We start from the raw sequence: 56614 nt of genomic DNA on the forward strand, positions 1-56614 counted from the left end.
GTAAACAACATCGGCGATTTGTTTGGCTTTTGCAGCCACCGGTTTTGCGTCGTTTCCACCTGCCAGGGCCTGCTGGATATCAGTCATCAAGGAATGACTAAGCGTTAAATCAGAGAACGCCCCCTGTGTTTTCCAGCCACGCTGGCTGCCTTCAGACAACCGGTGCGCCAGGGTTGCCGGCTTGCCATTCAAAACCAGCTTGAATTGCGACGCCCCCACTGACCATTGCTTTTCCTGGTCACGGGCATCCGGGGCAAAATAAAGCGCCAACGCATCCTGCTGCTCCAGGCGAATGTTCGCATGTTGCAGCCTCAGGCCGGCAATATCACCCTGCCACACCGGCTGCCCCTGCTCATTTTGAATCAACGCACCGTCAAGGCGGGTTTCAAGACTGACAGGTGCCTTGCCCAGTTCCCTGACCCTGGATTCAGCAAATGTGGCTTTCAGAAATGCGCCATGCTTAGCCAACGAGCCGTTCACCTCTGCATTGGCGCTGCCGCTGCCTTCAAGACCCGGCCACAGGCTGGCCAATTCAGGCAGATTGATATCCAGCAACAAACGGCTGTCAGCATGACCAAAGCCGCCCGATGAGCGGATTTTATTTCGGCCCTGAACCAGATCAATATGCGCGTTGTCGATATAAATCGCATCGGCCGAAGACAGATTCTTAAGCTGCAAGTTGATATCACCCGACAAAGGCTGTCGGTTCCAGCGGCTGGCCGCATCTATCTTTGCCTGCACATCCAGCTGATGCAACCTGCCCAGCCCGGCAAAGTCTGCCTTGAAGCCGAAACGGGCAGTTAACAGTGACTCCGGTACGGCACCGGCCAGCAGTTGATGCAAGGCCAGCTGATTACTCAGCAAACTGCCCTCCAGCCGGTCTGTACCCTCAATACCCTGTTTTTCTTTCAGTTCGGCATTAAGCACCAGCGAAGCACCATTTTCAAGTGCCAGTGCCAAATGTGCATTTTCCAGGGGAACCGGTGCAAACAGGTTTAACACGGTATTGGCGTCCAGATTTACGCCCTGCCCACTTCCTTCCAGGGCAATATCCAGGCGCTCGGCCGAACCCTGTGCCTGCAGATCAAGATTAAAAGTACAACGATTGCCATGTTGCCCCCTGAATATGGAGGTAACCAGAAAACGATCCAGACAAATGGGGGAATCGCGGTTTTCACTGGATGTCATGGCCTGAAGATCCAGTTCCAATGGCCAGGGCGATTTGAGTTGGGTAATTTTAAGATTGCCACTTAAGTCACTATTGACCAGGTCATGACTGATATGCACGCTGTCAATTTTCCCGCTGGCCTGTTCCTGGTTAACCCGCAAATTGCTAACCCAAAACCCGCTTAAACCAACCGGCAAATGACTGCCATCGGCCTGCACCAGTGAAAAGTTGCCTATGCGAACGGTATCCACCTCTATGGTGACGGGCAGGCCCGGCATGGTAAAAGGCCCCGACTCCGTTTCTGGCTCTGGGGATGGCACCGGCAACAGGCGGATATCCAGGTCTCCCACTTCCATATGGGTCACTTTAAGACGCCGATTGAAAAGCTCCAGCCATTGAACCTGAACACGGGCATTGTTTGCCACCACGCTTACTTCAGGTGTATCAAGCACCAGCCGTCCAAGTTTAAGGCCGCGCCAGATTGTCCCCTCAACCTCATCCATTTCACCGCCCACCTGGGCGAGCACAGTACGCAAAGTCCATTTGCTGCCAGCACTGGTACCCAATGCCCAGAACAGAAAAGCGGCCAGCAGGAAAAGCACCACTAAAGGACTGGTTTTCCAGTTAAACCAATTTTTCAAATGCCCGCGGATCCTGCTCAAAATGCCACCCCTAAAGAAAAGTGCAGTCTTAGTTTACGGTCACGCTGCCCCCATGCCAAATCAAGCGATAAAGGCCCTGCTGGCGTCTTGACAAGCGCCCCCACTCCATAGCCAACGGCAATTTTCATGTCCCGGAAAGAAGGCGCTGCGTCACCGGCATCGATAAACACACTCATGCCAAAACGGTCATCAAAGTAATGCATGTACTGGGCACCCACCACCGCCAGCGAACGGGTGCCGACAACGGCATTTCCCACATGGCGGCCAAGCTCATTGTATTTATAACCACGAATAGAGCGGGGACCACCTGTCCGATAACCGAAGTCATCCGGAATAGGTGTATTTTTGGAGCCCAATACCTGTCCCGCCTCGGCCCGCACCGTAAAAACATCCCGTTTACCCACCGGCCACCATTGCTGCACCCGCAAACCAACCCGGCCAAAAGTCTGCTGCTTGTTCAGCGTCATACCGGCCCCCAGGCCCAGGGCAATCAGATTCCCGTCACGCGGATCGTATCGGTCATTAAGATCCCGTCGCAACAAATCCCAGGTACCCACCACAGTTGGCAAAGAATAACGCGCTTCATCTTCACGCTTGACAGAATCGTACGCAACCAGCACTCCCCAGTTGGATTCATAATCAACCCGGCTTTCCGGGTCCAGTTTGAATTCACGTTTTCGTTTCCAGCCCAGGCCAAAACGGGTCACATCTTCATTTTGAATATCGGAATGACGGGCCATGATCCCAAAACTGTCCCTTGATCCGTCATAATTGGGTGGCAAGGTAAAATCAAGAAAGGCACGCTGACTCTTGAAATCGAAGCCGGCACCGGTTTCCATAATAACCGGAAGCCCCCAAACCACATTTTGCTTATACAGGCCTTCAACTCGAATTCCACTAATATCGTCCACCCCCAAGGAGCCGGCAACAGAGCTTGCCGGACCTTCAGTTACCCGAACAGATACCGGCAGCTCCACCTGTTCCATATCGTAAACTTCCGAGCCTTCAGGGGTTTTCAGGGAAACGAATGCCCCCCTGAAAAAGTTGGTTGACTGCAAGGCCTGCTGCCACTCATCAAGTTGATCCTGAACGAAGGGATCACCCGGTTTATAGCGGATATAACGACGCACCAGACTTTCGGGAACACGGCGCAGGCCAATGACCTCGATATTGCCCAAGGTGACTGCCGGCCCACTATTGACCTCGGTGACGGTATCAACCGTGGATGTTTCGGGGTTCACCACTGCCTGGGAGTGGATCATGCGGGCAAGATAAAAGTCGCGGTCCATCACACCTTCAAGCAAGGCGCTTTTTGAGGCGCTCCACCGGGCATTAATGAAATCTTCCCCCACCGGCAAGCCCCAGTTTTTTTTCAGGGCCTCTACCCGCTGGACATATTGGGCACCGGTGATACTGCCCAAAAAGCGGTTCTCCACCGATGCCACCCTGGACACCTTACCAGGCTCAATATAAATATCCCAGGTTTCACCTGCCACGTCCTCACCCACTTCAAGGTCCACCTTGGGGGCAAAATACCCTTGCGTGGCAAGGGCGGAAATCACGGCCTCACGGCCCCGGCTGCGAATCCGCTCGGCTTCGCCACCGTCCTGATCATCAGCCAGACGCACCACGGCACTAATACCATCATTAACACTTCTCAATACTTCTGGACTTAATCCACTGGGATCAATCACCACCTCGGGCTTGCCAGCAGAAAACGCCATTGAAGTGGCGGACAGGAGGAGTGGTAAAAAAATGACGTGCCGGGCTGTAAAGTGCATCGGATTGGATCGTTAACGGGGTTGTATTACATATTATTTAACTTCATAACGGTTTTACCACTACTGAAGGAAACTTGCCACTCATATCTACCGCCAAATCGGAAACCGTCACCGCCAGTTTTCGGGCAATGTGACGGTATGACCTAGCCGCTTCACTGCCAGGGTCCGAGACCACCGTAGGCTTGCCCGAATCGGTCTGCTCACGCACTGCCAATGTAAGCGGCAAGCTGCCCAACCATGGCACCTCCAGTTCCTGGGCCATTTTACGCCCACCGTCATGACCAAACAAAGGCTCAACGTGTCCACAGTTTGAACAGACATGCATGGACATATTTTCAATAACACCCAAAATGGGCACATTGACCTTCTGGAACATGCGCAGACCTTTGCGGGCATCAGCCAGCGCAATGTCCTGTGGCGTTGTCACAATAACCGCACCAACAACCGGCACTTTCTGGGCCAGCGTCAATGCAATATCGCCGGTTCCGGGCGGCATATCCACAATCAGATAATCCAGATCAGGCCAATTCGTTTGCCTTAACAATTGCTCCAGGGCCTGTGCAACCATGGGACCACGCATGATGGCCGGAGAGTCCCCGTCAATCAAGAAACCAATCGAATTGACATAAACACCATGTGCCTCAAGAGGCTCCATGCTTTTGCCATCGCGTGATTCCGGCTTACCCGAAACACCCAACATCAATGGCTGGCTGGGACCATAAATATCCGCATCAAGAATACCAACTTTTGCACCAGACTGCGACAGAGCCAGCGCCAAATTGACAGAAGTTGTACTTTTTCCTACGCCACCCTTGCCTGAAGCGACCGCAATAATATTTTTTATTGATGCAATTGGTTTCAAGCCCCCTTGAACCACGTGGCTTTTGATACCATCTAAGTAATTGATCCGGGTTTGAGCCGCGCCCGCCCTGGTGCAGGCGTTGGTTATTTGTTGTTCGATATTGCTTTTATCTTCGGCAGGATAATAACCCGGGAACAATTTGACTTCTACGGTATCACCCTTGATTTCCAGGTCTCTTTCCCTGAACTTTTTAGCCAGGGACATGCCAGTAAGTGGATCCCGCACGGACTGCAACTCGGAAAGAATGGTATTTATTTGTAAACGCATTGTTTTATCACTTTTAAACTTACTTGAGTAGAATAGTCAATCATACCGTTTTTATTATCAGCAGGTGAAGATAAACCTGCCTCTATCATGGGGTTTCCATACACAATGAAAGATTTTCTAGACAGTACCCTGAAAAGCATTCTCTTCGTCATTCTGGCCATTGTAGGCCTGTGCATGGCATTCATCTTCATGGCATCAACCGCCATTGCCCTGGGTGTTATGTATGTGATTGCCCGCGTTCGCGGACAAAATTTTTCTGCCGGCCAGTTCTGGACCCAATCACGCACACGGGCCCGCCAGACCCAAACCGACTTCCAGGAAAAATTCCACAAACGCAAATTTTCCACCAGCGCCAAAGACGTGACCGACGTTGAAATACGTGAAATAAAATAAGAAACCGTTTTTCATTTAGACTTTTTCTGTAAGATAGAAGGATTTCGACGATTTTCTGTTGTCTTTTCGTGTTTACTCCGCCCGTTTCCGGTGGAAAATAGTCTGCCGGTTCCGTTAAAACCGGCATTTTCGTCTAAAATCATTCAACTGTTTAATTTTTACTGTAATTGTTCATGACACGCACGATTTTTGTTACCACCGCACTCCCTTATGCCAACGGCTCATTTCATATTGGCCATATCATGGAATACATCCAGGCCGATATCTGGGTTCGCACCATGCGCATGTCGGGCCATACCGTTCATTTTGTCGGTGCCGATGACGCCCATGGCGCTCCCATTATGCTCAAGGCCGAAAAAGAAGGCATCAGCCCGGAAGAACTCGTTGCCCGTTATGCCAATGAACGTCCCACTTACCTGAATGGTTTCCACATCAAGTTTGACCACTGGCACAGCACGCACAGTGAAGAAAACACACAGCTGTCGGGTGACATTTACAAGGCCCTGAAAGCAGCCGGTTTCATCAGCAGCAAAACCATCGAGCAGTTCTACGATCCGGTCAAGGGCATGTTTCTGCCCGATCGTTATATCAAGGGTGAATGCCCCAAATGCCATGCCAAAGACCAGTATGGTGATTCCTGTGAAGTGTGCAGCGCCGTTTACGCCCCCACCGAACTGATCAACCCTTACTCCACCCTGACCAATGCCACGCCGGTATTGAAATCGTCCGAGCACTTTTTCTTCAAGCTGTCCGACCCGCGCTGCGTTGAGTTCCTGAAAGAGTGGACCAACGGCACCAATGCCCGCGGCCAAAAACGCCTGCAAAACGAAGTACTGGCCAAAACCCGTGAATGGCTGGGCAACGCTGAAGATGGCGAAAGTCAAAGCAATCTTAACGACTGGGACATTTCACGCGATGCCCCCTATTTTGGCATTGAAATCCCCGATGAACCCGGCAAGTATTTTTACGTATGGCTGGACGCACCGGTTGGCTACCTGGCCTCTTTAAAAGCCTACTGCAAGAAAACCGGCCTTGACTTTGACGGCCTGCTGGATCCCAACGGCAACACCGAACAGGTTCACTTCATTGGCAAGGACATTATTTATTTCCACGCCCTGTTCTGGCCCGCAACGCTCAAGTTTTCAGGCCGTAAAGTACCTGATTCCCTGTTCGTGCACGGTTTCATTACCGTCAGTGGCGAGAAAATGTCCAAAAGCCGTGGCACCGGCATTTCGCCCATCAAATATCTTGAACTGGGCATGAATGCCGAATGGATGCGTTACTATATCGCCGCCAAACTGAATGCACGGGTTGAAGACATTGATTTCAACCCCGATGATTTCATTGCCCGCGTCAATAGCGACCTGATTGGCAAATACATTAACATTGCCAGCCGTGCCGCCAACTTCATCAGCAAACACTTTGATGGAAAACTGGCTTACCAGGGCGATATCAACGCTTTCACCACAGAAATCGCCAGTGTCACCGAAAACGTTCGCAATGACTTCGAGGCACGCGAATATGGCCGCGCCATCCGCACCCTGATGGCCTACGCCGACAAGGTCAACCAGGCCTTCGACAACGCCCAGCCCTGGGTACTGGCCAAAGGCATCAGCACTGCTGAACAGGACCAGAAAGACAAACTGCAGGATATCTGTTCGCGCGCCATTGCCGGCTTCAAGGCTTTGTCAGTCATGCTGACCCCCGTCTTGCCCGCGCTCTCCAAGCGGATTGCCACTGAGCTTTTCGAACAAAACAGCGACTTCACCTGGCAGGATGCCGCGCAATTGCCTGAACACATCGCCCCCTTCAAGCACTTGATGCAACGGGTCGACCCCAAAATGCTGGATGACCTGTTCGAACCGCCAGCACCAGAAGCACTGATTCCCGGTGGCGAGCCCATTGCCGAAACCATCAAAATTGACGATTTCGCTAAAATTGACCTGCGCATTGCCAAAATCGTCAACTGCGAACATGTGGAAGGTTCCACCAAACTGTTACGCATGACCCTCGATGTCGGCGAAGGCCGTCACAGAAATGTTTTCTCAGGCATAAAAGAAGCATATAATCCAGAAGATCTGGTGGGTAAACTAACCGTTATGGTTGCCAACCTGGCTCCTCGTAAAATGAAATTCGGCATTTCCGAAGGGATGGTGCTTGCAGCCAGCCATGCCGACGAAAAAAACCACCCCGGCATTTACATTCTCGAGCCTTGGGAAGGTGCACAACCCGGTATGCGTATTCACTAACTAACAGCAAGATCAATTTATCTCGCAACAGGATGGCATATGGATGGAGTCTGGTGGCAACAAGCCAAAAAGATCAGCAGTATCGTAAAAACAGCAGGCCCGTTCATGTTCCTCCAGGAACTGATCAACCAACCAAAGTTTACCGGCGCCATTTGCCCCAGCTCCAAAAAGCTGGCCCGGCAAATGGCCCGGCACATTCCCCTGGACAATGATGGTATCATCATTGAGCTGGGCGGGGGAACGGGCGTGATCACCCAGGCTATCTTGGATCACGGCATTTCTCCTGACAAACTTTATGTGATTGAGTTTTCCCCTACCTTCGCCAGTCATTTAAAAGCCCGCTTTCCTCACATCACCATCATCAATGGCAACGCTGCCCATCTGGATACCCTTATTCCACACGGTGCCAAAATCAATGCTGTGGTTTCCAGTCTTCCCCTGATCTCCCTGCCACCCGATACCTGCCAGCAAATTCTGCAACAATGGCATACCCTTTTAAAAGATCAAGGCCTGGCCATTCAATTCACCTACAACCTGCGCTCACCGCTTTGGAAAACCCATATCCACGCAAGCCAGTTTCACAGTGAAATCGTCTGGGGCAATATTCCTCCGGCAAAAGTCATGACATTTAAGTTTTAGCACCCATATCTTCAACTTGTTGCCTCGTATCAAATACAATTATGGCTTAACGAGTGAAATTAACATGAGTACTGAAAATACAAACCCCGCACCGGTTGCCGAAGGCACCGAAAAGCCCGAACAACCGTTCGGGCACATCAAAAGCTTTGTTCACCGCCGCTCACACATGACGCCTGGCCAAAAACTGGCCATAGAGCGACTGATGGACAAATGGTCGATTGCCTACAAACCGACTAGCCTGAACTATGAAAAAGTATTCGGCAGACAGGCCCCCACCATTCTTGAGATTGGTTTTGGCATGGGCGAAACCACTGAAAAAATCGCACTGGCCCGCCATGAAGAAAACTTCCTGGGCGTAGAGGTATTCAATGCCGGTGTTGGTGCCATGCTCAAACGCATTGAAGCATCCTCACTGGACAATGTACGCATTATCCAGCACGATGCCGTTGAGGTGGTCAAGAACATGCTACCCGCCAACAGCCTGGCTGGCGTGCATATTTACTTCCCCGACCCCTGGCCAAAAAAGCGGCACCACAAGCGCCGTCTGATCCAGCCCGAGTTCGTACAACTGCTGGTTAGCCGGCTACAACCGGGCGGTTATATTCATTGCGCCACCGACTGGGAAAACTATGCAGAACAAATGCTGGAAGTCCTGTCGGCCAACCCCGAGCTGGAAAACACCGCCAAGGATTACGCACCCAAGCCCGATTATCGCCCGCAAACCAAATTTGAAACCCGTGGCCTGCGCCTGGGTCATGGTGTGTGGGACCTGGTTTTCAAAAAGAAAGAGGATTAGTCTGCCATGTACCCACCCATAGAGCCCTATAAAACCGGTTTTCTGGAAACCACCGACGGCCACCAGGTTTACTGGGAACTTTGTGGCAATCCCCAGGGAAAGCCAGCCGTGTTCCTGCATGGCGGACCGGGCTCCGGGTGTGGTCCCCAGCACCGTCAACTGTTTGGTCCATCCAAATACAATGTCCTGCTGTTTGACCAGCGCGGCTGCGGCCGCTCGCTTCCACATGCCAGCCTGCACAACAACACCACCGCACATCTTATTGAAGACATGGAATGCCTGCGCCGTGACATCATGGGCGCAGAAAAATGGCTGGTCTTTGGTGGTTCATGGGGCTCTACCTTATCTTTGGCCTATGCCCAGATCCATCCCAATCGTGTCAGTGAACTGATTGTACGGGGCATTTTTACGGTACGTAAAGAAGAACTGCGCTGGTTCTACCAGGAAGGTGCTTCATGGCTGTTTCCCGACTACTGGGAAGACTACCTGGCCCCTATTCCACCTGAAGAACATAATGACTTGATTGCCGCCTATCAGAAACGGCTGACCGGCAACGATCTTGCAGAGCAAATCAAGGCAGCCCGGGCCTGGAGCTTATGGGAAGGAAGAACCATCAGCCTGCTGCTGAATGAAGCCCATGTCAGCAGCCATGTCGATGATTATTTTGCCATCGCCTTTGCCCGTATCGAAAATCACTATTTTGCGAATGGCGGTTTCATGAAAGAAAACCAGCTGCTGGACAATGCCCATAAACTGCACGGTATTCCCGGCATTATCATTCAGGGACGCTACGATGCCTGCACGCCGGCCAAAACCGCCTGGGAACTGCACAAGGCATGGCCACAAGCCGAATTCCAAATCATTGACGATGCCGGCCATGCATTTAATGAGCCGGGCATCCTGAAAGCCCTGCTTGCCGCCACCGACAAATTTGCCGATAACGCGTCTTAATGATATTTCTTAACGAATTCAATTTTGAAGCCAACAAGCCTATGCTTAGCCACCCGGATAAAATTTACCCGGGACAGATTCTGCGCATTCCCCAATAATGCACTGGCATGACTAATAAAAAAGTCCGCCCCAACAGGCGGACTTTTTTGTATTACTTCTTGAAACCGCCAAAACCACCCATGCCCATGTTTTTCAGGCCCTTGAGCCCTCCCATGGCACGCATCATCTTACCCATACCGCCTTTCTTGAACTGCTTCATCATGCCCTGCATTTGCTCAAACTGCTTAAGCAATTTGTTCACTTCCTGCACTGGCACCCCAGCACCCGCCGCAATACGACGTTTGCGCGATGCTTTCAGCAATTCGGGTTTGGCCCGTTCCTGGGGCGTCATGGAATTAAGAATACCCTCGGTACGGCGCAATTGTTTTTCGGCCTGGCCACTTTGCAACTGGCCCGCTGCCTGGGCGAACTGTGCCGGCAGTTTTTCAAGCAGGGAACTCATGTCCCCCATTTTCTTGACTTGCTGCAACTGATCACGAAAATCATTCAGGTCAAAACGGTCACCCGATTTGATCTTGGTGGCCAGCTTCTGGGCTTCGGCAATATCAATATTGCGCTGGGCCTGTTCAACCAGCGAAACAATATCGCCCATACCCAGCACCCGCTGAGCCATACGCTCGGGATGAAAAGGTTCAAGACCATCGAGTTTTTCGGAAACCCCGATAAACTTCAGGGGCTTGCCGGTAATATGCCGCACCGACAGGGCGGCACCACCCCGGGCATCACCATCGAGTTTGGTCATGACCACACCAGTCAGGGGCAAGGCTTCGGAGAAGGCCTTGGCCACATTCACGGCATCCTGACCTTGCATGGCATCCACCACAAACAGGGTTTCAATGGGCTTGAGCACTTCGTGCAGCATACTGATTTCAGCCATCATGGCTTCATCAATACCCAGACGGCCGGCCGTATCCACCAGCAAGACATCATAATGATGCCGTTTTGCATGGTCGACGGCTGCCAGGGCAATATCACGCGGTTTCTGGCTGGCATCGGACGGGAAGAAATCCACCCCAACCTGGGTGGCAACCGTTTTCAACTGTTCAATAGCGGCCGGACGATAAACGTCGGCACTGACCACCAGCACTTTTTTTCGGCCGGCCTTGCGACCATTTTGCAGTAAATCGCCCCCACTAATCAGTTTGGCCAATTTACCGGTCGTCGTGGTTTTGCCAGCCCCTTGCAGACCGGCCATTAACACAACGGCTGGCGGCTGGGTTGCCAAAGACAGCTCGGATGCCTGCGGCCCAAGATCCCCCCCCATTAAAGCGGTAAGCTCTTTATGAACCACCCCCACCAGGGCCTGTCCTGGACTTAGGCTGCCGGCGACTTCCTCACCCAGCGCACTTTCCTTGACCCTGGCAACAAACTCACGCACCACGGGCAAAGATACATCGGCCTCAAGTAATGCCAGACGTACCTCGCGCAGCATTTCCTGCGTATTGGCTTCGGTCAGGCGGGCCTCTCCCCGGATGGTCTTCATGACCCGGGACAAACGATTAGTTAAATTATCGAACATGAATTTTGCACTTTAATAAATGAATTACCAGGATTAGAGGCTATACTATGTTTTTGTTACCTCAATAACCCAACCCCTACAATCAAGATATCAGTTTATGTCAGCTGACATTGTATTGCACTCTCTGGCCGCATTGGCCTATCTTCTGCTTAGTTTGTCAATTTGGCGCCCCATTGTGCAACAAAACACCATCAGGCAAACCGGCTCCGTCCGTAGCGTATGTCTTTTGGCCACCTTAGTGCTGCAAGGCATCGCCGTACACTGGGCGATCGTGCACGCAGAACATATCAGGCTGAACTGGTCACAGGGCCTGTCCATTACCATCTGGCTGGGCATGATCGTGTTCTGGATAGAAAGCAGGCTGAACAAAATAGACGGGCTGCTTTTGCTGCTGCTGCCGATTGCCAGCTTTATCTGTCTGCTGGCCGCCCTTTTTCCTTCCAGCCCAGACAGCCTGGTCATTCCCTCACAAACCCATCTGTTCAAGATCCACTTGCTGATCTCACTGTTTGCCTATAGCCTTATTGCCATCGCCGCCATACAGGCATTCTTAATGACCGCCCTGGACCAATACTTGCATAAACCCGTCAATTTTCAGGAAAATCCCTCGCTCACCACCCGCATCCTTGAGGCCCAGCCACCACTCATGCAGCAGGAACGCATCCTGTTCAAACTGATCTGGATTGGTTTTGGCGCTCTCAGCCTGTCTATTGTCACCGGCATTATGGTGTCGCTCAACAAAAGCGGCCAGTTCCTGCCCATGGACCACAAAACCATTTTCACCCTGCTGGCCTGGCTGGTATTCAGCATACTGCTGATTGGGCGAAGCCTTTGGGGCTGGCGTGGCCGATTGGCCTTGCGCTGGACGCTAACCGGTTTTGCCCTGCTCATGCTGGCCTACACGGGTACCCGTTTTATCTTTGACGTTATTATGCACAAGAGTGTCTAATGAGATTTTTTCTCTTTATCATCCTGATCATCATCCTGATGCTGGCCATCCGCATGTTTGCCGGTCGCGTTCAGACGCTTTTCAAAAACATGCAATCAAACGCCAGCCAGCCTCCCGCCACCCGGCAAAGCCAGGCCAGCGAAGCCATGGTGCAATGTGCTCACTGCCATATTCACCTGCCCCGCTCGGAAGCCTGTCTCATCCATGGCAAAACCTGGTGTTCCGAAGAGCATGCCCGATTGGGCCAAAAACAATGAGCATGCCATCTTTACAGCTGGACCGCCACGGATGGCTGAAGACAAGCAAAAACATTCGCCTGGTGCCTTCCCCCAACTGTGACAAACGCCCGGTTAATGAAACCGTCTCGCTACTGGTCATTCATAACATCAGCCTGCCGCCTTACCAGTATGGCGGACCGTACATAGAGCAGCTGTTTACCAACCGCCTTGACCCACACGCACACCCCTTCTTTGAGTCAATCAAACACTTGCGGGTGTCGGCGCATTTTCTTATCCGCCGCGATGGGGAAATTGTCCAGTTCGTGAGCACTGAAAACCGCGCCTGGCATGCCGGGGTCTCCCGTTTTAACGACCGCGAACGCTGCAATGATTTCTCTATTGGCATTGAGCTGGAAGGCTGTGACTTTGAGCCTTTCATGCCTGAACAGTATGAAACCCTGAGCCATTTGAGCAAAGTGCTAAAGGCCCGCTACCCCTTAAGGGCGGTACGTGGTCATGAACATATCGCACCCGGCAGAAAAACCGACCCGGGCCCCTACTTTGACTGGCAAAAATACCAAACAGAAAGTGGCTGGGCCAAACGGCAAATGCCCGAACCCCGATAAAAACCGGCGCCGGGCATTGTCGTTATACCTGCGTCAGGATGCGATTAGGCAGACTTGAGCAACAAGGCATTCATCCGCTTCACAAACGCAGCCGGATCCGCAATCTGGGCACCTTCAGCCAGCAGGGCCTGATCCAGCAACACATTGGCCCAATCGGCAAATTCCTCATCTTCAGCCGCCTGAAGACGGGTAATGATGGCATGCTCGGGGTTGATTTCCAGGACAGGTTTGAAATCTGGGGTTTCCTGGCCTGCCGCCTGCAACATGCGCAGCAAGTGCGGGCTTAATTCATTTTGTCCAACCACCACGCAAGCCGGAGAATCAACCAGGCGCAGCGTTACATTAACATCCTTGACCTTGTCTTTCAAAACCTCTTTCAGCCGTTCCACCAAAGGCTTGAAGGACTCAGCCACTTCTTCCTGCTTTTTCTTTTCCGCTTCATCGGCCAGTTCAGCAAGATCCAGCCCACCTTTGGAAACCGATACCAGCTGTTTGCCCTCAAACTCGCGGAAATGAGACATCATCCATTCGTCCACACGGTCTGACAGCAACAAAACCTCGATACCTTTTTTGCGGAAGATCTCAAGGTGCGGACTGTTTTTGGCCGCATTGAAAGAGTCTGCCACCACGTAGTAAATCCGGTCCTGCCCTTCTTTCATGCGTGAGATGTAATCAGCCAGGGAGACATTCTGCAAAGGCTCATCGGTATGGGTAGAAGCAAAACGCATCAGTTTGGCAATCCGCTCAAGGTTGGACGGATCTTCACCGGTACCTTCTTTAAGCACCTGGCCAAATTCAGCCCAGAAGGTCGCGTAGTCTTCGGGTTTATTCTCGGCCATGTTTTCAAGCAGGGACAGGATACGTTTTACCGAGCCTTCGCGAATGGAACGGACATCACGGCTTTCCTGCAGAATTTCACGGGAAACGTTAAGCGGCAAATCAGAAGAGTCAATCACACCGCGCACAAAACGCAAGTACGATGGCAGCAGCTGTTCGGCTTCATCCATGATAAAGACGCGTTTCACATACAGTTTTACGCCACGCTTGCCATCACGGTCCCACAAATCAAACGGTGCACGTTTGGGAATATACAGCAACTGGGTATATTCGCTGCGTCCTTCCACCCGATTATGGGTCCAGGCCAGCGGATCTTCAAAATCATGGCTGACATGCTTGTAAAACTCTTTATACTGCTCGTCGGTAATGTCAGACTTGTTACGGGTCCATAGTGCGCTGGCCTGGTTAACCGCTTCCCACTCGTCCTTTTTAACCATCTCGCCTTTTTCCGAGTCATATTCTTCTTTCTGCATAAGTACCGGCAGGGAAATATGATCGGAATAACGGCGCAGGATCTCACTTAACTTCCAGTGGCTAAGGAACTCATCTTCATCGGCACGCAGGTGCAAGGTAATATCGGTACCGCGCGATTCCTTTTCAATTGGTTCAATAGTGAAGTCGCCCTGGCCTTCGGACGTCCAGCGCACGCCTTCACTGGTAGCGACACCGGCACGACGGCTTTCAACCGTAACCTTGTCGGCCACAATGAATGAAGAATAAAAACCCACGCCAAACTGGCCAATTAACTGGGCATCTTTTTGCTTGTCGCCACTTAACTGGGAAAAAAACTCTTTCGTGCCAGAACGGGCAATCGTGCCCAGGTTGGCGATTGCCTCGTCGTGGCTTAAACCAATGCCATTATCGGAAATGGTAATGGTACGGGCCTCTTTGTCATAGCTGACCCTGATTTGCAAATCGGCACCGCCTTCCAGCAAGGCAGGATTATCAATCGCTTCAAAACGCAGCTTGTCGCAGGCATCCGAGGCATTGGAAACCAGCTCCCGCAAGAAAATTTCCTTGTTGCTGTACAGGGAGTGAATCATCAAATGCAGTAATTGCTTGACTTCCGCCTGAAAACCCATGGTTTGCGGGCCGGCTTGAACAGTTGCTTCTTCTTGACTCATAGTAATTGGCAAAATAAAAAAATTGGAATGGAGTTTGAAATAACAACAGGCGGCAAGGCCTGAAGGCTTCATACCCACTTGGGGACAAATCGTTTTTTTTCAAGGGCCCGGCAAGCTTTTGGTTAAAAGCGTATAATCAACGGTCTTCTGGCATTATTGCCGCCTGTTATTGCCTGCCTTCTTTTACCTGCTCAGCTTTAATGCCACCAGGCTTGTTAAACCGGCAAACAATAACAATCTTCTTCCCCAAAAAAAACCACCATGCAAGAAAAAAAATTGTGGACCCCTGATTTCATTATCATCACCGGGGTTAACCTGCTTATTACCATTGTCTTTTATTTCCTGATTGTTACCCTGGGCGATTATGTGACCCAGCGTTATGACGCTTCAATCAGTATGGCCGGGCTGGCCGTTGGCATTTTTATTGTGGGCGCCCTAACCAGCCGTCTTCTTATTGGCCAGCTGGTTGATGTGATTGGCCAGAAAAAAACCCTGCTGATCGGCCTGGTGGCCTTCAGCCTGACCAACTGTCTGTATTTTTTCAGTGACTCCATTTATTCTTTACTGCTGGCCCGTTTTCTGCACGGCATGGCCATTGGTATCGCCAGTACCGCCTGTGGCACCATTGTGGCGCACATTATTCCGTCCCACCGCAGGGCCGAAGGCATTGGCTACTACAGCCTGAGCACCACCCTGGCCTCGGCTATCGGCCCATTCCTGGGTTTGTGGATGAGCCAGAATTTCAATTTCCAATGGATTTTTGCCTTTTGTCTGTTGGTCAGCCTGCTGGCTCTGGCAGCCTCTACCTTCCTGAAAACCGGCTCTGCCAAACACACGGATGAACATCCTTTTCACTTTACCCTGGGTGATCTGGTGGAACGCAAGGCCTTGCCGGTTTCAACGGTCATGTTCCTGCTGGGACTGTGCTTTGCCAGCGTGCTGACTTTCCTGAACAGTTACTCGATTGAGCTGGAGCTGGTTACGGCAGCCGGTTTCTTTTTTATTGTTTACTCTTTCGTCATCCTGTTTTCACGCCCGATTGCCGGCAAAATCCTGGACAAAAAAGGCTCAAACGTGATTGTGTACCCATGCTGCATTTTACTTGCCATGGGCATGGCGACCATGGCAAGCACCCAGTCGGCCTGGACATTGCTCACCGCCGCCGCCCTGATTGGCCTGGGTTATGGCAGCCTGCAATCGGCCCTGCAGGCCGTAGCCATCAAGGTCGTTAAGCCGCATCGCATGGGACTGGCCACCGCCACATTTTATATTTGCCTGGATGCCGGGCTGGGATTTGGCCCTTACCTGTTGGGAATCATTATTACCGAAACCGGCTACCGCAACCTGTACTGGCTCATGGCCGGGCTGGCCCTGCTATGCATGCTGCTGTTTTATATGGTGCATGGCCGCCATGTTGCGTATTTTCGTGAGCGGGACAGACTGGAAGAACAATAAACCATTTCCAAGCGCCTGGCATGACTGATACATTAGCGCCAATCGTCAATATTACGATTGGTTAGCTGAGTGACGCTTTCACGCTTTTGCGAATCAAAAACAAAAGCCTTGCCAAAGCCCTGCACCAGAGTGCCTTTTAACGGCAGCAAGCGAACCATGACAAAGTCAGGCAAGGACGCCAATAAACCGACCGTTTTACCGGCCCGTTCCGTCAGGGCAGCCAGTGCATTCTCATACTCTTCACTGTTTTTATCAACCGTTTCCGCCCTGGCCTGATAGCTTAAACGCACACGGGCATAGATGTTTTTGGTTTTGCTTTCATCGTCTGCCAGCAAAATAGCCAGATTGGGATTTTGCTGCAGATTGACCGTGTGCGTGGCCAGACCGGACACCAGAATATAAAAACGGTTATTAAGCCATGTGAAAGGGGTGTAGCTGGCATTTGGCTCTCCCTGCTTATTGTTGGTTGCCATCATCAGGGAAAGGCATTCATTGTGTAAACGGTCTATTTCAGCTTGAAGATCGGTATCCATGAGTTTCCTGCTGGTTTGAAGTTATGGGGTAGATGTTTTTACCCATACTTTATAGCCGGCTTGTTTTTTTGTGTTGCATAAACGACAAATTTTCATGAAAACTTTCTTTTATCGTGAAATAAGACTGCCAGTGCTGTAAAAAAATAAAAAACCGGATATAATTTCATCTTTCCTGCCTATCGTTACAGGTTGCAGTTTTATTACCAGTAACGTCAAAATTGCCCGGGTGGTGAAATTGGTAGACGCAGGGGACTCAAAATCCCCCGCCGCAAGGCGTGCCGGTTCGATTCCGGCCCCGGGCACCACAAGATAATCAATGGACGTCAACAGACGTCTATTTTTTTGCCTAAAACCCTTTATTTATACGGCTCTCAGGGAATTTTCAGTCTACTGAAGTCAACAAGCCAAAACGTATTTCAAAATAGCCACAATCTAAGTTTGTGTAAATTTAGATCGTTCCATGATTTCCTTCATCAAAGATAATAATGGCAGAAATCTCTGGTTTTGGCTTGTTCTGTCATTGATCTAAATATCGGGAAACCTAAAATAATAGTTAGAATTCAAGCGTCATTATTCAAAAAATAAAAGTCATTTAATATGATACGCAAATTCATTATGGTTCTAATGCTCAGTTTAGGTGCCACACTGGGAAATAACCTTGCCGTGCAAACAGATCAAGCCATTATTCAGAAGGCTGAACAAGGTGATGCGGTCGCCCAGTTCAATCTGAGCGTCATGTACGAAAATGACCAAGGAGTTCGGCAAAATTATGTCCAAAACACTGCTGACTTCTTCTCACCTGCTTTTTTTGGACTGCAGCCCGTTTCTCCTCTGCCTCTTTCACGTTAGAATATGCTTTGGCTACCCCTTACTCGTCCTTACAACGGAGCACATATGATGCACCATCTAGATCATTTGGTCTTAACCACAAGCCAGAAAGAAAAATGTATTGATTTTTATACCAGAGTACTGGGCATGAAACTTGAAACCTTTGGTCAGGGACGAATAGCGTTCAAGTTTGGGGAACAAAAGATCAATCTTCACATAAAGGGCCAGGAATTTGAGCCTAAAGCGCATCTTCCTGTCCCGGACGCACTGGACTTGTGCTTTATTTCGAGTATCCCCCTGGCAGAGGTCATTACCCATATCCAGGGCTGTGACTGGGAAATAGAAGAAGGTCCGGTCAGGCGAACCGGAGCCAACTACCCCATCATGTCAATTTACTTGCGCGATCCAGACCTTAATCTAATTGAAATTTCTGAGCAAGTTAAAGAATAGCGAACGTTGCGCAATATATAGTCGCACCGCAAAGCATGCTGGTTCGTCCTCGGCACTCAGCACGAACCGTTATTAACGATAACGCCAGGGACGGGTAGTAATTTCTTTTTCTATTTTCTGCAATCTGCCAAAGTGATTAATATGATTAATACCCAAGACTTCACGAACCAAGAGCATGAGTTCAGGCAAATGTACAGAATGCACCTTATTGATAAGGGACTCCAGCTTTGACTTCACCATCTCCAAATATTCTTTGAAAGTGAATCCCGTTTTGTTGACTTCAGGCAAAGTACGCACATAGGCCATGATAAATCCCCCCGTTACCTATTGTTTTCTATATGACATTTCCGCTTTCAACAAACTGATATATTTGGGTATTTGCTACTCACAACTTATCAGTTATTGCATTGATCCCAATAAAAAAACGCACACTAAACCCGTTTTACTAATGTTTTTGCCACATTTTCAAAACCTCAAAAATTTAATGTACGTCAATAGTATAACTCAGCTTTGTTTGCGTTATATCAAATAATATTGGTATTTATTGTTTGGAATCTGGAAATGTTGCTAAAACTTTAGTGTTTTCTGTTACTCCGGTTTAATGCCTGCGCTTTCTACCGTTTGACGGTAATCTTTAATTTCGTCCTGAATCAGGCTGGCAAATTCTCCATGCTCCATCCCAATCGGCGCCAGGCCCAGTTCAGAAAGACGTTGCAAAAAAACCGGTTTTTCAAGCACCCGCTTCAGGTCGGATTGGATTTTCATCACGATGTCACCGGCCAGATGCACCGTGGGCCTGTTACGACTTCATCTTAGAAATAAAAAAACGGAACCCAATGTTTCAAAGGATTCCGCTTTTATCACTGCAGGTATGCTGAGTATTTTCAGCACACGCGCATTCAGATCACTTGGATCTGGGTGGCGCAAGGGCCTTTTTGCCCTTGACCTGTCACGAATGACACACGTTGATTCTCTTCAAGAGATTTGTGGCCAGTGCCTTGAATTTCGCTGTAGTGTGCGAAGAGATCCTTGCCGCCAAACTCAGGCATGATAAAGCCGAAGCCCTTATCGTTGTTGAACCACTTCACAATACCGGTTTCTGTCTTCAATGTAAGTCCTAAATGTACTAGGGGAAAAATATCCCCAAAGCCATTCTCTTCATTTATATCAACAATAGATAGCTTTGTTTCAAAATAATACATCTATCTGCCGCAATTCTGTTTGACTTCTCACTTTAACTACTCTTGCAGCATTCGTGGGGGAAACCATCCACTATCAGAGTATTGTGCATTATGTAGCCCCACCAGCAGAAGAAGTACCCGAAATGCTGGAAGGATTGCAGGTTTTTCTTGAACGCACAAAGGGTCAATCGCCCTTTATGCGCAGTAGGGTAGCGGCTTCAGCTGTTATTACCGATGATATTGGTGAACGCAAATTGCCCTACACCCCCCTGCAAGCTATTGTTGTTGCTGCAAGGTTATTTCTTTTTGCACCTTCAGCACTTTTGCCGGCCAGCTGCTTTTAATGTATGCCAGCACCGCCACAATTTCCTCATCCGTCAACATGTCACGGTAGGCGGGCATGTCACTTTGATAACCGGGTGGTGCCGTTTTTCCTGGCACCAGGCCATTCTTGACCATATCAAACAGCAAGGCATCGGGGTGATGCCATGTATGCCCGCTCTGGTCATGCGGTGGTGCTGGCAGGCGCCCATTAGGCATGCGTTCGCGCCAGTTCGGCTGCCCCTGCAAGGAAACGCCATGGCACGATGCGCACAGGTTTTCGTAAATTGGCTTACCTTGCATGACCAGTGTCTGATTAGCGGGATCAATAAATGCTGGGCCTGAGCCACGCCCCAGAACGTATAACAGGACTCCGGCCACCGCCACGGCACAGCCGGCAACCGTTAATAGCAATTTTTTCTTTGTCATATTTATCCTGCTTTAGTTAACCCGCACGCTGGTTGTTTGCCCATTGGCATCCAAAGCAAACATGCCCATTCCAATCTACAGCTTTTTCAGCATCCAAACATCGCAACCGCTGTGAACAATGCCGTCCAATGGGCGATCAAGGTGCTGAAACCCGATTTTTTCATATAGGGATATAGCAGACTTCATGCCAGACAAAGTATCAAGGTAGCATTTCTTATATCCTTTTTGGCTTGCATAAGCCAAACACCGTGTAAGCAACACCTGGCCAATACCCAAGCCACGGGCTTCTTTTAACAGAAACAGTTTTCGCAGTTCGCACGTTTGGCTACTACCATTGAAAGGGGCAATACCACCACCCCCTACAATGCGTCCATCCAACAGCGCCACCAGATACAAGCTGCCACGTTAATCGTCATAATGCGCGCTCATTTCCAGCACTTCCGCATCAGAGGGACCAAAACCGTCACCGATTGCGCCAAACTCTGAACCAACCGTTTTGATGATATTGCAAATAACATCATCGTGCTCCGGTTGGATTTCCATAATTTCAACAGCCAATTACTGCTCCCCTTTCTTTTTATTGGTGACCCACCGACTTTTGCCAAAGCACTCGAATTTATGCGCCCTAGCTCGTATAAGTCGAAATCAAGGTAACTTGTTCCTTTGGAGAAATTCCCAAGCCTTGAGAAAAATAGTCGGAGATATTGCCGTAGGTGCGCTTTAGAGAAGCAAATCCGGCCTCCAGATATTCCGGTCGCACCAGTAACAGGTTTTCCAAAACGGCCCGATCACCGCCTGCCGCAACAAACGTTTCCATGATTGAAGAATATCCCTGAAGCAGTTGCTCATTACTCGCCAGGTAGTCTGCCAAAATATCATCACGGTGAACACCAAGCAATAACAACAGCATCGCCGCAGCCCAACCGGTTCGGTCTTTGCCTGCGGTACAGTGAAAGACACGCGGTACGCCTGGATCCTTCAGCAAAGAGGAGAAGAAGACACCGTAAGCTTTACATGCGCTGGACAGGCTGACCAAATTCCCGTAAATGGTTCTGTACAGCGTCTGCACCTTGTCTGGTGCCATATCCTGACCGAACTTGCGAGGATCGTGCAGCACAAATTGCATCATCGCTGCTATAGAACCCGAGTCATCACTTAACACATCGAGCCATACACTTTGAACGCCCGGCATAGGAACGTCGGGAGATCGTTCCCTTTCTGCGCCCGTACGAAAGTCGTAAACGAACCGTATGCCCAGCCCCTCAAGCCATCGAACCGACTCCTCCGGTATATCTGCAAGTTGACTCGACCGGAATATACGACCAGGGATTACGGCCGTTCCGTTGGCAGTGGCATGCCCGCCAAGGTCTCTAAAGTTGGAAGGAATAGTGCGTGTATTCATATATCTTATTCAGTCATCCTTGATTTTTTCATTTCTTTCAGGCGCAGCCAACGGCTGCCCTCCTTCCTTATTGGTGATCCGCCTTGCCGAGGTATTCAATCGCGCTGTCGATCACAAAGCGGTATTTCACATCGCCCTTGAGCATCCGCTCATAGGCCTCTAGTGTCATAATACAACTGTTTTCAGATTATATATTCAGGCTCTTTCCAAAAACTCACCCACATAAATCATATGCTCAAAGGGCAATTTCCCGCCTTCTGTACGGTCAACAATGGTGTCTAGCGTGGCCTGCAATACCGATTGCTTTTCAGCCACACCGGCATGCAAGACAATCGCAACAGGGGTATCTGCCGGATAGTGCTGCATTAACTGCCTGACCACTTCAGGCAAGGCCAAACCCATAGTAAAAAAAGCCAGGGTGGATTGGGATTCTGCCAGTTTGACCAAAGGGTCCGTACCCTGATAGCCTTCACGTGTTGTTTTGGCCGCTGTCAGTATCACAGATTCATTGCGCGGTCCATTAGTGACCCCTTGCGCAAGGACTGCATTGGCGGCGTTAAAACTGGATACGCCAGGAATCACGACCGGATTCAGGTCACGAAATTCTTTCAGATAACCTACCTGCGGTCCATATACTAAAGGATCCCCATAATCAAGCACGGCAACGGTTTTGCCTTCTTTGACCGCCTTCCGGATAATGCTGCGCGCTTCCGCTTCCATTGCGTCGGCTTCTTCATCGGTTTGCTTGCGCCGGGCCATTGGGGTGAACAGGCCATGTCCGGCATTATGCACTTCCTTGCCCTGAAGCAGTTCAGGGAAGTTTTCCAGTACCCGCGTCATGGCAAAAACCACATCTGCCTGCCTGACTGTTTTTAACGCACGGACGGTTATATTGTCCGGGTCGCCAATGCCCATACTGACAAGGTAAAGCCGGCTGCTTGTTTGCCCATTGGCATCCAAAGAAAACATACTCATTCCTATATACATTTTTTTAACATTCAAATGTTGCAACCACTTTGGTGTCCCAAAACAGATAATTATTGTCTATGCCTGTTGGTAGGCCCACGATGCAACATGGTGGGAGCGCTTGATATCCGTGAGAAACCCCTGACTGGACAACTCTGCAATAATGAGTGAAGCCATCAAGAAATTCCAGGCATATAGTAATATATGCAGGATTCATTTTAAGAAAAGGATTCATTCATGGATGATCTTCTCCGGCTTTTTCATCTGGTGGGCGTTGGGCTAGTCCTCATGTTGCCCCTGGCCAATCCGCTTACCTCTATGTCGTTGCTACTCTCGCTTGGCAGCGGTATTCCTTACCGGGAACGCCAGAAACAAATTACTCAATCCGCCTTTTATGTTTTTGGGATTATGCTGGTTGCCTACTTTGGCGGCACCTTGATCATGCAATCCTTTGGCATTTCCATTCCCGGCCTGCGTATTGCCGGTGGACTCATTGTGAGCGGAATCGGCTTTCAAATGCTCTCACCGTCTTCCCGCACCGATGACATGCCTGAAGCGGACACGGTGAGTGAACAAATAGCCACTAAAAAAACAACCAACATCGCCTTTGTGCCACTAGCCATGCCCGGCACGGCAGGACCAGGCAATATTGCCATGATCATTAGCACAACGGCCAGTATCCCGTCTTCCATTACCAGTGTCTATTCTCACTGGTTCCTGCATACGGCAGCCATACTTGTCTTTCTTTTGCTAAGCCTGTTGTTCTGGTTAGCCTTGCGCTTTGCTGGCCGCGTTGTTGCTGTCATCGGTCAAAGTGGTGTAGAAGCCATTTCCCGCATCATGGGTTTTTTGCTGGTGTGCATGGGCGTTCAATTCATTATTAACGGCGTGCTGGAAATTGCGACCGAATTTATGGCTACGCAGGCTGTTTAAAGCGTACAGGCAGTCAAAAAACATATTCATTCCAGTCTACAGTTTTTTCAGCATCCAAACATCGCACCCGCTGTGAACAACACCTTCCAGTGGGCGATCAAGATGCTGAAACCCGAATTTTTCATATAGGGATATTGCTGACGTCATGCCAGACAAAGTATCAAGGTAGCATTCCTTGTATCCCTTTTGGCTTGCATAAGCCAAACACCTGGCAACCAACTCCTTCCCAATTCCCAGGCCCCGAACCTCTTTTAAAAGAAAGAGCTTTCGCAGTTCGCACGTCTGATTGCTGCCACTGAAAGGGGCAACACCACAGCCACCCACAATGCTTCCGTCCATACTCGCCACCAAGTACAGGCTGCCATTTTGGTCGCCATAATGCGCACTCATTTCAACCACTTCCGCATCGGAGGGACCATACCCTTCACCGATGGCACCAAACTCTTCGCCAACCTTTTTTATTATGTTGCAAATATCGTGGTCGTGCCCTGCCTGGATTTCTAAAATTTCAACTGCCACCCACTTCCCTCCTTTTATATCTGGCAAATTTGACCTGCTTCCAACCGCTCCCCGTTCCCACGCTGGAGCATGGGAACTAGCCTAATTTGACTTACTTCTACCGCTGCTTGTTCCCACGCAGAGCATGGGAACAAACCTAACCTTACACTCGTTCCCATGCTTACACTCGTTCCCATGCTTACACTCGTTCCCATGCTTACACTCGTTCCCACGCTCTGCGTGGGAATGCATATCACGCTTCCAGCGTCCCGTTATCAATCACAAAACGATACTTGACATCACCCTTGAGCATACGCTCGTAGGCATCGTTAATCTGGTCTGCCCGAATCATTTCGATATCAGCAACAATGCCATGCTCGGCGCAAAAGTCTAGCATTTCCTGGGTTTCAGGAATCCCGCCAATCAGAGAGCCGGCAAGGCTTCGCCTTTTCATGATAAGACTGAACACATTGGGTGAAGGATGCGGTGTTGATGGTGCCCCCACCAATGTCATCGTGCCATCCCGCTTAAGCAATGCAAAGAAAGGATCCAGATCATGCGGGGCGGCAACGGTGTTAAGAATAAAGTCAAGACTCATGGCATGGGCTGCCATTTCATCGGGGTTACTGGAAACCACAACCTCATCCGCCCCCAGCTTTCTGGCTTCGGCACGCTTGGACTCTGAGGTTGTGAACGCCACAACATGGGCGCCCATGGCATGGGCCAGCTTAATGCCCATATGCCCCAACCCGCCAATACCAACCACACCCACTTTCTGGCCTGGCCCCACTTTCCAGTGACGCAATGGAGAATAGGTGGTAATGCCTGCGCACAGCAAGGGTGCTACGGCAGCCAACTGGCTTTCCGGGTGACGGATGCGCAGCACATACCGCTCATGCACCACAATTTGCTGGGCATAACCACCCAAGGTGTGCCCCGGCGCATCGGGCGTGGGACTGTTATACGTGCCCACCATATGATCACAGAAGTTTTCCAGCCCCTCGTTGCAATCCGGGCAATGCTGACAACTGTCAACAATACAGCCAACCCCCACCAGATCGCCTTTCTGAAAGCCGGACACCTTTTCCCCCACTGCCAATACCCGGCCAACAATTTCATGACCCGGTACGCAGGGATACAAGGTACCTGCCCACTCGGAACGAACCTGGTGAATATCGGAATGGCATACGCCACAAAAAGCAATATCAATCTGTACATCGTGCACCCCCAGCTGGCGCCGGGTGATTTCCATGGACTCAAGAGGCAGATCGCCCGCCCGGGCGCCATACGCTTTTACTTTCATTGCAATACTCCTTGTTAGTGTCATAACACGACTGTTTTCGGATTATATAATCAGGCTTTTTCCAAAAACTCACCCCTGTAAATCATATGTTCAACATGCTAACGTCACAACCACTTTGACGTCCCAAGCGGAGAGGGTTACCGTTCCCACGCTGGAGCATGGGAACGAGCCTAGCATGGGAACCAGTCTGGTGACTCAGTGGTTTAGCGTTTATCCTGCTCTTGCAGCCACTGTTCCCTGCCATAGGCATACCCCGGAAACTCGTTTTCAAGCGTGGTTTGTCCCCGAAGCAGGCGGTTTGCCAGATCGATTACGTTTTCAAGTTCCGTTTCATTACGTACTTCCAGCGGTGCCACCAGATCTACCCCAGTCGCCCATGAAAGACATTCACGTTGCCAACGGGGTTTCACGGTAAAATCCATTCCCTCTTTTTGCAATCTCTGGTTGATCGTATCCAGCCTGTCATAATATTGCCGGGTTTCATCCGTGCCTGGAGGCACGGTATAGCTGATGATTTTTTTACGTGAGCGACCAACCGGTTTGTGGTTGGGGATGCCGTCATCAAAAAGTCGTCCATTGACCGGAGAATGACCGGCCTCCTGGCGGGCCTGCTCATCAAGCGCCTCAGCATAAACGAAGCGCGGATGCTGCCACCAGACCATCACGCGCCGGTCTCCCAGAATAAAGCCGGCGTCACTCCACCAGGACAAGTCATCCGGCTTTTTTTCATCATAGGAATGGATCACATATATGCCATTTTTCATCACCCATTTACAGCGACGGTGATAAGCCTTTTGCGCCTTACGCAGGCGTTCAAATCGTTCAAGTTTCATAATGGCGCCTTTGAAAACGGATGTTTTTCCCACCCTCCCAAAGCAAGTAATTATTCTCCATGGCCTGTTGGTAAGCCCAGGACGCAACACGGTGAGAGCGCCGGATATCCGTCAGGAACCCCTGACGGGACAACTCGGCCGTAATAAGTGAATCATGCTGGACATTACGTTCCTGCCATTGTTGCCGATAATTTTCTGCGGCCAGAAAATTGCTTTTTTGCGAATTGCACGTACTGTCCGCCAACACAAAGTTATGTCCGGTATCCGCTGGATATAACGACCAGGGTATGAAATGGTCCACCGCAACTTTTTTGTTCTTCAGTGACTGATTGCAGTAAAAACAGCGGCACTGTTGCAAATCCATTAAAAAATCGGCCACTTTACCCAGCTGGTTCCGGGTAGGTGCAAACAGGAACGCATTCAGGTCTGGCAGGCCATCCAATACGGGCAGGTTGTTTTTATTTTCCCGCACAAAATCCACCCAGCGCTTTTGGCACAACTCTTCGATCATTTCGCTAAACTGCCTTAAGCAATACATCACCTTGGGCAATAACTGCAAATGATGCCTCGATGCATCCAGATGATATAAAAACTCAATACTTTGGCCATTCAGGTTTTGCAAATACACCACTGGCATTCTTTTAACGGTGCCGGCAACCGCTTTTTTCAGCTTCAACCATTCAGCGGCATTTTGCCTGGCCGCAGCCAGGGTTTTAAATTTTTCCTGTGCCGCCAACACCAAATTCACAATACTGGCCTGTGGCCCCGTGCTTTGCTGCAGTACAAAAGGTGCCTGCTCATTAAACTGATAAGGTCTGGCCTGCCACCAGTACAAATCAATGAATTTTTCTGCAATATCAAGATAATCCAATGTCAGACATTCACCGGTATCCACTCCCTGCTCAATGGCCAGTCTGGACAAACTGATCAGCAAAGCAAATTTATAAGTGGATGTAAAACTTCCCGATTGCAATATTGTCTGGATCTGCTTCAGAAATCTTAACTGCTCTTGTGGCGTGGGAATCGAAATATCTTCAAGCATGAAATATCCATTACTGGTCAACAGTATCCAATCATCGCTCAACGTCACACGGAGGTTGAAATTAAGAAAAAGACTCATGTTGATTTTAAGGACTTTTGTAACTATTGTGGAAAATACCTACGCATCACCCATCATCAAGCACAAACCTGAGCTGAATAAAATAAAAAACCATTGAAACCCTACTGTCAAAGTGGTATTATTTTTTCAATAAAAATAACAAGTTGCATCAATAAGCAAGTAAATTTCCAGTGGTAGTTCAGTGGTTCAACACAACATTCGGATGTACATACATCAGGAGGGTTTACCATGAGTCGCAGGAAGCTTAAAGAGCAGGTTTTTATAACAGGAGTGGGTTGCTCGCGGTTTGGAGACCTGCTCAGCACACCGGAGTTAAAAGGAACAAGTATCCAGGAACTGACAGCAAGGGCAGTTAAAGAAGCACTGGATGATGCAGGTATTTCAGGTCAGGATGTCGATGCCGTCTTTGCCGGCAATGCAATGGTTCACAGCTCGCAGGTGCCGGGCACCTATTCCCAGTTATCAAAGTGGACAGGCACCCAGTTCAAGACCGGGGTGCATTTTGAAGCGCAATGCTCAACCACCAATGTAGGCGCTGCCATGGCTGCCATGGCCATTGCATCGGGCGCCTACGATACGGTTCTTGTTTACGGGTTTGAAACAACCCGGACTAAAGTCAAAGACTTCAGCCCCTACGAGCGTGAACCAATATCACACCAGCAAACCTGGTTATGGACTGATATGGCCGTCAACCAGGCATATAGCGTGCCGCAAGGTTACGATATTTTCTCGGTCTATAACGGTCTGGTCGCCTTGGGCTATTGCCGGAAATACGGTCTATCAATCGAAGACTTTGAAAGAGGCATGTTCGAATTGTGCAGAACGCGCAGACTGCATGGTTCGATGAATCCAAAGGCAAATATCCAGGAAACCCTGGAAGATCGCGCTACGCGCAAGGGTTTTTCTGACCCGTACGATCTCTGGCTCTCGGACGAACACAACCCCCGGGTTGCCTGGCCCTCCAGGTTGCTCAGCCTTGTCACCACGGCAGATGGTGCATCGGCCATGGTCCTGACCCGTGCCAGTCTTGCCAAAAACAATCGTTCCAAACCGGTCGAATTAAAGGGTTTTGGCATCAGCTACAGTGATCTGCCCTGGTACGGTGAAGACCCCACCTATTGGGAATTTGACAGGCGTGCCACAGACCAGGCCATGGAGATGTCAGGCATCACCGCCAAAGACATCGATTACCTGCACACCCATGACTGTTCGCATATTTCAAGTATTTGCACCGCTGAAACCATAGGCTATCTTGAGCCGGGCAAAGGACTTGAGGCAGCCCGTGAGGGACGGCTAAGGTTTGATGGGGACCGACCGATGTCAACCCACGGAGGACGCCATGCGTTCGGCCATGCCTGGGGTGCCAGTGCCGGCTCGGATACCTATGAAGCCGTCCTGCAAATGAGGGGCCTCGCCGGTGCAAGGCAACTGCGCAAGCCTCCGGAAATATCACTTATCCATACTCACGGTTACGCCATGATCGGCACGGTTATGGTTTTGGGAGGAGTTTAATATGAACGACATTATTGAACAGCCAAACCTGATTCGCTGGTACTACGAGGGCCTGAAGCAGGGTGTTTTTTGGGCGATGAAATGCAAAAAATGCAAAAACGTCACGTTTCCCCCAACCGGGTGCTGTGAGCATTGCGGCAGTTGGGAAGTAGAAGGCATAACACTAAGCGGTGATGCCACCCTGCTTTATGCAACGCACAATATCGCGCCAGCCTGCCACCCCCGGTTTGAAAAGATTGCGCCCTATGTATATGGTCATTTGCAACTTAAGGAAGGGCCTATTGTCCAAGCGGTCATACTGGGCGTGGAACCCACCCCCGAGGCCTTGCACGACCTCTTCAATCGAGGGCCGGTTCCTGCCAAGGCGGAAACCATTGAAATGGAAGACCTGCCCATTCTTGGCTTTCGTGTAACGCTTTAAAGGAGCGCTGACACAGTCCATGCTCTTTGAATTGACCCTGGCTCCTGTGTCATGGCTTCTGCACCAGTGATAAAGCCTATTGTGCCCCTGACTGATCCACGAAAATCAGGTCTTGTGTTTTGAAACCCCGACTTTCCATTTTCGCCAGCAGTTCTTTTTTAAGCGTTTCATCAATGGTTGGGGTTCTGGACAACAGCCACAAAAAATCTCTATTGTGGCTGGTTATCAATGAGTATTCGTAATTCTTGCCCAGATCAAAAATCACGTAAGCGCCGTAAAAAGGGCCGAAGAAAGAAACCTTCAGGTAGCCCTGATTGCTGTCTTCCACAAAATAGGCCTTGCCTTCAGCGTCTTCCCATTTATTTTTAGCCGTATTAAAGCCACGGTTAAGCACCTTGATGCCACCATCCTCACGAAGCGTGTATTCTGCGCTTACCTGCTGCAGTCCGCGTTCGAAAGAGTGGTCCAGCCGTGCAATTTCATACCATTTGCCCAGATAGCGCCGGGAGTCAAAATTCTGAACGGGTTCTATCCCTTTGGGAATGCCTGTACAACCTGTTAAAAATACAAACAAAAACATTAAAACATAGCGCATTTAACCAAACTCCCGGATTAATGAGTTACCACCTACTTGATTCCTTGCAGGAAAACGGGTTTAAACAATAGAACTGTACGCAAATACCGCCCAGATGGCTTCCTCAACAATGGCAAAAGCGGCAAAACCTTTATGAAACCGCAGTTGCCGGGTACGCATGGCAATGCCACACAGCACCACAAAAACACTGATGTGCATTATATAGGGCAACCCCAGATACGCCAGGTAATCTTTCCCTTTCAGCGTGGTGTCCAGCAAATCCGTCACGTTCAGCGCAATCAGCAACCCAAAAAACCAGGCCCGTCTGGAAAGGAAGTAGTCATCCATCCTGTTGATATGATCTATTTTGTCGGGGTAAAGAATGGTACAGGTAAAAAAGTAAAGCGAGGCATAGAAAAGGATGAACAGATATAGTTCAAAACTCCATACCACCGTGTTGGCCAATCTGATTTGAAACCACCAGAAATTGACCATGTCCAGCAAAAGAAAAAAAGTCCAGCCAATATGAACAAAAAACACATGATTTTTATTGGGTTGCTGAACAAAACGGCTTAAGCCGTTTAGCAAACGGGTCATGCACAAGCCGGTAATTATCCCAACAATGATACGGACATGCGTGAACGTATCGGCTTTCAAGGGGGAAGACAGGTCGATCATCCAGGGCTCCAGGCTAAGATTGGTTTATGCCTTACCGAACCCATACATTACGGGATGACGACCAGTTGAGCAAGTGATAAATTGGGCTTAAATATCCAGACTCAGGTATTTGATCTCGATATATTCCTCGATGCCGTATTTGGACCCTTCGCGTCCCAGGCCCGATGCTTTCACGCCACCAAAGGGTGCCACTTCAGTTGAAATGGCTCCCGAGTTAATACCCACCATGCCATACTCCAGGGCTTCGGCCACCCTGAAAACACGGCTGATATCCCGTGTATAAAAATAGGCCGCCAAACCATATTCGGTGTCATTGGCATAGGCAATGGCTTCTTCTTCATGATGAAAACGGAAGACAGGAGCCAGGGGACCAAACGTTTCCTCCTTGGCCGCTATCGCATTAACGGGCACATCAACCATGACGGTAGGCTCAAAGAAAGTACCACCCAGCGCATGGGGTTTGCCACCCGTCACGATGCGGGCGCCCTTTTCAAGGGCGTCCTCGATGTGTGACTTGACCTTGGCCAGTGCATTCTGATCAATCAGGGGCCCCATGGTGGTTTCCGGCTCCATCCCGTTGCCAACCCTGAAGTTTTCTACCGCCGCAACCAGTTTCTGAACAAAGGCGTCGTAAACCTTGTCATGAACATACAGGCGATTTGCGCAGACGCAGGTTTGTCCGTTGTTGCGGAACTTGGAAATGATTGCTCCCTGAACGGCTGCGTCCAGATCGGCATCTTCAAACACAATAAACGGAGCGTTACCGCCCAGCTCCAGGGATACCTTCTTGAGATCGTGCGCACACTGGGCCATTAACAGGCGCCCCACCTGGGTGGAGCCGGTAAAAGACAATTTGCGTACCAGTGGATTGCCGGTTAATTCAGTGCCAATGGCAATGGCATCACCCGTTACCACGTTGAACACACCCTTGGGGATGCCCGCACGCACCGCCAGCTCGGCCAGGGCCAGTGCGGAATATGGTGTTTGGGGTGCTGGCTTCAGGACCATGGTGCACCCAGCCGCCAAGGCAGGTGCCGCTTTGCGGGTAATCATTGAAGAGGGGAAATTCCAGGGAGTAATGGCTGCCGTGACACCCACCGGCTGTTTAACCACAATCACGCGCTTGTTGGCCTGTGGCCCGGGAATCACATCACCATAAACCCGTTTGGCCTCTTCGGCAAACCATTCCACAAACGAAGCGGCATACAGGATTTCTCCTTTGGCTTCAGCCAGGGGCTTGCCCTGCTCCAGCGTCATCAAACGGGCCAACTCATCCTGATGCTCAAGCATCAGTTCAAACCATTTACGCAATAGTTGTGAGCGCTCCCTGGCAGTTTTTGCACGCCAGGCCGGCAAGGCATTATTGGCCGCTTCAATGGCCTTCCTGGTTTCTGCCGCCCCCATAATTGGAACCGTACCCAACAACTCACCAGTAGCCGGGTTCAGGATGGTTTGCACCTGTCCTGAGTCGGCATCCAGCCATTGGCCATTAATGTAAGCCTGCTGATGAAATAAACCTGTATTTTGCATAATAGAAACCTTGAATCGACTGGTAAAACCGAAAACGGACTATTCAGATAATAATTCAGTTTTCAATCAGATGCACCATTGTTATGTTCGTTTTTCTTGAACTCGTAAAGATCCTGATGTTCAAGTTCACCCAGCAATTTATTGATTTTTTCAAGAAACTGGACATTTTTCAGTAACTCTTTTTCTTCGAAATGACCAACCAGATAATCCTGCACGGCCTGACTCAAATGATTGCAATCCACCGCCAGTTCATGTCCCTCCTTGGTCAGTTCAACCATTACCGAACGATTGTCTTTTTCAGAGCGCTTGCGCTTGATCAGTTTACGTTTGTTCAGCACCTGCAATTGCGTTGAAATGGTGGATTGCGGCAGGCCAAGCCGGCTAACCAGATCACCCGTTTTCATTTCCCCGTTATCCATCAGGAGAACCAGCATTCTGGCTGAATAATGGTTAAGTCCCAAATGACGGAAATGCCGGTTGCCGATCTGCAGAAAACGGGCACCAATCAAATGGAAAAGATACGATAGCCTTGAATCCAGCCTGTCTGATGATTTATTGTTTGTAATATCCATTATCGTCCCAATGAAGGTATTCATGGCATTCTGGCAAACACCAGACGCTGGTGCGGGCCATATGTATCATGCAGCATTAAGTTGCCAATCGTGTAGCGTCCAACCGTGTTGGCATGCAAGGTATTGTGATGATAGGCCTCAAGATAACCGTCCCAGGCCACTTTCCAGCCGGGGCCATCCAGCCAGCGCTGCTCGTAAATATGCCAATTGTTCAACTGCAATCCATCCAGCTGCTCTTTAAAATCTTGCAGCCACTCATCAATGTCAAAAACCATTGTCTGCGGTTGCGCTACGAATGGCCTGCAAGGGCGTCATGCCAAAATGATTGACAAAAACCTCCATTTCACGATGATGCCAATCTCCGTAAGGCACAGCGGTAAAGCCGCTTTCACTGCCACAAATCAAAGGAATACCGGCGGCAATCAGGCGTTTCATTGGCTCGACCGATTTCTGGATCTCATTCTTGAACAAGTCGATCAGGGCCTGGCTGGTACCAATTTGCTCACCAAAATCCGCGATATTGGCCTGAAATGTTAACGATGGGCAAACCGGTATGCGTTTATCAATAACCATCTGAATGGCTTCTTCATCCATGCCTGTCGCATGAAACAGCATGTCGAAATCAGCCTTGACTGCACGTTTAACCGCTTCTGCACCCCGGCAATGCCCCATCACCGGGACACCCATGTCATGCGCAACCTCACACACCAAATCCAGTTCCTTCTGGCTCCAGCTGCAACGCTCACCCAGGTGGGCATAATGTGGAACCACGCCTGAAACATGTACCTTGATCCAGTCCACACCCTCTTTTATCTGGCGACGCACTTCCTTGATAATTTCATTTTCCCCATGCACTACACGGTAATAACCGGTCACGCCTTCATCGGCAATTAAATGACCGGCGGTTCCACCCACACCCGTGATTAAGGCATAAGCACCGCAGGCCATACGCGGACCTTCCACGTAACCGGCATTGATGGCATCACGAAGATCAAGCGAGTTGGCAAATACCGAATCGGGATCAAGAATTGAAGTCACCCCGGCACGCAGTACTTTTTTGGCGTTATACGAGGCAACCAATGCCGACAGTGCATTGCGCCGTTTGGTATTTATACCTAGCTATAAAAATATGTTTTTTTTCAACCCGTTAATTCATGGTAATCTGTCAAAAACATACCTGCCCCCATTCCTCCACAACTTGTTAATACCGTGTTTCCAAACCCATTCCACGATCCAAGGAGTGAACAATGAGCGATACACCCGAACGTTACGGCAGTTTGTCCCGATGGTTTCACTGGGGAATGGCCATATTGATTGTCTGGCAATTCCTGAAAATAGGCGACCTTATTAATGAGGGCGAACACTGGATAGGCCAAACCCTGGTGCCATGGCATATTTCCATCGGTTTTCTGATCCTCATTTTGGGGATTGTGCGTGTGTACTGGGCAATCAAACAGTCTGCACATCGCCCGAAATTAAGCGGCCCACTGGCACCACTGGCCAGAATCGGTCATTTCCTGCTGTATCTTGTCATGCTGCTGCTACCGGTTCTGGGCATTTTCTATATGGTTGGCAAAGGTTACGGACTTAAGGTTTTTGGCATGCAATTGATCGCAAGAAGCGAAACGGGCATCGCCTGGATGGCCTCTGTGGGCAGCCTGCACGCTCCCGTGGCCGTGCTGTTTCTTTTACTGGTGATTGGTCATATTGGTGCGACGTTTTACCATCATTTTATTTTACGTGACGATACGCTTAAACGCATGACGCGTTAAAACAAAAAAAGATCCCCAGCCTGCTGGTATCAAATCCAGCAGGCTGGGGATCATTCATGACTGCTTATGCTTATGTGTGACGAAATTTAGCCTTTGTGCCCTTTCGGGCATCTGCCTGCCCTAACATTACCCAAGCAGTTTTGGCAGCCACAGCGAGATGGCGGGGATATACGTCACAAACACCAGGAAACCCAGCAGTAAAATCAGCCATGGTGAGGCGGCTTTTATCACTTGGCCAATTGTCATTTTTGTAATGCCTGCCGTCACAAACAGATTCAAGCCAATAGGCGGTGTTACCAGACCAATCTCCAGGTTAACCACCATGATAATGCCCAGGTGAACCGGATCTATCCCCAACTCCATGGCAATCGGAAACAGGATGGGTGCCATGATCAAAATGATACCGGTGGGTTCCATGAACATGCCGGCTATCAACAACAGGATATTGACGACGATCAGAAACTGCCAGGCAGCCATGTCCCAGGCAATGATCTGTTCGGCAATCATTTGTGGAATACGTTCAGTCGTTAGCACGTGTGCAAACAGCAGTGCGTTAACGATAATGAACATCAGCATGACCGTTACCTTGGAGGCATCCAGCAAAACCCCGGGTACTTGCTTTAACCCAATATCACGATAAATGAAAACGGCCACAACGAAAGCATACACCGCCGATACAGCCGCGGCTTCGGTAGGTGTGAAAACCCCTCCATAGATACCGCCCAGGATAATGAATACCAGGGCCAGGCCCCAAATAGAATCACGACCAGCTGTTAGTAATTCTTTGGCTGACGCACGCGGTTGCAGGGGAAATTTCTTGATACGGGCAATGATATAAATGGCGACCATGAGCAACACACCCAAAGCGATGCCCGGTATGACACCTGCCATGAACAATGCCCCTACCGAGGTTTCGGTGGCCGCACCATAAACCACCATCACAATAGACGGCGGAATCAGGATACCCAGTGTACCCGCATTACAAACCACCCCAGCGGCAAAGGGCTGTGAATACCCCGCGCGAACCATACCGGCAATAACAATAGAACCCACGGCAACCACCGTTGCCGGAGAAGAGCCGGAAACCGCGGCAAACAGGCAGCAGGCCAGGACCGAGGCAATCGCCAGGCCACCATGCAAGTGTCCCACCGAAGCATTGGCAAAGCGGATCATTCGACGGGCCACGCCCCCGGTTGTCATGAAGGCGCCTGCCAGCACGAAAAACGGAATGGCCATCAGGGTAAAATGTTCGGATGTCTCATACATTTTAAGAGACAGCGAAGCCAGCGAGTCTGTACCAAAAAACAGGATGGTAAGAATGGAAGACAGCCCAAGGGCCACCGCGACAGGCGTGCCCATGAACATGAACACGAACAGCATGACAAAAAGTGCGATAGTGGTCATTTGCGCTCCTGCTGGTTAACGGAATGGTCATCATCATTGAGATGTTTAAGCGCGTCTTCAGCCTCATCACCCAGCAACTGGCTACGGTGTCCACGCAGCATATGAAACAGTACTTCGGCAAAGCGGATGAAGAGCATGGCAAACCCGATGGGAAGCACAAGCCGGGGCACCCATTGAGGAATGGGGATATCCTGCGCAAGAATGCCGATCATATACATTTTGTCCACATAGACCCAGGCGCCGTAAAAAACAATAACGGTATAAGCAAGACAAAGTAGGCAGGCAATAATCCCCACCACATGGGCAGTTTTTTTAGGCAGGATTTTGATCAAGGCATCCACCCCGATATGGGCATTCACCCGCACCCCATAGGCAAGGCCCAAAAAGATTAACCCGGCAAACAGGAAAATGGACAACTCAAGCGCCCAGACGAAACTGTAATTGAATATGTACCGCGCAATGACCTGAGCAAAAGTCACCAGTGTCATTGCAGCCAGCAAAAAAGCAATCAACCCTTCTTCAAGTCGATGAAACCAGCGGACATTCATGGTTGTACTCCATGTTTTTAGAAAAAAGAAAAGGGCCTTTGCGTCGGTATCCCTTCAATGCAAAATAAATGGCTGATTACAAACGTCTCTATTAAACACAACAACCCGTCCATAACCAGCCAACATTTTTTATTGGTTGGCTTCCTGGGCCGCCTTGATCAGATCTGCGCCAATATCACCCTCAAACTTTTTCCAGACCGGTTCCATCGTTTTACGCCAGGCTTCCACATCTTCCTTGGACAATTGAACAACCTTGGCTTTGTTGTCGGCGATAATATTCTGCTTGTCCTGTTCATTCAGCTTGGCAGCCTCTTCGTTGGCAAACTTGGTGGCTTCATCCATGGCTTGTTGCAGGCCCTCACGAACATCAGCAGGCAATCCATCCCACCACTTGGCGTTGGTCACCACCATGTAGTCAATCACACCGTGGTTGGTTTCAGCAATGTTTTTTTGAACCTCATGGAATTTTTGTGAGTAAATATTGGACCAGGTGTTTTCCTGACCATCCACCACCCCGGTTTGCAAGGCCTGATATACCTCGCTGAAAGACAGTTTTTGCGGGTTGGCACCCAAAGCCCGAAACTGGGACTCAAGCACGTCAGATGCCTGGATACGGAATTTCAGGCCCTTGGCATCCTCGGGGCGCTGCAATGTGTCTTTGTTGGTGGATAGTTGTTTCATGCCATTATGCCAATAAGCCAGGCCCTGCAACCCACGGTTACGCATGGAGTTCAGCAGCTCTTTACCCTTGTCACTTTGCTGAAAGCGATCCACGGCTTCCATGTCGTCAAACAGGAATGGCAGATCAAACAGCTGCACTTTTTTGGTGTAACGATCAAACTTGGACAGTGACGGTGCAATTATCTGCACGTCACCCAGCAACAGGGCCTCCAGTTCTTTGCCATCCCCAAACAACTGTGAGCTGGGGAAAACCTGAACCTCAACCTTGCCAGGCAACAGCTTTTCAGCCACCTCTTTGAATTTGAGGGCCCCCTGCCCCTTGGGAGTTTTGTCGGCAACCACGTGACTGAACTTGACAACGATAGGCTTATCGGACGCTAGGGCACTGCCGGAAAAAGCCAGTGCACAGCTCATACCCACTGCACTCAGGATGCGCATAGCAGTAATTTTCATGGGAATAGTCTCCGTATTATTAACATTAAATATTTTCCGTGCACCGAGAACTGTTTATATCAAATACACGAATTAATAACCCGCTTTCAGTGTAACAACCTGGAGCAAAAAAATTACCTAGGACTTACCATAAATGGAGCTGCTTAATCCCTATGCACGGCCAACCAAATCGTGGCCTCATCCTTGGCTGTAAAGACAACCCGATGCCGGCATCCGGCAGGCAACCAACAATGGTCTCCCTTTTGCAAAACAACCAGATCTTCCTTTCCTTCAACCTGTAACGCAGCCCTGCCTTGCAAAACCATCACCCACTCATCCCAATCCTGTTCATACCAGAATCCGGGTGGACTGCCCTGCCCGTGTGACACAATGCGCTCAATACGCAGTCCGGGCACGGCCAGCAGGTCGTCAAAAGACTCCTGTCCCGTAACCATGGGCAACTGTTCGAACAGATTCTTCAGCATCATGTTTTCCGTAAAAGCTGCCAATTTGTGCAAGCCTGACCTCAGACCTGTGTGGGCAGGGCTTGCATCATTTGAGCAGGTTTTTCTATACCATTTTTCGTAAAGTAAGAATTTGTTCGCTGCGGCCAAAAGGACCATGGATGTCGTGCAGTACCGAGCTGGTCAAACCTATGCCATCTTCGCCATATTGTTGCACTGTTTCAAGGCCCAGCCATTGTCCGGTGGGGTATCGGTACATATGAATTTGCAGGTCCAGGTTGGGAAAAGCCCAGGCAAATTCACCATCCTGTCTGGGTACAATGCCGTTGGCGGTATCCACCATGCCAATTAAATGCGCAAAGGGGGTGGTTGGCTGGCCTTCAACCATAGCCAGATCATTGTTTAACCACACAATACCCTTGCCAGTACGGTTGTTTTCATCGGCTCTGGTTTCAAGGCTGTGAATATAGCCGCCTGGCCAGCGCCGCAGGCCGGTCCAAAGCGGGTAGGTTTCCGGGTGAAGGATTGCCTGATCTTCAAGTCCGCCGATGTGTTTGCTGTCTTGCGTTGCCATGCGCCAGGCCCGGGCAACAATACAGGTTTTGCCATTGGCCTGCATGTCGGATTCAAGCAGCTCGATGGTTTTTCCGGCACGGATAATGCGGGTGGTAATGCTGAATTCGCCAAAATGGATCAAACCGAAAATATCAAAACTGATGCGGCCTATCCGCATGTCTGCACGTGGTGCAAACTGTTCAAGTTCCACGGCCATGACACCGCTGGCCGGTGCCATATGTTGTTCATGCGGGTTCCAGGCGCCCTGGGCGTGGATGGTTGAGCAATATTGGGTGGTTACCGATCCGTCCGGGTTAACGGTTCTTTCCAGAAATTGATAATAAGCAGGCATGGGTTTCCTCTTGATGCATGTCTCCTGGCCAAAGCAGCAATGTCTGGCAGGGTGTTTTTGTTTTATACCGGTTTTTAGTCCGGTTTAGGTGTCATGTTGTGCAAGTATGGTACTAAAAAAGCGTGCTGAATATCAATTAGGTGACAAGAGCCGTTTTTTAGCTTGAAGTATATTGTTTGCAACTTGTCATTTGTTAAGCGCAAAGGCGCAATAATGTTTGCAATGGCCATTGTTAACTTTGTTTGCCGCCCGTATTCACAATAATAAGTCCACTCAGGGCCAGCACCGAGCCCACCAGGAAAGTGGGTTCCAGCGGTTCATCCAGCAGCAGTATGCCCAGCAGTACGCCAAATAGGGGCGTCATGAATGACAGCACACCCAGGCGACCCGTCAGGTATTTGCGCATCAGCCATATCCAGGTGAAATAACTGGCGCAGGAAATGACCAGTGTCTGGAAACCCATGCTGGCCCAAACCAGTGGCGTGCTGTTGAATGTTATTTGATGGGTAAAAAATGCCACCGGCATCAGGAAGATGAATCCGCCGAATAACTGGTAGAACAGGGTTTGGTTGGGTGGCGCTTCGCTTAGACGGCTGACTCGTACCGCCACGGTTGTCATGCCCCAGGCAAAACCACCACATAAACCCAGCAAGTCGCCCAGTAATTGGTTGGGGATGGCGTCGTTTTGGGCTTGAGGGGTGAGCAAAAAGGTAATCAGCAAGCCCGTGAAAGCCAGTGCCATGCCAAACCATTGGCGTGGATTCAGACGCTCTTCAGGTAAGCGCAGATGGAGTCCGATAGCGGCAAACAAGGGGGCCGTATACATGAAAACAACCATGTGTGAGGCTGAGGTCCAACGTAATCCTTCGGCAACCAGCATGAATTCGGTCGCGAACAGAAAACCAACCACCAGCCCGGAGCGAAAGGCCACGCCTTGAACCCATTGGTCGCGTGAAAACAGGCGGGTAAAGAGTAAAACCAGCACGGCAGCAACGCCGGAGCGGATGGAAACTTGCAATAGGGGAGGGATATCTGCGGCAACGGCTTTGATGGCGACTTGTTGAAGCCCCCATATCAGGCAAAGCAACACCATAATTGCGCTGGCCTTGCCATCTACTGCTTTCCTCATTTTATTGCATGCTCCGTGCAAGATCTTTTAATATTTGCGTGTATTTTCGTTAACAGCGTATCCTACTTATGCCTTTTTTTGTAGAGATACCCCCAACTTAGGCCAACGATGGCTGCAGTCAGGGAAGCCAATAATACACCCAGCTTTGCGGCCCCAAGCAGATTGGGATCTGCCAAGCCAAGCGTGGCAATAAAAATCGACATGGTAAAACCAATTCCTGCCAACAACCCAACCAGACTGATACCACCCCAGCTCAATCCGGGGGGGAGCACACACCATCCCAAACGGACGACCAGCCAACTGGCGGCAATTACGCCAAACGGCTTGCCAATTACCAATGCCAGCAAGATGCCCAGTAACACCGATTGTGAACCCCCCATTGCCAAATCCACCCCATCCAGGGTAACCCCTGCATTAGCCAGCGCAAACAATGGCATAACCCCATAAGCCACCCACGGATGCAGGGCAATTTGAATGCGAGTTACCGGTGCTATCAGTTCACGCTGGGCACGTTTAAGCTGCTTCACAGGTTCAGCCAGGTAATTGGGTGAAGCATCTTGCTTATTGAGATGAGAAAACGTATTAATGGCCTCTGACGCCAGCATTAAAGGCGGCTCTTTCATGCGACCGGGCAATACTGGTGTCATCAGACCCAGCACAACACCCGCCAGGGTTGGATGCGCCCCCGTTTGCAACAAACCTATCCATAAGACAGCACCAGGCAACACATAAGCATAAGCCGAAGTGGTGCCAATCATCTGCAACCCAAGTACCATTATGATTCCCAGTGCCGCAATCAGCAAGCCACTGTAATCCAGGCCGCCAGAATAAAACACGGCAATAATCAGCACAGCCACAATATCATCAATAATAGCCAAGGCCAGCAAAAACACCCGGACATTGCCGGGAATGGATCGCCCCAGCAAAGCCAGTACGCCCACCGCAAAGGCAATATCCGTGGCGGTAGGCACCGCCCATCCGGCACTATTGGGGGGAGCGCTATTAAAGACAAGATATATCAGGGCCGGTGCAACGACACCTCCCATGGCGGCAGCAAGTGGCAATGCCGCAAGCCTGAAATTGGATAAGGCCCCTTCATGAATTTCCCGGCGGATCTCCATCCCGACCACGAGAAAAAAAACAGTCATGAGCGCATCGTTAATCCAAAAGTGCAACGATTGCGAAAATACATAAGTGCCAATACCAATGGAAAATGGCGTGTGCCAAAGATCGTGATAACTTGCCGAAAAAGAGGAATTGGCCCAGATCAATGCAATGGCTGCTGCCACCAGCAAAACGATACCGCTGACCGCTTCAATATGAAGAAAACGGTCCAGTGTTGAAAAGGCGCGCTCAGCCAAAATTTGCGCACGTGGCAAAGGCTGCCGTGACGGGTGTTGGTTCATAAGTATGTACGCTCCGCGTGGCGGCCCGACCAACGCATTAACCTGTTTCACTGCAACACCGCAGTGCTAACACCCGCGAAAATTCTACCTGAAATAACGATTATGTACAAGCCAACAACAGGATTGAGCTAACACCCTGTTGATAAGCTGTTTGCTTATTCCCATGCAACCAGAAAAAAAATTAACACCCGAGAATTTATTTATTCGCCCCTGCGACAAAAAAGAGATTAATCTGATCAATGATAAAATTAACTCCCTTATCCAAAAGCACAAAAGCAAAATACCACTTATGTTTCCCAAAAAACTTTCTGAAGGCTATGCCTCCTTCCTGCATGGCAAACTTGAGCGTGAACATGCCCGCTATAAAAAACTTGAAGAAGAAGGGCAACATCCCGAGATCATGATTATCGGTTGTGGAGACTCAAGGGTTGCGCCAGAAACCATCTTTGACGCCGGCCCTGGTGAAATATTTGTTATTCGCAATATTGCCAACCTGATCCCTCCCTGTGAGTCAGATGTTGAGTCTTCTTTCCATGGCACCAGTGCCGCTGTCGAGTTCGCGGTTAATGCCCTGAAGGTTAAACACATTGTTGTCCTGGGGCATGCCAGTTGCGGGGGCATTGCGGCCTATGCCAACAAGGCAGCACCGCTGTCCCAGCGGGATTTCATTGGAAAATGGATGTCTCAGATTGCACCGGTAGCTGACAAACTGGGTCCCCCACAAGGAGACCGGCAAAACTGGATACGCCAGCTTGAATGGGCGGTGGTGGAGTACAGCCTGGACAACCTCATGACATTCCCGGCCGTACGCGAACGGGTGGAATCGGGCGAGCTGACCCTGCATGGCGCTTATTTTGGTATTGCCACAGGCTTGTTGTTTGTGCGCGATCCGATCACAGGTGAATTCAATGCCTGTACCGAGTAATATCTTAAGTTATACATAAACACTCACGTCCCACCCATAATTGAATCACAAATATACATAATGTATACTTTGTAACTGATTTGATCTTGCAAAATTATGGGGAAAACAATGAGTTTTGGCAAAAAAGCATCCATTACGCTTTTATCAACAACATTAATATTCGGTGGATGCGCCACTGACGGGCAAGGAGGATGGGGCTCCAAGCAAACTGCAGGAACTGCTATAGGCACCATTCTTGGGGCAATTGTAGGTTCCCAGATTGGCGGTGGCAGTGGCAAAGCCGTTGCCGCTATTGTTGGTGCCCTGGCCGGTGGTTTATTGGGTAATATGATCGGCTCCAGCCTGGATGAAAAAGACCGGCTGGCACTGGCGGCAAGCACTCAAAAAGCACTGGAATCCGGCAAAAAAACCAACTGGAAATCAGAGCACAGCGGTGCATCAGCCGTTATTACGCCTGTCAGCAGCAAAACCGTTACACAATCCACAAAAATAAAGCGTTCCCAAAAAATCGCCCAGGTCGATAACCTGCAAATCATTAACCAACCCTATCAGGCAAAGAAATCAGCCATTTTACGCGCCGCTCCTAATGAGACGGGTAAAAAAATTGGTGGATTCAAGGCAGGCCAAACCTTCACCGCATTGGGTAAAACCAACAATAACTGGATTGCCGTTGGCCGCAAAGGCGTTACCGTTGGTTATGTATACGCCCCTTTGGTTGGTGCCGCCACCAAACACACAGACACGGCAACCGATCTGGACAAAATCACCGTGGCTTCTGCCCAGCAACAAGGCTTTGACCTGGACGCGATCGAACCCGCTAAAACGGTTACCCAGCAAGTTAACGTAGAAACACAATGCCGTGAAATGAAATACAGTCTGAAATCCAGCGCCGGCCAAGAAGATAAAACCTTCCAGGCTTGCCAGGACACCAATGGCACATGGCAAATTGGCTAAGCCAGACGTTTAAACGCATACAAACCGGAGCAATTTGTGAAGATCAACAAAATAGGGTTGGCGCTTTCCTGCGCCTTCATGATGGCGGGCGGCAGTGCCCATGCCGAAGAATACCGTTTGGCCTTTTCCAAAGGCGAACAGATTGAAATCATCATCAATAATGCCAATCAAGACAGCTGGTGCAGTGCCAAGCTGAAACTGGAGGCACGCTATCAGGCCACCCCCAACCCCGAGGGACTGGCCAGGCTTATGCCCAAAATCGGCCAGCTCATGAAAACCCAGTGCCCACAGGCAACGCAGCTTAGCTGGATCAGTACCAGCCATGGCAAACAGCTTGCTTCCGGCAACAGCTCGGCCGCGACTGGCTGGGTCCTGAACATTGACCCTGAAGCGGCAGAAGAACAGCAAAAAACAAATGACATAGCCGCCGCCCCAGCAAGTGAAACACCCCTTGCGAGCGCTGAAAAACCAACTGAAGCCGAAAGCAACCAGGCTGGCAGCAAAGTTGCAAGCGCAGAGGCCACAGCCGAAAAACCGGCTCAAAACACAACCACCTCTTTCCTTGCGCAAATCCGGAAAACAGAAGAAAAGACAACCGAAAGCCCGATCGCCAATGTGACAGCCGCGCAAACAGAAGCACCTGCCAACGAGCCCAGGCTGCCCGTCACCCCCAAACTGGCTTTTGAAGTTAACGGCTGGAAACCCAATGCGAATACGCAAGAAGTCCTGAAAACAGCGAAACTGACCGAAGTCATAGACCAAAACGGTTGTAAACTGCTTGTATCTTTGGAAAACACATCTTTAAATCTTGAATACACCCAGTTCAAAACAGAGGGCCTGGACTGCCAGAACAACATCGCGCAAGGCCCCGGCAAAGCCAGTATTGTCCGTTCCGACGGCAATATCCTCAATCGGGCATCTGACTACTATTTTTCAAAAGGCCTTGCGCTTAACACAGAGCTGACGGATCTTGATTCTCTTAATATTGTTGCCGCCAACGAAAATGGACACCAGCTCTGGCTTTATCTAGGTGAAGATCCCGACGAAAAGACCTATTATTTATTAGGTTTAAAAAAAGGCTGGGGCTCCCCCTTCGGCCCCTGGTCTATTAGTGGCCTTGATATCATCACCGAGCAAAATGACATCTTCAGAAAACAAAACCATATTCTTGAACAAGTCAACAAAGCACTTAAGCAACATCCCTGGCTTCAGGACAAAGCCAACAACTTGAGTGTTTCCTTCTTCAGTGACTTCAAACGCGGTGTACTTGAAAACCAGCTACAAGGCAAACTGTATTCAACCAATCTTTACCGGCATTACGACTGGAAAAAGAAACAGCTTCCGCCATGGAGCCTCACTGCCATTCAAGGCAACAACTATCTTTTCCAAAGAGATGAAGCGACAAAACGTGAAGAAGCACGACTGGCCCAGGAAGCCATATGGAAAAAACAACAAGAAGAAAGACAACGCATTTATGAGCAACAGCGCCTGGCACGTCTAAAACAGCAAGAGCTGTATGCCATTGCCAACAAGGAAGAAAGAAACCTCCAGCAATTTAATGGTTTTGAAAAAGCCCTGCAAAACGGTGATAAAAATCTGCTGGCACAAAACCTGTCTGGCATTGAATTTACTCCTTTTGGCCGCAGCGACTATTACCACTTAATGCATGGCCGTTCCAAAGAAGTCAGCCTGCTGGTGCGCATTGACAAGGTCGACAACGATGCCGCACAGGCTATCTGGCCCTACCCGCTCAAACTGAACAGCCCCGTCCAGCTGGAAAAAGGCTGGTACTGGATTAACGGCAAGGCATCACTGGACAAGAACCAAACGGAAACAGCCAAACTACCTGTCATACAGGTTGTTATTGATAGTCCATCTCACCTGCTCAAATGCGAACAGGCGCTATGTAAAGACCTGGAAAACCCACTTGCCCTAACCCGTATAGCATCAAAAAATGCAAGTTGGGATATCGCACACGCGCAAAGTGTTATCAAGGAATATGAAGAGGCTAAAAAGGCCAGTTATTAAGCAAGCCACGCCCTCTTTTAATAAACAGACACATTTAACAGACAATAAAATGACAACGATTCTTAGCAAAAAACGACTGTCACTGATCGGAGCAGGTTTACTGATCCTGATAGCGGCAATATGGTTTCTGGGTAATATTTACGCGACCCGCACAGCCGAAGAAAAAATCTCGGAAACCCTGGGCAGCACACCACTGGCCAATGACATTCATTGGGAAAAATTAAGCGCCAATATTTTTGGTACTGTGACCATGGAAAACCTGGTCATTGGCAAAGGAAAATCAGCCCTGAATGTCCAGAAACTGCAATTGTCAGGTTTTGAAAACTCGGCATCCATCCTTCAGGGCAAACTGGTTTTAACCGGTGTCGCCGACACCAATGGACAAAGTCCCTTGCTGGAAAACGAATTGCTTCAGAATGCAGGCTATATCACAGCCGATCCCGTTAACATACGTTTGGATCTTAAAGCCCAGAAAAACAAAGGCTCGGCACAAATCAACTTGGCCCTTGACCAACACGAAGTCATTGAACTGAACAGTTCATTGTCCATTCAGCGCGCCCAACAATTAATGGCACTGCTCTCTTCAGGCCTGGAGGGTGGCAAAGAAGCATTCAACCCAATGATGATATTCAGCATTGGGGCAATGCTTGATCCTATAACCGTTAATAATACGGAAATCCACATTAAAGAGCAGGGATACATACAAAGGGTCAATGCCCTTGTTAACCGATATGACATTCCGCTAGTACCTTCGGAAAAAACACTGGATACTGAAAAATTTGCCAAAACACAGCAAAAAGACCGTTATGAGCAGGCCATGCAGCAATGTGCCCAACCCAATTCTAAAAACCGTTTTTTTGATAATCCGGTTGACAGCTGCAAGGCCATTGCCAAATTCATGTTCCAGGAAAACGGCTCGCTTAAACTGAAGCTGAAGTCCTTCCCTCTGAAAGAGCTGGATGAACTGGTACTGGATATGTGGTAAAACAAAAAAAGCCAGTTATTTAACTGGCTTTCAATTATTTCAGGCAAAACTTTTCAAGAAGCCTTAATTGTGGGCGGGTAAAGCCGGAACTTCACCAGTCAACTCTTTGCGCAAGTACGCATAATACAGGGGCCCAGCAAGGATACCGTACAGCCCGAACAGCGCTTCACTCATGAAGATCACAATCAGCAGCTCCCAGACTTTGATATGTGTGCGCTCACCAAGCACGGTCGCGCTGATGAAATACTCGCTTTTATGAACCAGCACCAGGAAGGTCAATGCCGCCAGTGCAGCCCCAGGACTAACAGTCAAAGACACAACGGTCAGCAAAGTATTACAGAAAATATTACCCGCGATGGGAATCAGGCTGGCCACAAAAGTAATAACGAGCAATGCAGTCTTGAACGGCAACTCGATACCAAACGGTGGCAGAATCGCAAAAAGATAAATAAACGTAGCAACCGTGTTGACAATTGCAATGAAAAACTGGGCCAGCACAATTGCCTTGAAGGTGTCCCCGAAATTTTTTGCCCTTTTTGTTATTTCTGATTCCAACGCTCCTTTTGGAGATTGCTTCAGGCCGCTTAAAAAGATCATGGGACCAATAATGAAGCCGACAATAATCTGCAAGAGTATGCCCAGGCTGTTCTTGCTGAAATGAGCCACCGCTCCCATCTGGCTCTTGATAAAATTTGCCATTGCCTCATTCAAATGTGAAAATTCAGGCAGGAATTGAGCCACACTCTCAGGAAGTTCAACATATTTCGTAATAATAAAGTTTTCAAGGCTATGTGACAGGCCCTGTAACTCACGATGCAAGGCGGGAATGGAATCTTGCGCCAGTTTAAAGAAAATAAACCCCGCAACCCAGGGAATGAGCGCCACAAGGAATGCAATGGGCTTTGCTACGTATTTGTTGTCTTTTAATTTAAGCAAAGATTGGATGCCATTACTTGCGACATACGAAAAAGCTATGGCCAGTAACCCTGGCAGCATACCTACAAACAGCACAGTGAGCAGCAAAGAACCAGCTAGAACAAGACTAAGGGTACGACGAAGGGAAGCAGGATTCAGATGCAAGATGACTCTCTAATAGAAAAACCTCTACAGAGGCGGAAAACAAGGTTTTCACCTACCCCGTAAGTATATATTGAAGAGGGATTGGCGTGTTAATTACGGTCAGAGAGAACGGGAGGATAAGTAAAATGCCAGGAAACTCAAATTTTCTCCCAAATGAAAAAAGCCAGTTATTTAACTGGCTTTTAGCTATTTCGGATAAAAATTTTTTACTTAAACTTTTAAAGTTTTGGCGGGTTGGGGGGGATTCGAACCCCCGAATTAAAAACCCCATCTAAAAATAGAGAGCATCATGAGTGAACCACTTTCAGAATTGATACGGGTTCGGGTCACACCGGATCAGTATCAAAAACTGTCAGAGGCGTCGTTACTTTCGGGTTTGAAACTGTCAGAATATGTACGCCGTCTATTAATTTCATCAACCACACTACAATCAGAAATCACACAACTACGTGAAGCAGTTGATGCATTGCAACGTTCCAGCAGAACAGAAAATGCAGTTTTAGAAATACTTCTGCTACTCAGAGCAAGTCTTACAACAGATCAAATCACCCGCGCTCAACAACAGTTGAATTCACTGGGTTTCAAAACTTTCTAATTTTACCAATCACTAGTAGGGGAAAAAATGAAGCTACCTGCAATAGCAGGCACGCTAGCTTTGTGCTGCGTGTCATTATCAGCAAATGCCCAATCAGCAAGCGTCCTTGGTGGAACTGAAGGCAAGGCTTGCGAAGCAATTTTATGCTTATCCAGCTCATTACAGCCTGGCGCATGCACCCCATCATTGAACCATTATTTTGATATCAAAAAGTATTCAAAGGGTGTTTTGGACTGGCCCGCTACCATTGATGCCAGGCGTGCTTTTTTAGGTATGTGTCCAAGTAGTAATGCGCCCGGACTTTCTGAACGGATTGATGCTATATCAAGAGGTGCTGGAAAATGTGACCCAGAATATCTAAATAGCGCGTATGCAGGAACTAGCTACAAATACCAAAAACGTCAAAACCGCTTCACTTCTGATAACGACTATATTTATTCAAACATCATTCCTATCAAAACCGTTACAAATGACAAATTACCGGCCTATTGTATCGCTTACATCGATCATGCATGGACATATGATCTCTCACTCAAGTTTGTAGGCACTCCCCTAAAAGGGGGGTACTGGGTTAAAGCCAGTGACTATGAAGCGGCTCAAGCCAAATGGCAGGCCGATACTAGCGGTCAATGGGCAAAGCAATGGGAGTACTCGTGGAAGCACCCAATAACTGGTCAAACCAATAAACGCGAACTGAGTAGATGGTAATGCTTGCTGAATTCGCTTTAATAGCAGCCACATGTGCACCTAATGTACATATAGACACTTTATCTGCATTAATCAAACATGAATCCGCTGCAAACGTCTTCGCTATAGGCATCAATAAAGGAAAAAGGTTATCGACTCAACCCGTTACCGCCGATGAGGCGACTGATATAGCGGAGGAGTTGATAAAAAACGGGACTGATTTTGATGCCGGATTAGGTCAGATCAACGTTCGTAACTGGTCCTGGCTAGGATTAAATACCACAACCGTATTCGATCCCTGTATTAATTTAAAAGCGGCTCAAACGGTCTTATCGGACTGTTACAGCCGTGCATTAAAGCAACATCAAGATCAACAAAAAGCATTACGGGCAGCTCTGTCTTGCTACAACACCGGCAATTTTGAACGGGGTTTTAAAAATGGCTATGTCAATAAAGTCATAGCCCAGGCAGGAATCAAAATACCTGCCATCAGGGCAAGTTCTGGCAACAAGAAAGAACAACCTGTTCAAGTCTCAAAAACCACCAAAAAATCCAAACCAAAATCAAATGATGGGTTCAGCATTAAACCTATAACAGATGGTTTTCGTTTGACAGATCATTAATTTCACTCATACCTCTTCAATTTAATAGGAACCATAAGAAATGACACGCAGTATCAAAACCTTATTTACTCGTTTAATTCAAAGCCGTTTGGCGACAGTAGCATCAACAACACTCCTTATGCAAAACGTAGTAATGGCACAAGCAGGTGGGCTAAAGAAAGCAGAAACAGCCTTATCCACGTTTAGAGATAATTTATACGTCATTTTACCCATTGCTGCGGTAGTTATCGGGGTAATCATTGCCGTTCTTTACGCTGCTGAAATTATGCGAAAAGATGATGCCGTCCGTTGGGGAATTGGCGTTATTTTAGCCGGTTCAATTGCCGAAATTGTGGTCCTGCTCTGGAAGTAAAATGGCCGAAACACCAGAAAATGACCCCCAAACCTCCCCCTACCACTACCCGGTTTTTTTGGGGCTAGGCCGAAAACCAACATTCATGGGCATTCCAACCGTATGGTTTGTCACTACCATTATGATAGTCGGCTCCACCGCAATGATTTTCGGATTGTGGTTATGGTTGTCGTTGTTTGTTTTATTACCGGCCATGGCCATCATTACCCGTACAGATGACAAGGCTTTTGATATCTGGGCGCTAGAACTCAAAACCCGAGTCCGAAACAGAAATAAAAAATGGTGGAATGGCTCAAGCTATTCACCTGTCTCCTATCCTCGCCGTCCCTGGCAAAAATAAACACTTAACCTAATAGGTCAAATAATGAGAGCCTTAACTCTGAATGAGCGTCGGGTATCTCGGTTTGTGCCGTACTCTCATCATGTGACTGATCAAATCATTGCATGTGAAAACAAAGAGTACCTGGCAGTTATCAAAATTGGTGGACGCTCTGCTGATGCAGCAGATATTGCCGAACAACATGATTGGATTGAAGCACTACATAATGTCCTGCGCGGCTTACCATTCGGTAAGCTCGGGCTGTATTCCCACATCATCCGTCGGCGCGTCAATGAATACCCGGAAAGCAATTTCCCACAATTTTTTGCATCAAAATTTGATAACGATTACCGAGCCACTTTCGATAATAATTCACTGATAGTCAATGAGTTATACCTGACTGTCCTAATTCATCCAGTTGCAGATCCCCTACTGGGTACCGTTGCCTCACTGGAAAAAGCCAACTCAAAAATGCTCAAAGCATGGCAAGACGAATCAATAGAAGACTTAAACTCAGCGATTCGATCCATTAAATCTGCCTTGCATCACTACGATACTGAAGTATTGAGCATCGTAGATAGAGACAGTTACGCATTTAGCGAACCAGCCGAATTCTTGGCTTATCTATTGTCCGGCCGTAAACAATCCATACCCGTCACCAATGGCTACCTATACGATGCCCTCCCCTCAGCCAGACCAATTTTCTCGCGTTTTGGCGAACTGGGAGAACTGCGGGACATCGAAGGTTCTCGATTGTTTGGCATGCTTGAATTCCGGCAATACCCTAAAGAGCTAAGACCAGGACATTTAGATGCACTTTTATCGTCGCCTACAGAATTCATTTTTTCACAAAGCTGGGGTAGTTTTACCCCAGGTGCAGCAAAAAGTATGGTCAAGCGACATAAAAAACTGCTGACAGACTCAAATGACGATGCAAAAAACCAAATCAGGCAACTTGATTTAGTATCCGAGGATCTAACAGCAGGGACTTTAGGGTTGGGTGATCACCACGCTACTTTATTGATTTTTGGCAATGAAACAGAAAAGTTACGCCGTGATCTAGCAAATACAGTCGCTTTATTGGCGGCTAAATCAATTATTTCCAGGCCTTTAGAAAAAGCCCTGGAAGCAGGCTATTGGGCGCAATTGCCTGGCAACTGGCGATGGAGACCCCGGCCGGTGCCAATCACAAGCTTAAATTTTCTGTGCATGTCCAGTTTCCACAATCAGCTAACCGGAAAAGCAAATGGGAACCCGTGGGGACCGGCAACCACGATGTTTAAAACCCATACAGGTTCACCCTATTTCTTTAGTTACCACGCGTCAACCAACGAAGTTGACGAAACCGGTAAACGCCGTGTCGGCAACACAATGATTATTGGTATGAGCGGAACCGGAAAAACAGTTTTACAAGGTGTCTTGTTGGCACAAGCGCAGAAATTTGGTGCAACTGCCGTCATCTACGACAAAGACCAAGGCATGCAAGTTCTGGTTCTGGCATTACGGGGAAAATACTTCAAACTCAATCTGGGTACTCCAACCGGCTGGAATCCATTTCAAATGATACCTACGCCTCGAAATGTAGCCTTTATGCGTCGGCTTATTACTTTTCTTGCTGAAATGCGTGGTGAAACAGTCTCAACCGCACAAAGTAAAGAAATTTCACAAGCCGTGGAGCAAATGACCAGACTGATTGAAATAAAAAACCGTAGTTTATCAACGTTAACTACACTCCTACCCAACCCATACACAACCGATGGTTCTTCATCAATCCATGCCAGATTATTGCCATGGTGCCAAGGTGGTGAATATGGTTGGGTGTTTGATAACCCAATGGATTTAATGAACTTGGACACCCCACCGGGGCATAACCCGATTTTTGGGTTTGATATGACTGAGTTCCTTGAAGATGACATGGTCAGGGCCGCTGCAACGATGTATTTACAACACCGAGTCCATGCTCTGCATGACGGTCGAAGAATTATTAATCTGATTGACGAGTGTCAACACCCATTAAAAGACGAGCATTTTCAAGCTGACATGCAGGATTCAGCCCGAACCATTCGGAAAAAGAATGGGGTTATGGCACTTAGTACTCAGGAACCAGAAGCCATAGCTAACAATCCGGTCGGTCCTTCACTGATCCAGCAATCCGCCACGTTAATTTTTTTACCAAACCCCAAAGCAAAAAAAACAACCTATATGAATGAATTCGGTTTAACGGAATCCGAATTCAATTTAATTAAAAGTCTGGGTGAGGCAAGCCGAAGGTTTGTGATTAAACAAGGCGTAAATGTGACGGTTGCACAGCTGGACTTGTCCGGCTGCGAAGATGCCTTAATGGTTTTTTCTGGTAGTCCGGATATGGCAGACATCGCAGAAAAAGTGATTTCTGAGGTTGGTGATGATCCGGTTGATTGGTTACCTATTTACTTTGAAAAGGCAAAAAAACATGCTTTGAAATGACATCAATTTTAGGTCAAGAAATGAAAACAGGAGAATAGAATGGACGATCCAAAAAAATACCAAGAGTGGTGCAAACACTATGGATACAAGCCCTACAGCCCGGAAGCCAACGAGGATTGGCGCCGCTACAACGACAATCTTGCCAGATTCCAATCAATCTTGAACGACGATAAAACAAGGGAAGATATATCCTCGCCGGATGAAAAACTCAAAACTGAAACTTCAAATATATGGAAAAAAGTTGAAAGTATTAATCAAAACAGGACCTTTCCCTCTGAAAGAAATCTTGGTCAACCCAATACTAATTATGAAAATCCTCAGTTTGAAAGGCACACACACGGCCACGAAATGGATTTATAACTCATTGGGTCAAGTGCCGAAGGACGTGTTGGTGCGGCCCGCAGCCCAAAGGGCGAGGACACGGTCACGTCTGTAGGGCGAAGCGAACACTTGACGCAGGACACAATTGTTATGCTATTAGCAGGGGGAGCAGATCATCTGCACCCCCTGCCCAGTGGCGAACGATTAAATAAAAAACCTTATTTCAAAAAAGAACCATAGTTTTAATTATTTGTTTTTTAATTAATATTTTCAAAATCAAGTTTCTATGACGCTCTTATAAAAATGGTAATCCCATCAATTACCATTGATGTTAATTGGCTCTTGGCTTACTTCACATCATTTTAAAAAGGATAAAAATGAAACGACGTTATTTTTTAATGGTTGCCGTCGCAGGTGCCACACTGCTTGCCGGTTGCAAACAAGGCCCAAATGATAATTTTCTGGGATATTGGAAAAAAATAGATAATGAGATGCCTTTGCATGTTAAACCGAACAGCAATGACTATATGGCTCGTCTCGGTCGTTATAACATGCCAGCCAAAGAAAGTTCACCTGGCATTATCACAATAGAGACAGGGAATCCCTTGCAGTTGAAACATGACGCAAAAAACAATCAACTTCAAAGTATTGATAATGAAGAGATTGTTTTTAAACGCATTAGCGAAGACGAATATAAGATAATCAACGAAAAATGGGATAATCCGTATTACAAAAACACAACCAAATAATAACGTTTAATATATTTCAATCGTTCTTCAGCAATCCTCCCGTTCAATGAACAAATCTGTTTATTGAACGCCAACATGCCAGTTCCCTGGCCTCCATCACTCAAAACCTCAATCTTTAACGGCATTCGCAAAACGGCGAAGGTTTACTCATAGGTATTCAATATGAAGAAATTATTTATTTCTGGCCTCTTTACAACCATGATATCCATACCAGGGCTTGTGCAAGCACAATCCGGCATACCAACTTTAGACGTAAATTCTGTCCAACAGCTCAATGCCCTGCTGGATCAATTGCAAACTGCAAAAACACAATTGGAACAAACCAAACAGCAGTTGGCGGCCTTAACAAAATCATCCGGTTTTGGATACGTAATGAGTAACCCCAGCGTTCAGCACGCCATTCGGGGTGCCTTACCTAACGATGCAACAGCCTTATTGGACCGCCTTGAATCGCAAAGCGCAGAATTATCTAGCTCGGTACAAAAATTAACGCAAGCCGTAAATGCTCCCGTTAATTTTGCCCAAGACAAAATTGATATGAGAAACAAATCCATTCAAATTGCGGCAACCAAAAAAGCCCTAGCTGAACAAGCCTATGACGCAATGACCAAACGGCTAGAAGTGATTGATGAGCTTCAGGCAAAAATCAACACCACCACCAACCCAAAAGAAATTGCAGAGTTGCAAGCGCGGATTGCCGTTGAACAGGCCAATATACAAACCGATCAAACCAGAATTACCCTAGCAAATCAACAATTCGAGGCTGAAAAAGAGTTGTTAGAGAAACGGGCTGAAAAAGTGTATTCAGGCTGGTTTGCTGATGACCCAAAAAATGCTAATTAAGTGAGATTACGATGGCATTCGATGCAAGTAAAATCAACGCCCCAACCGATGCGAACAGAATCGGTGAGTGGTTAATGAAGCAAGTCGATACCGTTTTGAACAATGCAGTCAACACCCCAATTGAACAATTGATAAAAGCCATTGCACCAGCCATGATTATCGGGCTGACTCTACAGTTTCTTTTCTATGCCTATGCCATGCAACGCGGAAACGGCAACATGACCGTGACGGAGTTTGTCCATAAATATATCAAAATCGCCATTCTGGCTGCAATTATTACTGCAGGTGGGGTTTATCAAACCACCATTGTCAATGTCATGTTGTCATTACCTGATGATGTCGCAGGGATTGTTGCTGGCGGAAATACTTTATCCGCTCAAATTGATAGTTTAAGACAGGATACAACCAGCGCAGCATCAAAAATGATAGATCTAGAAAGTAGTTTTTTTCCTAGTAGCAGAAACGTAGTGATATCACTTTACGCCTCGGCGCTTTCCTTAATGACCTCGGTTATTTCTGCCGTAGTCTCCATCATTATGGTTGTTGTCAAAGTCGGTATGGCTTTGCTCGTTGCTGCTGGTCCAATTTTCATATCAGCCCTAGCCTTTGAACGAACAGAAAAGCTTTTTGACAGTTGGGTATCACAAGCCCTTAACTTCGTTTTTCTAGCCCTACTAGCTGGCCTTATGTTTGCCATTCTGCTGCAAATGAATTTGGCCTACGTAAAAATGATGATCGAAACTTTAGCCCAAGGAGAAATAAATATGTTGAATCTAGTAGGTGGCTATATGTTTGTGGGGATTGCATCCGTTTTCGTCATGCTCATGATCCCCGGTATGGCACAAGGCTTATCTGGTGGTTTCGGTGCCCAGTTCGGCATTGGTATGGCCGCTGGTGGGGTTACAAAAGCCCTCCGCTTAAACCGTCTACTTAGAAAAAAATAGGGAATACTCATGAAATTTTTTACTAAATTATTTTTTATATCTTTTTCAATTTATCTGGGCGGATGTGCATTCACCCCACCAGCAGCAAATCAACCTGCAGATTCACCTAAATACCCTGTCAATGCTTCCGAACCACTAGTAAAAAGGTTTTAAATGAGTACAGAAAAAATAAAATCCATTGATGTTGCTGCGCAGCTGGAAAAAACCAGAGGCCTAGAACGAGACTATATCGGTGAATTAATTACGAGCAGAAAACGGGCATGGCAAGTTTGTCTAACTTCATGCGTATTGACGATTGCGGCCATTGGCGCTGTCGTCGGACTAACTCCCCTCAAACAGCCACCAGAAATCTATGTTGTCCGGGTTGATAATGCCACCGGCAACATCGAGCATGTCAGTGAGTTAGGGGAGCCCTTTGAAAGCTACAACGAAAGAATTGACAAGTATTTCCTAAATACCTACGTCCTTAATTGCGAAGGCTATAACTGGTACACCATTCAAAACCAATTCAACACATGCGCCCTATTATCCGATCCTGCGATACAACATCAGTACGGTAAACGGTTTGAAGGTGAATATGCACCCACTACACGACTTGGCACACTGGGCAACATTGATGTTACAGTTCACTCCATCACTTTGGGTGAGAATCAATCGGCAACGATCCGATTTTCTACCACGGAGAAAGAAGCATCAACAAGCCAAATACAGGCAGAACGTCACATGATCGCCACTGTTGCCTACCAATACATCAAAGTACCCCTGACTGAAGAAGTCGCTCGCCGCAACCCACTAGGGTTCCAGATAACCCGTTACGACCTGGCTGCAGATCTGTCTCGATAGTCCCCATTAAAAAGGAATAAACCATGAACCGCTTTGCCATTCGGGCAATAACGGTGGCTTTGTGCTGCGCATTAACAACGCCAGCCCTGGCACTGGATGCCCCCAAGCACTCACGCGCCGATCATCGTGTGCGCTATGCCAATTACAACCCGGCTGATGTGATCAATCTAGATGCTGTTATTGGTGTGGCTTCTGTCATCGTTCTTGATGACGATGAAGTCTATAAATTTCACGTTTTTGGAGATAGTGAAGCATACGAATTCACTCATTTTCAAAACAACCTGTTTTTTAAGCCGATCGCTAATGATGCAGACAGCAATCTAATAGTGATTACAAATAAGCGAAACTACACCTTCAAAGTGAGCTACAGCAATGACCGCAATTCGCAAGCCCTTTACAAGCTGGTAATGAGATACCCCGACACAAAAGCCAAAGAGCGACGTCAAGAAAACAAAAAGAAAGCAATCAATCAATCGTTTGCCAAGGTTGGCCAACCAGTCAACTGGAAATCTTATAC

At 48.6% G+C, this 56614-nt stretch carries 63 protein-coding genes, 1 tRNA gene and 1 pseudogene (2 of these 65 running past the window's edge); 33 read left to right on the forward strand and 32 right to left on the reverse strand.

Features of this window, described 5'->3' with window-relative positions:
- The 3 genes from HCX92_RS13525 to apbC form a co-directional block, all read right to left on the reverse strand.
- Positions 1 to 1809, reverse strand: the start of a protein-coding gene (locus HCX92_RS13525; protein WP_169295490.1) for a translocation/assembly module TamB domain-containing protein. Its footprint begins 4200 nt before the window's first position; 1809 of the gene's 6009 nt are visible here — the first part of the coding sequence; it begins with the start codon at positions 1807 to 1809; its stop codon lies beyond the left edge, outside the window.
- A gap of 17 nt (positions 1810 to 1826) precedes the next feature.
- Complete coding sequence (locus HCX92_RS13530) at positions 1827 to 3554, reverse strand: autotransporter assembly complex family protein (RefSeq protein ID WP_248290067.1); 1728 nt, start codon at positions 3552 to 3554, stop codon at positions 1827 to 1829.
- Positions 3555 to 3654: 100 nt separating this feature from the next.
- Positions 3655 to 4740 (reverse strand): iron-sulfur cluster carrier protein ApbC, encoded by a 1086-nt coding sequence (gene apbC / locus HCX92_RS13535; protein WP_169295492.1) that lies wholly within the window; start codon positions 4738 to 4740, stop codon positions 3655 to 3657.
- Between the two features lie 105 nt (positions 4741 to 4845).
- On the opposite strand from apbC, the gene HCX92_RS13540 reads away from it, so the two are divergent.
- The 6 genes and pseudogenes from HCX92_RS13540 to HCX92_RS13565 all read left to right on the forward strand — a co-directional run.
- A complete protein-coding gene (locus HCX92_RS13540) occupies positions 4846 to 5133 on the forward strand; it encodes a hypothetical protein (protein WP_169295493.1) in 288 nt (95 codons plus the stop codon).
- Between the two features lie 173 nt (positions 5134 to 5306).
- Positions 5307 to 7382 carry a methionine--tRNA ligase gene (gene metG, locus HCX92_RS13545; protein ID WP_169295494.1) on the forward strand — a complete coding sequence of 692 codons (2076 nt, stop codon included), beginning with the start codon at positions 5307 to 5309 and terminating at the stop codon, positions 7380 to 7382.
- 39 nt (positions 7383 to 7421) lie between these two features.
- The gene (locus tag HCX92_RS13550; RefSeq protein WP_248290068.1) at positions 7422 to 8021 is read left to right on the forward strand and encodes a class I SAM-dependent methyltransferase; all 600 of its coding nucleotides are present in this window, start codon (positions 7422 to 7424) and stop codon (positions 8019 to 8021) included.
- A 58-nt stretch (positions 8022 to 8079) separates the two neighbouring features.
- A complete protein-coding gene (trmB, locus tag HCX92_RS13555; protein ID WP_371808427.1) occupies positions 8080 to 8817 on the forward strand; it encodes a tRNA (guanosine(46)-N7)-methyltransferase TrmB in 738 nt (245 codons plus the stop codon).
- Between the two features lie 6 nt (positions 8818 to 8823).
- Complete coding sequence (pip, locus tag HCX92_RS13560) at positions 8824 to 9768, forward strand: prolyl aminopeptidase (RefSeq protein WP_169295496.1); 945 nt, start codon at positions 8824 to 8826, stop codon at positions 9766 to 9768.
- A 23-nt stretch (positions 9769 to 9791) separates the two neighbouring features.
- Positions 9792 to 9866 (forward strand): annotated as a pseudogene (locus HCX92_RS13565) (peptidoglycan-binding protein LysM); the annotation flags it as partial.
- A 53-nt stretch (positions 9867 to 9919) separates the two neighbouring features.
- Here HCX92_RS13565 and ffh read toward each other — a convergent pair.
- Positions 9920 to 11347, reverse strand: coding sequence for a signal recognition particle protein (gene ffh, locus HCX92_RS13570; protein ID WP_169295497.1), 1428 nt, complete (start codon positions 11345 to 11347; stop codon positions 9920 to 9922).
- 97 nt (positions 11348 to 11444) lie between these two features.
- Here ffh and HCX92_RS13575 point away from each other — a divergent pair, with 97 nt between their 5' ends.
- The 3 genes from HCX92_RS13575 to ampD are packed head-to-tail and all read left to right on the forward strand — an operon-like array spanning position 11445 to position 13140.
- Positions 11445 to 12296, forward strand: a complete 852-nt coding sequence (locus HCX92_RS13575) for an inner membrane protein YpjD (RefSeq protein ID WP_169295498.1) — start codon at positions 11445 to 11447, stop codon at positions 12294 to 12296.
- Entirely contained in the window at positions 12296 to 12553 is a 258-nt protein-coding gene (locus tag HCX92_RS13580) for a PP0621 family protein (protein WP_169295499.1), read from the forward strand. Before HCX92_RS13575 ends, HCX92_RS13580 begins: the two co-directional genes overlap by 1 nt.
- A gap of 2 nt (positions 12554 to 12555) precedes the next feature.
- A complete protein-coding gene (ampD, locus tag HCX92_RS13585; protein WP_169295500.1) occupies positions 12556 to 13140 on the forward strand; it encodes a 1,6-anhydro-N-acetylmuramyl-L-alanine amidase AmpD in 585 nt (194 codons plus the stop codon).
- 44 nt (positions 13141 to 13184) lie between these two features.
- Here ampD and htpG read toward each other — a convergent pair whose 3' ends face one another.
- Positions 13185 to 15101 carry a molecular chaperone HtpG gene (gene htpG / locus HCX92_RS13590; protein ID WP_169295501.1) on the reverse strand — a complete coding sequence of 639 codons (1917 nt, stop codon included), beginning with the start codon at positions 15099 to 15101 and terminating at the stop codon, positions 13185 to 13187.
- A 261-nt stretch (positions 15102 to 15362) separates the two neighbouring features.
- On the opposite strand from htpG, the gene HCX92_RS13595 reads away from it, so the two are divergent.
- Positions 15363 to 16556, forward strand: a complete 1194-nt coding sequence (locus tag HCX92_RS13595; protein WP_169295502.1) for an MFS transporter — start codon at positions 15363 to 15365, stop codon at positions 16554 to 16556.
- Positions 16557 to 16588: 32 nt separating this feature from the next.
- On the opposite strand, the gene HCX92_RS13600 is transcribed toward HCX92_RS13595, so the two are convergent.
- Complete coding sequence (locus HCX92_RS13600; RefSeq protein WP_169295503.1) at positions 16589 to 17089, reverse strand: HugZ family protein; 501 nt, start codon at positions 17087 to 17089, stop codon at positions 16589 to 16591.
- 220 nt (positions 17090 to 17309) lie between these two features.
- On the opposite strand from HCX92_RS13600, the gene HCX92_RS13605 reads away from it, so the two are divergent.
- From HCX92_RS13605 to HCX92_RS13615, 3 genes are all read left to right on the forward strand, one after another.
- Positions 17310 to 17394 (forward strand) — tRNA-Leu (locus HCX92_RS13605).
- A gap of 292 nt (positions 17395 to 17686) precedes the next feature.
- Positions 17687 to 17938, forward strand: a complete 252-nt coding sequence (locus tag HCX92_RS13610; RefSeq protein ID WP_169295504.1) for a sel1 repeat family protein — start codon at positions 17687 to 17689, stop codon at positions 17936 to 17938.
- A gap of 45 nt (positions 17939 to 17983) precedes the next feature.
- Entirely contained in the window at positions 17984 to 18367 is a 384-nt protein-coding gene (locus HCX92_RS13615; protein ID WP_169295505.1) for a VOC family protein, read from the forward strand.
- Positions 18368 to 18439: 72 nt separating this feature from the next.
- Here HCX92_RS13615 and HCX92_RS13620 read toward each other — a convergent pair whose 3' ends face one another.
- The 8 genes from HCX92_RS13620 to HCX92_RS13650 form a co-directional block, all read right to left on the reverse strand.
- Complete coding sequence (locus HCX92_RS13620; RefSeq protein WP_169295506.1) at positions 18440 to 18673, reverse strand: hypothetical protein; 234 nt, start codon at positions 18671 to 18673, stop codon at positions 18440 to 18442.
- A 282-nt stretch (positions 18674 to 18955) separates the two neighbouring features.
- Entirely contained in the window at positions 18956 to 19132 is a 177-nt protein-coding gene (locus tag HCX92_RS13625; RefSeq protein WP_169295507.1) for a hypothetical protein, read from the reverse strand.
- A 134-nt stretch (positions 19133 to 19266) separates the two neighbouring features.
- Positions 19267 to 19476, reverse strand: coding sequence for a cold-shock protein (locus HCX92_RS13630; protein WP_246587317.1), 210 nt, complete (start codon positions 19474 to 19476; stop codon positions 19267 to 19269).
- Positions 19477 to 19824: 348 nt separating this feature from the next.
- Positions 19825 to 20298, reverse strand: coding sequence for a cytochrome c (locus HCX92_RS13635; protein ID WP_169295509.1), 474 nt, complete (start codon positions 20296 to 20298; stop codon positions 19825 to 19827).
- A gap of 75 nt (positions 20299 to 20373) precedes the next feature.
- Positions 20374 to 20685, reverse strand: coding sequence for a GNAT family N-acetyltransferase (locus HCX92_RS15090; RefSeq protein ID WP_371808428.1), 312 nt, complete (start codon positions 20683 to 20685; stop codon positions 20374 to 20376).
- A gap of 18 nt (positions 20686 to 20703) precedes the next feature.
- Positions 20704 to 20856 (reverse strand): hypothetical protein, encoded by a 153-nt coding sequence (locus HCX92_RS14800; RefSeq protein ID WP_211182405.1) that lies wholly within the window; start codon positions 20854 to 20856, stop codon positions 20704 to 20706.
- A 67-nt stretch (positions 20857 to 20923) separates the two neighbouring features.
- Positions 20924 to 21700, reverse strand: a complete 777-nt coding sequence (locus HCX92_RS13645; RefSeq protein ID WP_169295510.1) for a tyrosine-protein phosphatase — start codon at positions 21698 to 21700, stop codon at positions 20924 to 20926.
- 195 nt (positions 21701 to 21895) lie between these two features.
- Positions 21896 to 22669, reverse strand: coding sequence for an SAM-dependent methyltransferase (locus HCX92_RS13650; RefSeq protein WP_248290069.1), 774 nt, complete (start codon positions 22667 to 22669; stop codon positions 21896 to 21898).
- A gap of 234 nt (positions 22670 to 22903) precedes the next feature.
- Between HCX92_RS13650 and HCX92_RS13655 the strand changes: the two genes are divergently transcribed.
- Positions 22904 to 23599 (forward strand): MarC family NAAT transporter, encoded by a 696-nt coding sequence (locus HCX92_RS13655; protein WP_169295512.1) that lies wholly within the window; start codon positions 22904 to 22906, stop codon positions 23597 to 23599.
- Positions 23600 to 23635: 36 nt separating this feature from the next.
- On the opposite strand, the gene HCX92_RS14940 is transcribed toward HCX92_RS13655, so the two are convergent.
- From HCX92_RS14940 to HCX92_RS13675, 4 genes are all read right to left on the reverse strand, one after another.
- Positions 23636 to 24118, reverse strand: a complete 483-nt coding sequence (locus tag HCX92_RS14940) for a GNAT family N-acetyltransferase (RefSeq protein ID WP_169295513.1) — start codon at positions 24116 to 24118, stop codon at positions 23636 to 23638.
- A gap of 232 nt (positions 24119 to 24350) precedes the next feature.
- Complete coding sequence (locus tag HCX92_RS13665; RefSeq protein ID WP_169295514.1) at positions 24351 to 25400, reverse strand: NAD(P)-dependent alcohol dehydrogenase; 1050 nt, start codon at positions 25398 to 25400, stop codon at positions 24351 to 24353.
- A gap of 203 nt (positions 25401 to 25603) precedes the next feature.
- On the reverse strand, positions 25604 to 26233 hold the full coding sequence (locus tag HCX92_RS13670; RefSeq protein WP_169295515.1) for a hypothetical protein: 630 nt from the start codon (positions 26231 to 26233) through the stop codon (positions 25604 to 25606).
- A complete protein-coding gene (locus tag HCX92_RS13675; protein ID WP_169295516.1) occupies positions 26223 to 27275 on the reverse strand; it encodes an HNH endonuclease in 1053 nt (350 codons plus the stop codon). The genes HCX92_RS13670 and HCX92_RS13675 overlap by 11 nt, the downstream gene beginning before the upstream one ends.
- A gap of 306 nt (positions 27276 to 27581) precedes the next feature.
- Between HCX92_RS13675 and HCX92_RS13680 the strand changes: the two genes are divergently transcribed.
- Both HCX92_RS13680 and HCX92_RS13685 read left to right on the forward strand, forming a co-directional pair.
- The gene (locus HCX92_RS13680; protein ID WP_169295517.1) at positions 27582 to 28865 is read left to right on the forward strand and encodes a thiolase family protein; all 1284 of its coding nucleotides are present in this window, start codon (positions 27582 to 27584) and stop codon (positions 28863 to 28865) included.
- 1 nt (position 28866) lies between these two features.
- On the forward strand, positions 28867 to 29286 hold the full coding sequence (locus tag HCX92_RS13685; protein ID WP_169295518.1) for a Zn-ribbon domain-containing OB-fold protein: 420 nt from the start codon (positions 28867 to 28869) through the stop codon (positions 29284 to 29286).
- Between the two features lie 76 nt (positions 29287 to 29362).
- On the opposite strand, the gene HCX92_RS13690 is transcribed toward HCX92_RS13685, so the two are convergent.
- The 6 genes from HCX92_RS13690 to HCX92_RS13715 all read right to left on the reverse strand — a co-directional run bounded on the left by HCX92_RS13690 (position 29363) and on the right by HCX92_RS13715 (position 33720).
- Positions 29363 to 29881 (reverse strand): lipocalin family protein, encoded by a 519-nt coding sequence (locus HCX92_RS13690; protein ID WP_169295519.1) that lies wholly within the window; start codon positions 29879 to 29881, stop codon positions 29363 to 29365.
- A gap of 60 nt (positions 29882 to 29941) precedes the next feature.
- Positions 29942 to 30538 carry a hypothetical protein gene (locus HCX92_RS13695; RefSeq protein ID WP_169295520.1) on the reverse strand — a complete coding sequence of 199 codons (597 nt, stop codon included), beginning with the start codon at positions 30536 to 30538 and terminating at the stop codon, positions 29942 to 29944.
- A gap of 87 nt (positions 30539 to 30625) precedes the next feature.
- A complete protein-coding gene (gabD, locus tag HCX92_RS13700; RefSeq protein WP_169295521.1) occupies positions 30626 to 32068 on the reverse strand; it encodes an NADP-dependent succinate-semialdehyde dehydrogenase in 1443 nt (480 codons plus the stop codon).
- Between the two features lie 62 nt (positions 32069 to 32130).
- A complete protein-coding gene (locus HCX92_RS13705) occupies positions 32131 to 32640 on the reverse strand; it encodes a MarR family winged helix-turn-helix transcriptional regulator (protein ID WP_169295522.1) in 510 nt (169 codons plus the stop codon).
- Between the two features lie 20 nt (positions 32641 to 32660).
- Positions 32661 to 32915, reverse strand: coding sequence for an SRPBCC family protein (locus HCX92_RS13710; protein WP_169295523.1), 255 nt, complete (start codon positions 32913 to 32915; stop codon positions 32661 to 32663).
- A complete protein-coding gene (locus HCX92_RS13715; RefSeq protein WP_169295524.1) occupies positions 32905 to 33720 on the reverse strand; it encodes an amidohydrolase family protein in 816 nt (271 codons plus the stop codon). Before HCX92_RS13715 ends, HCX92_RS13710 begins: the two co-directional genes overlap by 11 nt.
- A 167-nt stretch (positions 33721 to 33887) precedes the next feature.
- On the opposite strand from HCX92_RS13715, the gene HCX92_RS13720 reads away from it, so the two are divergent.
- Positions 33888 to 34412, forward strand: coding sequence for a cytochrome b (locus HCX92_RS13720; protein ID WP_169295525.1), 525 nt, complete (start codon positions 33888 to 33890; stop codon positions 34410 to 34412).
- A gap of 126 nt (positions 34413 to 34538) precedes the next feature.
- Here the strand turns inward: HCX92_RS13720 and HCX92_RS13725 are convergent, their stop codons facing one another.
- The 7 genes from HCX92_RS13725 to nhaA form a co-directional block, all read right to left on the reverse strand.
- Positions 34539 to 35816 carry a TRAP transporter large permease gene (locus tag HCX92_RS13725; RefSeq protein ID WP_169295526.1) on the reverse strand — a complete coding sequence of 426 codons (1278 nt, stop codon included), beginning with the start codon at positions 35814 to 35816 and terminating at the stop codon, positions 34539 to 34541.
- Positions 35813 to 36364: a TRAP transporter small permease gene (locus tag HCX92_RS13730; protein ID WP_169295527.1), complete on the reverse strand. Its 552-nt coding sequence runs from the start codon at positions 36362 to 36364 to the stop codon at positions 35813 to 35815. The genes HCX92_RS13725 and HCX92_RS13730 overlap by 4 nt, the downstream gene beginning before the upstream one ends.
- Positions 36365 to 36493: 129 nt before the next feature.
- Positions 36494 to 37498, reverse strand: coding sequence for a TRAP transporter substrate-binding protein (locus tag HCX92_RS13735; RefSeq protein WP_211182406.1), 1005 nt, complete (start codon positions 37496 to 37498; stop codon positions 36494 to 36496).
- A 143-nt stretch (positions 37499 to 37641) separates the two neighbouring features.
- Positions 37642 to 37965, reverse strand: a complete 324-nt coding sequence (locus HCX92_RS13740; protein WP_169295528.1) for a cupin domain-containing protein — start codon at positions 37963 to 37965, stop codon at positions 37642 to 37644.
- 82 nt (positions 37966 to 38047) lie between these two features.
- The gene (locus HCX92_RS13745) at positions 38048 to 38848 is read right to left on the reverse strand and encodes a thioesterase family protein (RefSeq protein WP_169295529.1); all 801 of its coding nucleotides are present in this window, start codon (positions 38846 to 38848) and stop codon (positions 38048 to 38050) included.
- Between the two features lie 232 nt (positions 38849 to 39080).
- Positions 39081 to 39977: a DMT family transporter gene (locus tag HCX92_RS13750; protein WP_169295530.1), complete on the reverse strand. Its 897-nt coding sequence runs from the start codon at positions 39975 to 39977 to the stop codon at positions 39081 to 39083.
- Between the two features lie 62 nt (positions 39978 to 40039).
- The gene (nhaA, locus tag HCX92_RS13755; RefSeq protein ID WP_169295531.1) at positions 40040 to 41383 is read right to left on the reverse strand and encodes a Na+/H+ antiporter NhaA; all 1344 of its coding nucleotides are present in this window, start codon (positions 41381 to 41383) and stop codon (positions 40040 to 40042) included.
- Between the two features lie 289 nt (positions 41384 to 41672).
- Between nhaA and HCX92_RS13760 the strand changes: the two genes are divergently transcribed.
- The 4 genes from HCX92_RS13760 (at position 41673) to HCX92_RS13775 (ending at position 46275) form a co-directional block, all read left to right on the forward strand.
- Positions 41673 to 42308: a carbonic anhydrase gene (locus HCX92_RS13760; RefSeq protein WP_169295532.1), complete on the forward strand. Its 636-nt coding sequence runs from the start codon at positions 41673 to 41675 to the stop codon at positions 42306 to 42308.
- Positions 42309 to 42416: 108 nt separating this feature from the next.
- Positions 42417 to 43262 (forward strand): glycine zipper domain-containing protein, encoded by an 846-nt coding sequence (locus tag HCX92_RS13765; protein ID WP_169295533.1) that lies wholly within the window; start codon positions 42417 to 42419, stop codon positions 43260 to 43262.
- A gap of 36 nt (positions 43263 to 43298) precedes the next feature.
- The gene (locus HCX92_RS13770; protein WP_169295534.1) at positions 43299 to 45290 is read left to right on the forward strand and encodes a hypothetical protein; all 1992 of its coding nucleotides are present in this window, start codon (positions 43299 to 43301) and stop codon (positions 45288 to 45290) included.
- Positions 45291 to 45339: 49 nt separating this feature from the next.
- Positions 45340 to 46275 carry a hypothetical protein gene (locus HCX92_RS13775; RefSeq protein ID WP_169295535.1) on the forward strand — a complete coding sequence of 312 codons (936 nt, stop codon included), beginning with the start codon at positions 45340 to 45342 and terminating at the stop codon, positions 46273 to 46275.
- A gap of 63 nt (positions 46276 to 46338) precedes the next feature.
- On the opposite strand, the gene HCX92_RS13780 is transcribed toward HCX92_RS13775, so the two are convergent.
- Positions 46339 to 47355: an AI-2E family transporter gene (locus HCX92_RS13780; protein WP_169295536.1), complete on the reverse strand. Its 1017-nt coding sequence runs from the start codon at positions 47353 to 47355 to the stop codon at positions 46339 to 46341.
- Positions 47356 to 47644: 289 nt separating this feature from the next.
- Here HCX92_RS13780 and HCX92_RS13785 point away from each other — a divergent pair, with 289 nt between their 5' ends.
- The 12 genes from HCX92_RS13785 to HCX92_RS13840 all read left to right on the forward strand — a co-directional run.
- Positions 47645 to 47950, forward strand: a complete 306-nt coding sequence (locus HCX92_RS13785; RefSeq protein ID WP_169295537.1) for a hypothetical protein — start codon at positions 47645 to 47647, stop codon at positions 47948 to 47950.
- A gap of 27 nt (positions 47951 to 47977) precedes the next feature.
- Entirely contained in the window at positions 47978 to 48658 is a 681-nt protein-coding gene (locus HCX92_RS13790; RefSeq protein WP_169295538.1) for a TrbM/KikA/MpfK family conjugal transfer protein, read from the forward strand.
- On the forward strand, positions 48658 to 49260 hold the full coding sequence (locus HCX92_RS13795) for a lytic transglycosylase domain-containing protein (RefSeq protein WP_169295539.1): 603 nt from the start codon (positions 48658 to 48660) through the stop codon (positions 49258 to 49260). The genes HCX92_RS13790 and HCX92_RS13795 overlap by 1 nt, the downstream gene beginning before the upstream one ends.
- Before the next feature lie 40 nt (positions 49261 to 49300).
- A complete protein-coding gene (locus HCX92_RS13800; protein WP_169295540.1) occupies positions 49301 to 49612 on the forward strand; it encodes a TrbC/VirB2 family protein in 312 nt (103 codons plus the stop codon).
- Between the two features lies 1 nt (position 49613).
- Positions 49614 to 49952 carry a type IV secretion system protein VirB3 gene (locus tag HCX92_RS13805; RefSeq protein WP_169295541.1) on the forward strand — a complete coding sequence of 113 codons (339 nt, stop codon included), beginning with the start codon at positions 49614 to 49616 and terminating at the stop codon, positions 49950 to 49952.
- Positions 49953 to 49976: 24 nt separating this feature from the next.
- Positions 49977 to 52397 (forward strand): VirB4 family type IV secretion/conjugal transfer ATPase, encoded by a 2421-nt coding sequence (locus tag HCX92_RS13810; protein WP_169295542.1) that lies wholly within the window; start codon positions 49977 to 49979, stop codon positions 52395 to 52397.
- A gap of 39 nt (positions 52398 to 52436) precedes the next feature.
- Positions 52437 to 52757, forward strand: a complete 321-nt coding sequence (locus HCX92_RS13815) for a hypothetical protein (protein ID WP_169295543.1) — start codon at positions 52437 to 52439, stop codon at positions 52755 to 52757.
- 338 nt (positions 52758 to 53095) lie between these two features.
- Positions 53096 to 53467: a hypothetical protein gene (locus HCX92_RS13820; RefSeq protein WP_169295544.1), complete on the forward strand. Its 372-nt coding sequence runs from the start codon at positions 53096 to 53098 to the stop codon at positions 53465 to 53467.
- 162 nt (positions 53468 to 53629) lie between these two features.
- A complete protein-coding gene (locus HCX92_RS13825; protein ID WP_169295545.1) occupies positions 53630 to 54310 on the forward strand; it encodes a type IV secretion system protein in 681 nt (226 codons plus the stop codon).
- 11 nt (positions 54311 to 54321) lie between these two features.
- Positions 54322 to 55254 (forward strand): type IV secretion system protein, encoded by a 933-nt coding sequence (locus HCX92_RS13830; RefSeq protein ID WP_248290070.1) that lies wholly within the window; start codon positions 54322 to 54324, stop codon positions 55252 to 55254.
- 153 nt (positions 55255 to 55407) lie between these two features.
- A complete protein-coding gene (locus tag HCX92_RS13835; protein WP_169295546.1) occupies positions 55408 to 56097 on the forward strand; it encodes a virB8 family protein in 690 nt (229 codons plus the stop codon).
- 23 nt (positions 56098 to 56120) lie between these two features.
- On the forward strand, positions 56121 to 56614 hold the start of the coding sequence (locus HCX92_RS13840; protein WP_169295547.1) for a TrbG/VirB9 family P-type conjugative transfer protein. The gene runs 619 nt beyond the window's last position; 494 of the gene's 1113 nt are visible here — the first part of the coding sequence; the start codon lies at positions 56121 to 56123; its stop codon lies off the right edge, out of view.

Source organism: Advenella sp. EE-W14 (genome assembly GCF_012923605.1).
GTDB classification, from domain to species: domain Bacteria; phylum Pseudomonadota; class Gammaproteobacteria; order Burkholderiales; family Burkholderiaceae_B; genus Advenella; species Advenella alkanexedens.

What these genes read in the sequence shown, in the direction of transcription:
- HCX92_RS13530 (WP_248290067.1), bottom strand. Translation starts at nt 3,554, where the DNA reads ATGGCGTTTTCTGCTGGCAAGCCCGAGGTGGTGATTGATCCCAGTGGA.
- apbC (WP_169295492.1), bottom strand. Translation starts at nt 4,740, where the DNA reads ATGCGTTTACAAATAAATACCATTCTTTCCGAGTTGCAGTCCGTGCGG.
- HCX92_RS13540 (WP_169295493.1), top strand. Translation starts at nt 4,846, where the DNA reads ATGAAAGATTTTCTAGACAGTACCCTGAAAAGCATTCTCTTCGTCATT.
- metG (WP_169295494.1), top strand. Translation starts at nt 5,307, where the DNA reads ATGACACGCACGATTTTTGTTACCACCGCACTCCCTTATGCCAACGGC.
- HCX92_RS13550 (WP_248290068.1), top strand. Translation starts at nt 7,422, where the DNA reads ATGGATGGAGTCTGGTGGCAACAAGCCAAAAAGATCAGCAGTATCGTA.
- pip (WP_169295496.1), top strand. Translation starts at nt 8,824, where the DNA reads ATGTACCCACCCATAGAGCCCTATAAAACCGGTTTTCTGGAAACCACC.
- ffh (WP_169295497.1), bottom strand. Translation starts at nt 11,347, where the DNA reads ATGTTCGATAATTTAACTAATCGTTTGTCCCGGGTCATGAAGACCATC.
- HCX92_RS13575 (WP_169295498.1), top strand. Translation starts at nt 11,445, where the DNA reads ATGTCAGCTGACATTGTATTGCACTCTCTGGCCGCATTGGCCTATCTT.
- HCX92_RS13580 (WP_169295499.1), top strand. Translation starts at nt 12,296, where the DNA reads ATGAGATTTTTTCTCTTTATCATCCTGATCATCATCCTGATGCTGGCC.
- ampD (WP_169295500.1), top strand. Translation starts at nt 12,556, where the DNA reads ATGCCATCTTTACAGCTGGACCGCCACGGATGGCTGAAGACAAGCAAA.
- htpG (WP_169295501.1), bottom strand. Translation starts at nt 15,101, where the DNA reads ATGAGTCAAGAAGAAGCAACTGTTCAAGCCGGCCCGCAAACCATGGGT.
- HCX92_RS13595 (WP_169295502.1), top strand. Translation starts at nt 15,363, where the DNA reads ATGCAAGAAAAAAAATTGTGGACCCCTGATTTCATTATCATCACCGGG.
- HCX92_RS13600 (WP_169295503.1), bottom strand. Translation starts at nt 17,089, where the DNA reads ATGGATACCGATCTTCAAGCTGAAATAGACCGTTTACACAATGAATGC.
- HCX92_RS13610 (WP_169295504.1), top strand. Translation starts at nt 17,687, where the DNA reads ATGATACGCAAATTCATTATGGTTCTAATGCTCAGTTTAGGTGCCACA.
- HCX92_RS13615 (WP_169295505.1), top strand. Translation starts at nt 17,984, where the DNA reads ATGATGCACCATCTAGATCATTTGGTCTTAACCACAAGCCAGAAAGAA.
- HCX92_RS13620 (WP_169295506.1), bottom strand. Translation starts at nt 18,673, where the DNA reads ATGGCCTATGTGCGTACTTTGCCTGAAGTCAACAAAACGGGATTCACT.
- HCX92_RS13625 (WP_169295507.1), bottom strand. Translation starts at nt 19,132, where the DNA reads ATGAAAATCCAATCCGACCTGAAGCGGGTGCTTGAAAAACCGGTTTTT.
- HCX92_RS13635 (WP_169295509.1), bottom strand. Translation starts at nt 20,298, where the DNA reads ATGACAAAGAAAAAATTGCTATTAACGGTTGCCGGCTGTGCCGTGGCG.
- HCX92_RS13645 (WP_169295510.1), bottom strand. Translation starts at nt 21,700, where the DNA reads ATGAATACACGCACTATTCCTTCCAACTTTAGAGACCTTGGCGGGCAT.
- HCX92_RS13650 (WP_248290069.1), bottom strand. Translation starts at nt 22,669, where the DNA reads ATGTTTTCTTTGGATGCCAATGGGCAAACAAGCAGCCGGCTTTACCTT.
- HCX92_RS13655 (WP_169295512.1), top strand. Translation starts at nt 22,904, where the DNA reads ATGGATGATCTTCTCCGGCTTTTTCATCTGGTGGGCGTTGGGCTAGTC.
- HCX92_RS13665 (WP_169295514.1), bottom strand. Translation starts at nt 25,400, where the DNA reads ATGAAAGTAAAAGCGTATGGCGCCCGGGCGGGCGATCTGCCTCTTGAG.
- HCX92_RS13670 (WP_169295515.1), bottom strand. Translation starts at nt 26,233, where the DNA reads ATGAAACTTGAACGATTTGAACGCCTGCGTAAGGCGCAAAAGGCTTAT.
- HCX92_RS13675 (WP_169295516.1), bottom strand. Translation starts at nt 27,275, where the DNA reads ATGCTTGAAGATATTTCGATTCCCACGCCACAAGAGCAGTTAAGATTT.
- HCX92_RS13680 (WP_169295517.1), top strand. Translation starts at nt 27,582, where the DNA reads ATGAGTCGCAGGAAGCTTAAAGAGCAGGTTTTTATAACAGGAGTGGGT.
- HCX92_RS13685 (WP_169295518.1), top strand. Translation starts at nt 28,867, where the DNA reads ATGAACGACATTATTGAACAGCCAAACCTGATTCGCTGGTACTACGAG.
- HCX92_RS13690 (WP_169295519.1), bottom strand. Translation starts at nt 29,881, where the DNA reads ATGCGCTATGTTTTAATGTTTTTGTTTGTATTTTTAACAGGTTGTACA.
- HCX92_RS13695 (WP_169295520.1), bottom strand. Translation starts at nt 30,538, where the DNA reads ATGATCGACCTGTCTTCCCCCTTGAAAGCCGATACGTTCACGCATGTC.
- gabD (WP_169295521.1), bottom strand. Translation starts at nt 32,068, where the DNA reads ATGCAAAATACAGGTTTATTTCATCAGCAGGCTTACATTAATGGCCAA.
- HCX92_RS13705 (WP_169295522.1), bottom strand. Translation starts at nt 32,640, where the DNA reads ATGGATATTACAAACAATAAATCATCAGACAGGCTGGATTCAAGGCTA.
- HCX92_RS13710 (WP_169295523.1), bottom strand. Translation starts at nt 32,915, where the DNA reads ATGGTTTTTGACATTGATGAGTGGCTGCAAGATTTTAAAGAGCAGCTG.
- HCX92_RS13720 (WP_169295525.1), top strand. Translation starts at nt 33,888, where the DNA reads ATGAGCGATACACCCGAACGTTACGGCAGTTTGTCCCGATGGTTTCAC.
- HCX92_RS13725 (WP_169295526.1), bottom strand. Translation starts at nt 35,816, where the DNA reads ATGACCACTATCGCACTTTTTGTCATGCTGTTCGTGTTCATGTTCATG.
- HCX92_RS13730 (WP_169295527.1), bottom strand. Translation starts at nt 36,364, where the DNA reads ATGAATGTCCGCTGGTTTCATCGACTTGAAGAAGGGTTGATTGCTTTT.
- HCX92_RS13735 (WP_211182406.1), bottom strand. Translation starts at nt 37,498, where the DNA reads ATGAAAATTACTGCTATGCGCATCCTGAGTGCAGTGGGTATGAGCTGT.
- HCX92_RS13740 (WP_169295528.1), bottom strand. Translation starts at nt 37,965, where the DNA reads ATGATGCTGAAGAATCTGTTCGAACAGTTGCCCATGGTTACGGGACAG.
- HCX92_RS13745 (WP_169295529.1), bottom strand. Translation starts at nt 38,848, where the DNA reads ATGCCTGCTTATTATCAATTTCTGGAAAGAACCGTTAACCCGGACGGA.
- HCX92_RS13750 (WP_169295530.1), bottom strand. Translation starts at nt 39,977, where the DNA reads ATGAGGAAAGCAGTAGATGGCAAGGCCAGCGCAATTATGGTGTTGCTT.
- nhaA (WP_169295531.1), bottom strand. Translation starts at nt 41,383, where the DNA reads ATGAACCAACACCCGTCACGGCAGCCTTTGCCACGTGCGCAAATTTTG.
- HCX92_RS13760 (WP_169295532.1), top strand. Translation starts at nt 41,673, where the DNA reads ATGTTTCCCAAAAAACTTTCTGAAGGCTATGCCTCCTTCCTGCATGGC.
- HCX92_RS13765 (WP_169295533.1), top strand. Translation starts at nt 42,417, where the DNA reads ATGAGTTTTGGCAAAAAAGCATCCATTACGCTTTTATCAACAACATTA.
- HCX92_RS13775 (WP_169295535.1), top strand. Translation starts at nt 45,340, where the DNA reads ATGACAACGATTCTTAGCAAAAAACGACTGTCACTGATCGGAGCAGGT.
- HCX92_RS13785 (WP_169295537.1), top strand. Translation starts at nt 47,645, where the DNA reads ATGAGTGAACCACTTTCAGAATTGATACGGGTTCGGGTCACACCGGAT.
- HCX92_RS13790 (WP_169295538.1), top strand. Translation starts at nt 47,978, where the DNA reads ATGAAGCTACCTGCAATAGCAGGCACGCTAGCTTTGTGCTGCGTGTCA.
- HCX92_RS13795 (WP_169295539.1), top strand. Translation starts at nt 48,658, where the DNA reads ATGCTTGCTGAATTCGCTTTAATAGCAGCCACATGTGCACCTAATGTA.
- HCX92_RS13800 (WP_169295540.1), top strand. Translation starts at nt 49,301, where the DNA reads ATGACACGCAGTATCAAAACCTTATTTACTCGTTTAATTCAAAGCCGT.
- HCX92_RS13805 (WP_169295541.1), top strand. Translation starts at nt 49,614, where the DNA reads ATGGCCGAAACACCAGAAAATGACCCCCAAACCTCCCCCTACCACTAC.
- HCX92_RS13810 (WP_169295542.1), top strand. Translation starts at nt 49,977, where the DNA reads ATGAGAGCCTTAACTCTGAATGAGCGTCGGGTATCTCGGTTTGTGCCG.
- HCX92_RS13815 (WP_169295543.1), top strand. Translation starts at nt 52,437, where the DNA reads ATGGACGATCCAAAAAAATACCAAGAGTGGTGCAAACACTATGGATAC.
- HCX92_RS13820 (WP_169295544.1), top strand. Translation starts at nt 53,096, where the DNA reads ATGAAACGACGTTATTTTTTAATGGTTGCCGTCGCAGGTGCCACACTG.
- HCX92_RS13825 (WP_169295545.1), top strand. Translation starts at nt 53,630, where the DNA reads ATGAAGAAATTATTTATTTCTGGCCTCTTTACAACCATGATATCCATA.
- HCX92_RS13830 (WP_248290070.1), top strand. Translation starts at nt 54,322, where the DNA reads ATGGCATTCGATGCAAGTAAAATCAACGCCCCAACCGATGCGAACAGA.
- HCX92_RS13835 (WP_169295546.1), top strand. Translation starts at nt 55,408, where the DNA reads ATGAGTACAGAAAAAATAAAATCCATTGATGTTGCTGCGCAGCTGGAA.